This window comes from Pantoea sp. GM01 (assembly GCF_000282675.1).
Taxonomy (GTDB): domain Bacteria; phylum Pseudomonadota; class Gammaproteobacteria; order Enterobacterales; family Enterobacteriaceae; genus Pantoea; species Pantoea nemavictus.
The window spans coordinates 1-57,671 of record NZ_AKIU01000031.1; the positions used below are offsets into that span (position 1 = coordinate 1).

General features: G+C 54.8%; 50 protein-coding genes and 1 pseudogene. 30 read left to right on the forward strand and 21 right to left on the reverse strand.

Going from position 1 to position 57,671, the window contains the following annotated elements; genetic code table 11:
• From PMI17_RS09275 to secA, 15 genes are all read left to right on the forward strand, one after another.
• Window positions 1-425, forward strand: a 425-nt coding sequence (locus tag PMI17_RS09275; RefSeq protein ID WP_007888599.1) for a penicillin-binding transpeptidase domain-containing protein, incomplete at its 5' end; no start/stop codon positions are given.
• Window positions 412-1,899, forward strand: coding sequence for a UDP-N-acetylmuramoyl-L-alanyl-D-glutamate--2,6-diaminopimelate ligase (murE, locus tag PMI17_RS09280; protein ID WP_007888606.1), 1,488 nt, complete (start codon window positions 412-414; stop codon window positions 1,897-1,899). The genes PMI17_RS09275 and murE, both read left to right, overlap by 14 nt.
• Window positions 1,896-3,257 (forward strand): UDP-N-acetylmuramoyl-tripeptide--D-alanyl-D-alanine ligase, encoded by a 1,362-nt coding sequence (gene murF / locus PMI17_RS09285; RefSeq protein WP_007888608.1) that lies wholly within the window; start codon window positions 1,896-1,898, stop codon window positions 3,255-3,257. Before murE ends, murF begins: the two co-directional genes overlap by 4 nt.
• On the forward strand, window positions 3,251-4,333 hold the full coding sequence (mraY, locus tag PMI17_RS09290) for a phospho-N-acetylmuramoyl-pentapeptide-transferase (protein WP_007888613.1): 1,083 nt from the start codon (window positions 3,251-3,253) through the stop codon (window positions 4,331-4,333). Before murF ends, mraY begins: the two co-directional genes overlap by 7 nt.
• 2 nt (window positions 4,334-4,335) lie before the next feature.
• Window positions 4,336-5,652 carry a UDP-N-acetylmuramoyl-L-alanine--D-glutamate ligase gene (gene murD, locus PMI17_RS09295; protein WP_007888615.1) on the forward strand — a complete coding sequence of 439 codons (1,317 nt, stop codon included), beginning with the start codon at window positions 4,336-4,338 and terminating at the stop codon, window positions 5,650-5,652.
• Window positions 5,652-6,866, forward strand: coding sequence for a cell division protein FtsW (ftsW, locus tag PMI17_RS09300; protein WP_007888617.1), 1,215 nt, complete (start codon window positions 5,652-5,654; stop codon window positions 6,864-6,866). The genes murD and ftsW overlap by 1 nt, the downstream gene beginning before the upstream one ends.
• Window positions 6,863-7,921 (forward strand): undecaprenyldiphospho-muramoylpentapeptide beta-N-acetylglucosaminyltransferase, encoded by a 1,059-nt coding sequence (gene murG, locus PMI17_RS09305; RefSeq protein ID WP_007888619.1) that lies wholly within the window; start codon window positions 6,863-6,865, stop codon window positions 7,919-7,921. Before ftsW ends, murG begins: the two co-directional genes overlap by 4 nt.
• A gap of 70 nt (window positions 7,922-7,991) precedes the next feature.
• Window positions 7,992-9,467, forward strand: coding sequence for a UDP-N-acetylmuramate--L-alanine ligase (gene murC / locus PMI17_RS09310; RefSeq protein WP_007888621.1), 1,476 nt, complete (start codon window positions 7,992-7,994; stop codon window positions 9,465-9,467).
• Window positions 9,460-10,380, forward strand: a complete 921-nt coding sequence (locus PMI17_RS09315) for a D-alanine--D-alanine ligase (protein ID WP_007888627.1) — start codon at window positions 9,460-9,462, stop codon at window positions 10,378-10,380. The genes murC and PMI17_RS09315 overlap by 8 nt, the downstream gene beginning before the upstream one ends.
• Before the next feature lies 1 nt (window position 10,381).
• The gene (ftsQ, locus tag PMI17_RS09320; protein ID WP_007888630.1) at window positions 10,382-11,221 is read left to right on the forward strand and encodes a cell division protein FtsQ; all 840 of its coding nucleotides are present in this window, start codon (window positions 10,382-10,384) and stop codon (window positions 11,219-11,221) included.
• Complete coding sequence (gene ftsA, locus PMI17_RS09325) at window positions 11,218-12,474, forward strand: cell division protein FtsA (protein ID WP_007888634.1); 1,257 nt, start codon at window positions 11,218-11,220, stop codon at window positions 12,472-12,474. The genes ftsQ and ftsA overlap by 4 nt, the downstream gene beginning before the upstream one ends.
• Before the next feature lie 71 nt (window positions 12,475-12,545).
• Window positions 12,546-13,700: a cell division protein FtsZ gene (gene ftsZ, locus PMI17_RS09330; protein ID WP_007888638.1), complete on the forward strand. Its 1,155-nt coding sequence runs from the start codon at window positions 12,546-12,548 to the stop codon at window positions 13,698-13,700.
• 101 nt (window positions 13,701-13,801) lie between these two features.
• On the forward strand, window positions 13,802-14,719 hold the full coding sequence (lpxC, locus tag PMI17_RS09335) for a UDP-3-O-acyl-N-acetylglucosamine deacetylase (protein ID WP_007888639.1): 918 nt from the start codon (window positions 13,802-13,804) through the stop codon (window positions 14,717-14,719).
• 275 nt (window positions 14,720-14,994) lie between these two features.
• Window positions 14,995-15,495, forward strand: a complete 501-nt coding sequence (gene secM, locus PMI17_RS09340; RefSeq protein ID WP_007888640.1) for a secA translation cis-regulator SecM — start codon at window positions 14,995-14,997, stop codon at window positions 15,493-15,495.
• A 76-nt stretch (window positions 15,496-15,571) separates the two neighbouring features.
• Window positions 15,572-18,277, forward strand: a complete 2,706-nt coding sequence (gene secA / locus PMI17_RS09345; RefSeq protein WP_007888642.1) for a preprotein translocase subunit SecA — start codon at window positions 15,572-15,574, stop codon at window positions 18,275-18,277.
• 41 nt (window positions 18,278-18,318) lie between these two features.
• Here the strand turns inward: secA and PMI17_RS09350 are convergent, their stop codons facing one another.
• The gene (locus tag PMI17_RS09350) at window positions 18,319-18,705 is read right to left on the reverse strand and encodes a hypothetical protein (protein ID WP_007888644.1); all 387 of its coding nucleotides are present in this window, start codon (window positions 18,703-18,705) and stop codon (window positions 18,319-18,321) included.
• Window positions 18,706-18,891: 186 nt separating this feature from the next.
• Here PMI17_RS09350 and mutT point away from each other — a divergent pair, with 186 nt between their 5' ends.
• Window positions 18,892-19,287: an 8-oxo-dGTP diphosphatase MutT gene (gene mutT, locus PMI17_RS09355; RefSeq protein WP_007888646.1), complete on the forward strand. Its 396-nt coding sequence runs from the start codon at window positions 18,892-18,894 to the stop codon at window positions 19,285-19,287.
• 31 nt (window positions 19,288-19,318) lie between these two features.
• Here mutT and yacG read toward each other — a convergent pair whose 3' ends face one another.
• The 3 genes from yacG to coaE are packed head-to-tail and all read right to left on the reverse strand — an operon-like array spanning window position 19,319 to window position 20,881.
• Window positions 19,319-19,516 (reverse strand): DNA gyrase inhibitor YacG, encoded by a 198-nt coding sequence (yacG, locus tag PMI17_RS09360; RefSeq protein ID WP_007888648.1) that lies wholly within the window; start codon window positions 19,514-19,516, stop codon window positions 19,319-19,321.
• Between the two features lie 8 nt (window positions 19,517-19,524).
• A complete protein-coding gene (gene zapD, locus PMI17_RS09365; protein ID WP_007888650.1) occupies window positions 19,525-20,268 on the reverse strand; it encodes a cell division protein ZapD in 744 nt (247 codons plus the stop codon).
• A gap of 4 nt (window positions 20,269-20,272) precedes the next feature.
• Complete coding sequence (coaE, locus tag PMI17_RS09370) at window positions 20,273-20,881, reverse strand: dephospho-CoA kinase (RefSeq protein ID WP_007888652.1); 609 nt, start codon at window positions 20,879-20,881, stop codon at window positions 20,273-20,275.
• Window positions 20,882-21,099: 218 nt separating this feature from the next.
• On the opposite strand from coaE, the gene PMI17_RS09375 reads away from it, so the two are divergent.
• On the forward strand, window positions 21,100-22,140 hold the full coding sequence (locus PMI17_RS09375; protein ID WP_007888654.1) for a GMP reductase: 1,041 nt from the start codon (window positions 21,100-21,102) through the stop codon (window positions 22,138-22,140).
• A 33-nt stretch (window positions 22,141-22,173) separates the two neighbouring features.
• On the opposite strand, the gene hofC is transcribed toward PMI17_RS09375, so the two are convergent.
• From hofC to nadC, 4 genes are all read right to left on the reverse strand, one after another.
• Window positions 22,174-23,373, reverse strand: coding sequence for a protein transport protein HofC (hofC, locus tag PMI17_RS09380; protein ID WP_007888657.1), 1,200 nt, complete (start codon window positions 23,371-23,373; stop codon window positions 22,174-22,176).
• Complete coding sequence (gene gspE, locus PMI17_RS09385; RefSeq protein ID WP_007888663.1) at window positions 23,366-24,754, reverse strand: type II secretion system protein GspE; 1,389 nt, start codon at window positions 24,752-24,754, stop codon at window positions 23,366-23,368. Before gspE ends, hofC begins: the two co-directional genes overlap by 8 nt.
• The gene (gene ppdD / locus PMI17_RS09390) at window positions 24,754-25,197 is read right to left on the reverse strand and encodes a prepilin peptidase-dependent pilin (RefSeq protein WP_007888664.1); all 444 of its coding nucleotides are present in this window, start codon (window positions 25,195-25,197) and stop codon (window positions 24,754-24,756) included. The genes gspE and ppdD overlap by 1 nt, the downstream gene beginning before the upstream one ends.
• A gap of 178 nt (window positions 25,198-25,375) precedes the next feature.
• On the reverse strand, window positions 25,376-26,272 hold the full coding sequence (gene nadC, locus PMI17_RS09395) for a carboxylating nicotinate-nucleotide diphosphorylase (RefSeq protein ID WP_007888665.1): 897 nt from the start codon (window positions 26,270-26,272) through the stop codon (window positions 25,376-25,378).
• A 181-nt stretch (window positions 26,273-26,453) separates the two neighbouring features.
• Here nadC and ampD point away from each other — a divergent pair, with 181 nt between their 5' ends.
• Together ampD and ampE are read left to right on the forward strand one after the other, a co-directional pair.
• Complete coding sequence (ampD, locus tag PMI17_RS09400; protein WP_007888669.1) at window positions 26,454-27,005, forward strand: 1,6-anhydro-N-acetylmuramyl-L-alanine amidase AmpD; 552 nt, start codon at window positions 26,454-26,456, stop codon at window positions 27,003-27,005.
• A gap of 16 nt (window positions 27,006-27,021) precedes the next feature.
• Entirely contained in the window at window positions 27,022-27,876 is an 855-nt protein-coding gene (gene ampE / locus PMI17_RS09405; protein ID WP_007888676.1) for a beta-lactamase regulator AmpE, read from the forward strand.
• Here the strand turns inward: ampE and PMI17_RS09410 are convergent.
• The 3 genes from PMI17_RS09410 to aroP form a co-directional block, all read right to left on the reverse strand.
• Window positions 27,858-28,811: a family 43 glycosylhydrolase gene (locus tag PMI17_RS09410; RefSeq protein WP_007888680.1), complete on the reverse strand. Its 954-nt coding sequence runs from the start codon at window positions 28,809-28,811 to the stop codon at window positions 27,858-27,860. The two genes, ampE and PMI17_RS09410, sit on opposite strands and share 19 nt — an antisense overlap.
• A complete protein-coding gene (locus tag PMI17_RS09415) occupies window positions 28,808-30,214 on the reverse strand; it encodes a glycoside-pentoside-hexuronide (GPH):cation symporter (RefSeq protein WP_007888681.1) in 1,407 nt (468 codons plus the stop codon). Before PMI17_RS09415 ends, PMI17_RS09410 begins: the two co-directional genes overlap by 4 nt.
• 162 nt (window positions 30,215-30,376) lie before the next feature.
• The gene (gene aroP, locus PMI17_RS09420; protein ID WP_007888683.1) at window positions 30,377-31,732 is read right to left on the reverse strand and encodes an aromatic amino acid transporter AroP; all 1,356 of its coding nucleotides are present in this window, start codon (window positions 31,730-31,732) and stop codon (window positions 30,377-30,379) included.
• 513 nt (window positions 31,733-32,245) lie between these two features.
• Between aroP and pdhR the strand changes: the two genes are divergently transcribed.
• The 4 genes from pdhR (at window position 32,246) to lpdA (ending at window position 39,312) form a co-directional block, all read left to right on the forward strand.
• The gene (pdhR, locus tag PMI17_RS09425) at window positions 32,246-33,010 is read left to right on the forward strand and encodes a pyruvate dehydrogenase complex transcriptional repressor PdhR (protein WP_007888684.1); all 765 of its coding nucleotides are present in this window, start codon (window positions 32,246-32,248) and stop codon (window positions 33,008-33,010) included.
• Between the two features lie 127 nt (window positions 33,011-33,137).
• Window positions 33,138-35,804 (forward strand): pyruvate dehydrogenase (acetyl-transferring), homodimeric type, encoded by a 2,667-nt coding sequence (aceE, locus tag PMI17_RS09430; protein ID WP_007888685.1) that lies wholly within the window; start codon window positions 33,138-33,140, stop codon window positions 35,802-35,804.
• Window positions 35,805-35,818: 14 nt separating this feature from the next.
• Window positions 35,819-37,714, forward strand: coding sequence for a pyruvate dehydrogenase complex dihydrolipoyllysine-residue acetyltransferase (gene aceF, locus PMI17_RS09435; RefSeq protein ID WP_007888687.1), 1,896 nt, complete (start codon window positions 35,819-35,821; stop codon window positions 37,712-37,714).
• Between the two features lie 173 nt (window positions 37,715-37,887).
• Window positions 37,888-39,312, forward strand: a complete 1,425-nt coding sequence (gene lpdA, locus PMI17_RS09440) for a dihydrolipoyl dehydrogenase (RefSeq protein ID WP_007888688.1) — start codon at window positions 37,888-37,890, stop codon at window positions 39,310-39,312.
• A gap of 146 nt (window positions 39,313-39,458) precedes the next feature.
• On the opposite strand, the gene PMI17_RS25845 is transcribed toward lpdA, so the two are convergent.
• A complete protein-coding gene (locus tag PMI17_RS25845) occupies window positions 39,459-39,605 on the reverse strand; it encodes a Hok/Gef family protein (RefSeq protein WP_007888693.1) in 147 nt (48 codons plus the stop codon).
• Window positions 39,606-39,855: 250 nt separating this feature from the next.
• Window positions 39,856-40,040, reverse strand: a pseudogene (locus PMI17_RS25705) (hypothetical protein); the annotation flags it as partial.
• 67 nt (window positions 40,041-40,107) lie between these two features.
• Between PMI17_RS25705 and PMI17_RS09445 the strand changes: the two are divergent.
• The 3 genes from PMI17_RS09445 (at window position 40,108) to yacL (ending at window position 43,737) form a co-directional block, all read left to right on the forward strand.
• Window positions 40,108-40,401: an aldo/keto reductase gene (locus tag PMI17_RS09445; RefSeq protein ID WP_238541537.1), complete on the forward strand. Its 294-nt coding sequence runs from the start codon at window positions 40,108-40,110 to the stop codon at window positions 40,399-40,401.
• A gap of 203 nt (window positions 40,402-40,604) precedes the next feature.
• Window positions 40,605-43,202, forward strand: coding sequence for a bifunctional aconitate hydratase 2/2-methylisocitrate dehydratase (acnB, locus tag PMI17_RS09450; RefSeq protein WP_007888695.1), 2,598 nt, complete (start codon window positions 40,605-40,607; stop codon window positions 43,200-43,202).
• A gap of 172 nt (window positions 43,203-43,374) precedes the next feature.
• Window positions 43,375-43,737: a protein YacL gene (yacL, locus tag PMI17_RS09455; RefSeq protein ID WP_007888696.1), complete on the forward strand. Its 363-nt coding sequence runs from the start codon at window positions 43,375-43,377 to the stop codon at window positions 43,735-43,737.
• 75 nt (window positions 43,738-43,812) lie between these two features.
• Here yacL and PMI17_RS09460 read toward each other — a convergent pair whose 3' ends face one another.
• The 6 genes from PMI17_RS09460 to PMI17_RS09485 all read right to left on the reverse strand — a co-directional run bounded on the left by PMI17_RS09460 (window position 43,813) and on the right by PMI17_RS09485 (window position 50,758).
• Window positions 43,813-44,856 carry a cyclase family protein gene (locus PMI17_RS09460; protein ID WP_007888698.1) on the reverse strand — a complete coding sequence of 348 codons (1,044 nt, stop codon included), beginning with the start codon at window positions 44,854-44,856 and terminating at the stop codon, window positions 43,813-43,815.
• Window positions 44,853-46,190 (reverse strand): MFS transporter, encoded by a 1,338-nt coding sequence (locus PMI17_RS09465; protein WP_007888701.1) that lies wholly within the window; start codon window positions 46,188-46,190, stop codon window positions 44,853-44,855. The genes PMI17_RS09460 and PMI17_RS09465 overlap by 4 nt, the downstream gene beginning before the upstream one ends.
• Window positions 46,191-46,260: 70 nt before the next feature.
• Window positions 46,261-47,580, reverse strand: coding sequence for an MFS transporter (locus PMI17_RS09470; RefSeq protein ID WP_007888703.1), 1,320 nt, complete (start codon window positions 47,578-47,580; stop codon window positions 46,261-46,263).
• Window positions 47,581-47,624: 44 nt separating this feature from the next.
• On the reverse strand, window positions 47,625-48,578 hold the full coding sequence (locus PMI17_RS09475; protein WP_007888714.1) for a phosphoglycerate dehydrogenase: 954 nt from the start codon (window positions 48,576-48,578) through the stop codon (window positions 47,625-47,627).
• 129 nt (window positions 48,579-48,707) lie between these two features.
• The gene (locus PMI17_RS09480; RefSeq protein ID WP_007888717.1) at window positions 48,708-49,592 is read right to left on the reverse strand and encodes a dihydrodipicolinate synthase family protein; all 885 of its coding nucleotides are present in this window, start codon (window positions 49,590-49,592) and stop codon (window positions 48,708-48,710) included.
• A 17-nt stretch (window positions 49,593-49,609) separates the two neighbouring features.
• A complete protein-coding gene (locus PMI17_RS09485; protein ID WP_007888720.1) occupies window positions 49,610-50,758 on the reverse strand; it encodes an iron-containing alcohol dehydrogenase in 1,149 nt (382 codons plus the stop codon).
• 185 nt (window positions 50,759-50,943) lie between these two features.
• On the opposite strand from PMI17_RS09485, the gene PMI17_RS09490 reads away from it, so the two are divergent.
• From PMI17_RS09490 to PMI17_RS09500, 3 genes are read left to right on the forward strand one after another with little or no spacing between them, the layout of a single operon-like run.
• A complete protein-coding gene (locus PMI17_RS09490; RefSeq protein ID WP_007888723.1) occupies window positions 50,944-52,215 on the forward strand; it encodes a four-carbon acid sugar kinase family protein in 1,272 nt (423 codons plus the stop codon).
• Window positions 52,208-53,188 carry a D-threonate 4-phosphate dehydrogenase gene (locus tag PMI17_RS09495; protein WP_007888726.1) on the forward strand — a complete coding sequence of 327 codons (981 nt, stop codon included), beginning with the start codon at window positions 52,208-52,210 and terminating at the stop codon, window positions 53,186-53,188. The genes PMI17_RS09490 and PMI17_RS09495 overlap by 8 nt, the downstream gene beginning before the upstream one ends.
• 6 nt (window positions 53,189-53,194) lie before the next feature.
• Window positions 53,195-53,956 (forward strand): DeoR/GlpR family DNA-binding transcription regulator, encoded by a 762-nt coding sequence (locus PMI17_RS09500; protein WP_007888729.1) that lies wholly within the window; start codon window positions 53,195-53,197, stop codon window positions 53,954-53,956.
• A gap of 187 nt (window positions 53,957-54,143) precedes the next feature.
• Here the strand turns inward: PMI17_RS09500 and PMI17_RS09505 are convergent, their stop codons facing one another.
• Entirely contained in the window at window positions 54,144-54,491 is a 348-nt protein-coding gene (locus PMI17_RS09505) for a YacC family pilotin-like protein (protein WP_007888732.1), read from the reverse strand.
• 177 nt (window positions 54,492-54,668) lie between these two features.
• On the opposite strand from PMI17_RS09505, the gene cueO reads away from it, so the two are divergent.
• The gene (gene cueO / locus PMI17_RS09510) at window positions 54,669-56,258 is read left to right on the forward strand and encodes a multicopper oxidase CueO (protein WP_007888735.1); all 1,590 of its coding nucleotides are present in this window, start codon (window positions 54,669-54,671) and stop codon (window positions 56,256-56,258) included.
• Here the strand turns inward: cueO and PMI17_RS09515 are convergent.
• Complete coding sequence (locus PMI17_RS09515) at window positions 56,251-57,540, reverse strand: cystathionine gamma-synthase family protein (RefSeq protein ID WP_007888741.1); 1,290 nt, start codon at window positions 57,538-57,540, stop codon at window positions 56,251-56,253. The two genes, cueO and PMI17_RS09515, sit on opposite strands and share 8 nt — an antisense overlap.
• Between the last annotated feature and the right edge of the window lie 131 nt (window positions 57,541-57,671).

Below are 57,671 nucleotides of genomic sequence, written 5' to 3' on the forward strand. Positions count from 1 at the left end.
AGTTTGCCCCGCCAGTGGCAGGTGAACGCGTTTTCCAGGAAGACCTGGTGAAAACGGTGATGCACATGATGGAGAGCGTTGCGTTGCCAGGCGGTGGTGGGGTTAAAGCCGCCATCAAGGGCTATCGCATTGCCATTAAAACCGGTACCGCCAAGAAAGTTGGACCGGACGGACGCTACGTCAACAAATACATTGCTTACACCGCTGGCGTTGCACCTGCCAGCCGTCCTCGTTTTGCGCTGGTGGTGGTGATCAACGATCCCCAGGCCGGTAAATATTATGGTGGTGCGGTTTCAGCACCGGTGTTTGGCGCCATCATGGGCGGCGTGTTGCGTACCATGAACATTGAACCTGATGCGCTGCCAACAGTTGATAAGAACGAGTTGGTTAAGAATAGAAGTGAGGAATCAAGTGACAGATCGTAACCTGCGCGACTTACTGGCCCCATGGGTGCCGGGTGCGCCGGCGCGTCCACTCCGTGACATGACACTGGACAGCCGCGCTGCGGCTGCTGGCGATCTGTTTATCGCCGTGGCGGGCCATCATGCTGATGGACGTCGTTTTATTCCACAGGCTATTGCACAAGGTGTGGCAGCGGTGATTGCCGAAGCCGAAGGTGAGGCCAGCGATGGTGATATCCGCGAGATGCACGGCGTCCCGGTTATCTATCTGGCGCAGTTGCAGCAGCGTCTCTCTGCACTGGCCGGACGCTTTTATCAGCAGCCTGCGAGCAAACTGAAGTTAATTGGTGTTACTGGCACCAACGGTAAAACCACCACCACGCAGTTGATGGCGCAGTGGGCCAATCTGTTGGGTGAAGCCGGCGCCGTGATGGGCACGGTAGGAAATGGCCTTTACGGTCAACTGGTGGCAACTGAAAACACTACCGGCTCTGCAGTGGATGTGCAGCATGTTCTGAATGATTTGGTCGAGCAGGGCGCAACCCTGACGGCGATGGAAGTGTCTTCACATGGGCTGGTGCAGCACCGCGTGGCAGCGTTGCCGTTTGCCGCGGCGGTATTTACCAACCTGAGCCGCGATCACCTCGATTATCACGGTGATATGCAGGGCTATGAATCCGCTAAATGGCTACTGTTCTCTGAGCATCAAATCGGTGCAGCCATCATCAACGCTGATGATGAGGTTGGCCGTCGCTGGCTGGCAAAATTGCCCGATGCTGTAGCGGTAACCATGGAAGACAACCTGCAATCAGGCTGCCATGGCCGCTGGCTCAAAGCCACGGCGGTGAATTATCACGACGGCGGCGCACATATTCAATTCAGCTCCAGTTGGGGCGACGGCGAGTTTGATAGCCGTTTGATGGGCGCGTTCAACGTTAGCAACCTACTACTGGCGCTGGCTACCTTGCTAACGCTGGATTATCCGCTTACTGCGCTGGTTGCCACCGCACCGCAATTATTACCGGTTTGTGGTCGTATGGAAGTGTTCACCGCGCCAGAAAAACCCACAGTCGTGGTTGATTACGCCCACACGCCTGATGCGCTGGAAAAAGCGCTGGAAGCGGCGCGTCTGCACTGTAAAGGCCAGCTGTGGTGCGTGTTTGGCTGCGGCGGCGATCGTGATAAAGGCAAACGTCCATTGATGGGCGCGATTGCTGAGCAATTCTCCGACATTGTGGTGATCACCGACGATAATCCGCGCAGCGAAGAGCCGATGTCGATTGTGAATGATATTCTCACCGGCCTGCTCGACCCGGGTCGTGCACGCGTCGTTTCAGGACGTGCGCAGGCGGTGACCAACGCCGTCATGCAAGCCAGTGTGGATGACATCGTGCTGGTGGCCGGTAAAGGCCACGAAGATTATCAAATCATTGGCAACCGCCGTCTGGATTACTCGGATCGCGACACCGTCGCCCGTTTGCTGGGGGTGGTCGCATGATTCCCGTTTCTCTGCAAACCCTCGCTGATATCAGCGGCGGCAAGCTGCACGGCGCTGATTTAACCGTTGCCGATGTCACAACCGATACGCGCAAAGTTACTGCCGGCAGCCTGTTTGTTGCGCTGGTAGGCGAACGTTTTGATGCTCATGATTTCGCCAGCGATGCCATTGCAAGCGGCGCTCAGGCTCTGCTGGTCAGTAAGCTATTGCCGATTTCTATCGCGCAGGTAGTGGTGGCCGATACGCGTATTGCCTTCGGACAACTCGCGGCATGGGTGCGCCAACAGGCGAAAGCGCGCGTGGTTGCCCTGACGGGATCGTCCGGTAAAACCTCGGTCAAAGAGATGACCGCCGCAATTTTGCGTCAGTGCGGGGAGACGCTCTATACCGCAGGTAACCTGAATAACGATTTCGGTGTACCGATGACGCTACTGCGTCTAACGAAAGAGCATGCCTACGCAGTGATTGAGCTGGGTGCCAACCATCAGGGCGAGATTGCCTACACCACCGCGCTGGTGCGTCCGGAAACCGCGCTGGTGAATAACCTTGCCGCCGCTCATCTGGAAGGTTTTGGTTCGCTAGCGGGTGTGGCGAAAGCCAAGGGCGAAATCTTTAACGGCTTGCCGGTGCACGGCACCGCTATCGTTAACGCCGACAGTAACGATCTGGCCAACTGGCAAACGCAGTTTGTGGATAAAACGTTGTGGCGCTTCTCGCCGCAGCCGATGGCCGATGCCGAATTCCGCGCCAGTGATATTGTGCTGCGCGCTGATGCCACGCTCTTTACCCTGCATACACCGCGTGGCGATATCGCGGTTGAGTTGCCGCTGCCGGGCCGTCATAACATCGCCAATGCGTTAGCAGCTGCCGCGCTGGCGCTGTCAGTGGATGCACCGCTGACTGCGATTCAAAATGGCCTTAAAACCTTACAGCCCGTTCCTGGTCGTCTGTTCCCGATTCGTCTCGCGGCCAATCAGTTGCTACTGGATGACAGCTATAACGCCAACGTGGGTTCGATGACCGCCGCTGCGCAGGTACTCGGCGATATGCCGGGCTTCCGCGTGATGGTGGTAGGCGATATGGCGGAGTTGGGCGATGAAGCTGAACTCTGCCATCGCCAGGTTGGCGATGCGGCAAAAGCGGCAGGCATCGATCGCGTGCTGAGCACCGGCTCATTAAGCCAGCTGATTGGTGAAAATAGCGGCAAAGGCGAGCATTTCGCCAGTAAAACCGCGCTGACTGAACGTTTACGCACATTGCTGTCCGAACATCAGGACATCACTATTTTGGTTAAAGGTTCACGTAGTGCCGCCATGGAGCAGGTAGTACAGAGCTTACAGGAGAAAGGAACATGCTAGTCTGGCTGGCCGAACATCTGGTCGCATTTTATTCCGGCTTTAACGTCTTCTCATATTTGACGTTCCGCGCCATTGTCAGCCTGCTGACCGCTCTGTTCATTTCTCTGTGGATGGGACCACGTCTGATTGCCTGGCTGCAGAAACTGCAGATTGGTCAGGTGGTGCGTAACGACGGCCCCGAGTCACACTTCAGCAAACGTGGCACGCCAACGATGGGCGGCGTGATGATCCTTACCTCCATCACCATTTCGGTGCTGATGTGGGCGTATCCCTCCAATCCATACGTTTGGTGTGTTCTGGTGGTGCTGGTTGGTTTTGGCATCATCGGCTTTGTAGATGACTATCGCAAAGTGGTGCGCAAAGACACTAAAGGTCTTATCGCGCGCTGGAAATACTTCTGGATGTCAGTGATTTCACTCGCTGTGGCCTTCGCGTTGTTTATCGCTGGCAAAGATACTCCAGCGACACAACTGGTGGTGCCGTTCTTTAAGGACGTTATGCCGCAGTTGGGCTTGTTCTATGTGGTTTTGGCCTACTTCGTGATTGTCGGTACCGGTAACGCCGTTAACTTAACAGATGGCCTTGATGGCCTGGCAATTATGCCAACCGTGTTCGTGGCGGCGGGCTTTGCGCTGGTGGCGTGGGCAACCGGTAACGTCAAATTCGCTGAGTATCTGCACATTCCTTATTTACGGCACGCCGGTGAACTGGTGATTGTCTGTACCGCGATTGTCGGAGCGGGGCTCGGATTTTTGTGGTTCAACACCTATCCAGCACAAGTGTTCATGGGCGATGTCGGTTCATTAGCGCTGGGCGGCGCGCTTGGGACTATTGCAGTGCTGCTGCGCCAGGAGTTCCTGCTGTTGATTATGGGCGGCGTGTTTGTTGTAGAAACCCTGTCGGTAATTCTGCAGGTGGGATCGTTCAAGCTGCGCGGTCAACGCATTTTCCGCATGGCACCGATTCATCATCACTATGAATTGAAAGGCTGGCCGGAGCCGCGCGTCATCGTGCGCTTCTGGATTATTTCGCTGATGCTGGTGCTGATTGGCCTGGCAACGCTGAAGGTACGTTAATCATGGCTGACTATCGGGGCAGAAACGTCGTCATCATCGGATTAGGCATTACTGGCCTGTCCTGTGTTGATTTCTTCCTTGCGCAAGGCGTTACGCCACGCGTGATGGATACCCGTGTCTCGCCGCCGGGACTGGACAAGCTGCCAGCCTCGGTTGAGCGCTATGTTGGCGGTATCAACAGCGATTGGCTGCTGGCGTCGGATCTGATTATTGCAAGCCCGGGTATCGCACTGGCACATCCTGCCTTAAGCGAGGCTGCTGATGCTGGCATTGAGATCATTGGCGATATCGAGTTGTTTTGTCGCGAAGCGCAGGCCCCGATTGTGGCGATTACTGGTTCAAACGGCAAAAGCACCGTGACGACGCTGGTGGGCGAAATGGCCCGCGCAGCAGGTTGGCAGGTGGGCGTTGGCGGCAACATTGGTTTGCCGGCGCTGACGCTACTGAAATCGCCAGCGCAGCTCTATGTGCTGGAGTTGTCCAGCTTCCAGCTCGAAACTACCCACAGCTTAAAAGCCGCGGCTGCGACGATCCTCAATCTTACCGAAGATCATATGGATCGCTATCCGTTGGGCATGCAGCAATATCGCGCGGCTAAGCTGCGCATTTACGAAAATGCCAGCGTCTGCGTAGTGAATGCTGACGATGGCATGACGATGCCGGTGCGCGGTGTTGATCAGCGCTGCGTGAGCTTCGGTATCAACCTTGGCGATTATCATCTCAATCAGCAGCAGGGCAGCACCTGGCTGCGGGCGAAGGGCGAGAAAGTCCTGAATACCGATGAGATGACGTTGGTGGGGCAACATAATTACACCAACGCGCTGGCAGCACTGGCATTGGCTGACGCGGTGAACATTCCGCGCGCCTCCAGCCTGAAAGCCTTAACCACGTTCACCGGCCTGGCGCACCGCTTCCAGCTGGTGCATGAAGCCAATGGCGTGCGCTGGATTAACGATTCAAAAGCCACCAACGTCGGCAGCACTGAAGCGGCGCTGAATGGGCTGCAGGTAAAAGGAACGTTATGGCTGCTGCTCGGCGGCGACGGTAAGTCGGCTGATTTCAGCCCGCTGGCGCGCTATCTGCAGGGTGACAAGGTGAAGCTGTTCTGCTTTGGTCGCGATGGCGATGCCTTAGCGGCGCTGCGCCCGGAGATTGCCACGCGCACCGACACTATGCAGCAGGCGATGACGCAAATTGCTGCACAGGTGACAGCCGGCGATATGGTGCTGCTGTCACCTGCCTGCGCCAGCCTCGATCAATTCCGCAATTTTGAGCAGCGTGGCGATCAGTTCGCGCAGCTGGCGAAGGAGTTGAGTTGATGCGCATTCCTGGAGCCGGTATCGCCAACTATCTGTCACTGCGCCTACGCGATTGGGTGATGGGCGCACGCGACAATGATGATGCGCCGGTGGTGCTGTACGATCGCACGCTGCTATGGCTGACCTTTGGTCTGGCGCTGATCGGTTTCGTGATGGTGACCTCGGCATCCATGCCGGTGGGTCAACGTTTGAACGAAGATCCATTCTATTTTGCCAAGCGTGATGCGTTTTATATCGCACTGGCGTTTGGTATGGCGCTAGTGACATTGCGCATCCCGATGGATTTCTGGCAGCGCTACAGCAACGTAATGCTGATGGTTTCGGTCGTGATGCTGCTGATCGTATTAGTGGTGGGTAGCTCGGTAAATGGTGCGTCGCGCTGGATTGCCCTTGGCCCGCTGCGTATTCAGCCAGCTGAGCTCTCAAAATTAACGCTGTTCTGCTATCTCGCCAGCTATCTGGTGCGCAAAGTGGAAGAGGTGCGTAACAACTTCTGGGGCTTCTGTAAGCCGATGGGTGTGATGGTGGTGCTGGCGGTATTGCTGCTGGCCCAGCCCGACCTCGGCACCGTGGTGGTGCTGTTTGTTACCACACTGGCGATGCTGTTTCTCGCCGGTGCGAAAATGTGGCAGTTCCTGGCGATCATTGGCTCCGGCATTTTTGCTGTGGTGCTGCTGATCATCGCCGAACCTTACCGTATGCGCCGCGTTACTTCCTTCTGGAATCCATGGGAAGATCCCTTTGGTAGCGGCTATCAGCTCACGCAGTCATTGATGGCGTTTGGACGCGGCGAGTTCTGGGGCCAGGGCTTAGGCAACTCGGTGCAGAAACTGGAATATCTGCCGGAAGCACATACTGACTTTATCTTCTCCATCATCGGCGAAGAGTTGGGTTATGTCGGTGTGGTTTTGGCGCTGTTGATGGTATTCTTCGTCGCTTTTCGCGCGATGTCGATTGGTCGCCGTGCTCTGGAGATCGATCAGCGCTTCTCAGGCTTCCTCGCTTGCTCAATTGGCGTGTGGTTTAGCTTCCAGGCGCTGGTTAATGTCGGTGCGGCCGCGGGTATGCTGCCGACCAAAGGTCTGACACTGCCGCTGATCAGTTACGGTGGTTCGAGTCTGATCATCATGTCGACCGCCATCGTGTTTTTATTGCGCATAGATTATGAAACGCGTCTGGCAAAAGCGCAGGCGTTTACCCGAGGTGCTCGATGAGTGGCAAACGGCTGATGGTCATGGCAGGCGGTACTGGTGGACACGTGTTCCCCGGTCTGGCCGTTGCCCATCACCTGATGGAACAAGGCTGGCAGGTTCGCTGGCTGGGAACCGCTGACCGAATGGAAGCGGATTTGGTGCCGAAACACGGCATTGAGATTGATTTTATCCGCATTAGCGGTTTGCGCGGTAAAGGTGTGAAAGCGCAGTTACTGGCACCGGTACGCATCTTTAATGCGTGGCGCCAGGCGCGTCGCATCATGAAAAACTGGCAGCCGGATGTGGTGCTGGGCATGGGCGGTTATGTTTCAGGTCCCGGTGGTTTAGCGGCATGGAGCTGCGGGATTCCGGTGGTACTGCATGAGCAGAACGGCATTGCCGGACTCACCAACAAGTGGCTGGCAAAAATCGCCACCAAAGTGATGCAGGCATTTCCGGGCGCATTCCCTAACGCTGAAGTGGTGGGAAATCCGGTGCGTACCGATGTGTTAGCTCTGCCGTTACCCGCAGTGCGACTAAGCGGACGCTTTGGCCCGATTCGCGTGCTGGTAGTGGGTGGCAGTCAGGGCGCTCGCATCCTCAATCAGACTGTGCCACAAGTGGCTGCTGAGTTGGGCGAAGCGATTACGGTTTGGCACCAAACCGGTAAAGGCGGACTGGAAATCGTGCAGCAGGCTTATCGTGCAGCCGGCCAGCCGCAACATAAAGTCACCGAATTTATCGATGACATGGCAGAAGCCTACGCGTGGGCGGATGTGGTTGTCTGTCGCTCCGGTGCATTGACGGTCAGTGAAGTCGCTGCCGCAGGTTTACCGGCGATCTTCGTGCCGTTCCAGCATAAAGATCGTCAGCAGTACTGGAATGCGTTGCCGCTGGAAAAAGCGGGCGCAGCCAAAATTTTCGAGCAGCCGCAATTTACAGCGGCTGTAGTAGCGGACACGCTGCGTCACTGGGATCGCACCACATTATTGGCGATGGCAGAGAAAGCCCGTCAGGTGGCGATTCCCGATGCAACCGAGCGGGTTGCAAATGAAGTGGCACGTGTCGCGAAGTAAATTAATCGGCCAGTTGATTTGGCCCGTACCTTCAGCAGGTACAAACGGGAAAAACAGGTAATTGAAACAGATGAATACACAACAATTGGCAAAACTGCGTTCTATTGTGCCCGAGATGCGTCGCGTCCGGCACATTCACTTTGTCGGCATCGGTGGTGCTGGCATGGGCGGTATTGCCGAGGTGTTGGCGAACGAAGGTTATCACATCAGCGGTTCTGATCTGGCGCCGAACCCGGTGACACAGCATTTGGCCGCGCTGGGCGCGACGATTTACTTCAACCATCGTCCGGAAAACGTCACCGATGCGAGCGTAGTCGTGGTGTCCACGGCCGTGGCGCAGGATAACCCTGAACTGGTGGCCGCGCGCGAGCAGCGCATTCCCGTGATTCGTCGCGCGGAGATGCTGGCCGAACTGATGCGCTTCCGTCACGGCATTGCCGTGGCCGGCACGCACGGTAAAACCACCACTACCGCAATGGTGACCAGCATTTATGCGGAGGGCGGACTGGATCCAACTTTCGTCAACGGCGGCTTAGTGAAAGCTGCGGGAACCCATGCGCGCCTTGGCAGCAGCCGTTACCTGATTGCGGAAGCGGACGAAAGTGACGCGTCCTTCCTGCATCTGCAACCGATGGTGGCGATTGTTACCAACATCGAAGCCGACCATATGGACACTTATCAAGGCGATTTCGAGAACCTGAAGCAGACCTTCATTAACTTCCTGCACAACCTGCCATTCTACGGACGTGCGGTGATGTGTGTTGATGACGCGGTGATTCGTGATCTGATTCCGCGTGTAGGCCGCCAGGTTACCACATACGGCTTCAGCGAAGACGCCGATGTACGTATCGAGAATTACGAACAGCGTGGCGCGCAAGGTCATTTCACTCTGATTCGCCATGATAAACCGGTGCTGAAAGTGACGCTGAATGCGCCCGGTCGGCATAACGCATTAAACGCGGCGGCGGCTGTGGCCGTAGCCAGCGAAGAAGGGATTGAAGACAACGCGATTCTGGCCGCACTGGAGAGCTTCCAGGGAACCGGGCGCCGCTTTGACGTACTGGGCGAGTTTGATACCGCCGCCGTCAATGGCAATCCGGGCAGCGCGATGTTGGTCGATGATTATGGGCACCATCCAACCGAAGTTGATGTCACCATCAAAGCGGCACGTGCGGGCTGGCCTGACAAAAAGCTGGTTATGGTGTTCCAGCCGCATCGCTACACGCGTACGCGTGACCTGTTTGATGATTTCGCCAATGTGCTGTCGCAGGTTGATGTGCTGCTGATGCTGGATGTTTATCCAGCCGGTGAAGCCGCCATTCCGGGCGCTGACAGTCGCTCGCTGTGCCGCGCGATTCGTAATCGTGGCAAGGTTGATCCCATTTTGGTCTCTGAGCATGACGCTTTACCGGATGCTTTGGCGCCATTGCTGTCGGGCGACGATCTGGTGATCGTTCAGGGCGCAGGTAACATCGGCAAGATTGCACGTAAGCTGGCCGATAGCCAACTGCAGCCGGCGGTTAAGACGGAGGCGCGTCATGACTGAGAAGGTCGCAGTATTGATGGGCGGTACCTCGGCAGAGCGTGAAGTGTCGCTGATGTCAGGTGCGGCCGTGCTGGCCGGGCTGCGTGAAATGGGCATTGATGCACATGCTGTTGATACGCGTGATGTGTCGGTGCTGGATTTGAAACAGCAAGGTTTTGCTAAGGCGTTTATCGCGCTGCACGGTCGCGGTGGCGAAGATGGCACGTTACAAGCGGTGCTAGAGTTCCTGCAACTGCCCTATACCGGCAGCGGCGTGATGGCTTCTGCCATCACCATGGACAAACTGCGCAGTAAATTGCTGTGGCAGGGCAGGGGATTGCCGTCAGGCAAATTCGTCTGGCTCACGCGTCAGCAGCATCAGCAAGGTTTGGATGCGGATACCGTTGCCGCCATACAAGCATTGGGTTTACCGCTGTTTGTTAAGCCAAGCTGCGAAGGTTCCAGCGTTGGCATCAGCCGCGTAAACCATGCGGATGCGCTACCTGCGGCGTTAGAAGAAGCATTTCGTCATGATGACGACGTATTGATTGAAGCTTTTTTAAGCGGCGCAGAGTACACCGTAGGCATAGTGGGTGAACAAATTCTGCCTTCTATCAGAATTAAAACCGCCAGCGAGTTCTATGACTATGAAGCTAAATACATTTCTGACGATACTGAATACTTCTGTCCGAGCGGTTTAAGTGCTGAGCGAGAAGCAGAATTGCAGAAATTGGTATGGGCAGCCTGGCGCGCGCTGGGTTGCAGCGGCTGGGGCCGCGTTGACGTGATGGCCGATGGTGAGGGTAATTTCCAGCTGCTGGAAGTGAATACCTCGCCAGGCATGACAAGCCACAGTTTGGTGCCAATGGGCGCTAAGCAGGCGGGATACAGCTTCCCTCAATTGGTAGCGCGTATTCTGGAGCTGGCTGACTGATATGTCTCAGGCGGCGATACGAGTACGCAATCGCGAACCTCAGGAGCGTCTACGCTCCGGGCGTAGCAACGGTGCACGACTGTTCGGCATCGTGTTCCTGCTGATTGTGCTGGGCATCATGGTGGCGGGCGGCCTTGTGGTGCTGAAGTGGATGAATGACGCCTCGCGCTTACCCTTATCAAAGCTGGTGGTAACGGGGCAAACCCACTACACCACGCATGATGATATTCGCCAGGCCATTTTATCGCTCGGTGCACCGGGGACATTCATGTCGCAGAACGTGGATATCATCCAGCAGCAGATTGAGCGTTTACCCTGGATTAAGCAGGTCAGTGTGCGGAAGCAGTGGCCTGATGAGCTGAAGATAAACCTGGTGGAGTATGTTCCGGTCGCACGTTGGAACGATTCACACATGGTCGATGCCGATGGCGTCTCCTTCAGCGTCCCGGCCAGCCACGTTGGCAAAGAAACCTTGCCAATGCTGTATGGCCCGGAAGGCAGTGAAAATGAGGTGTTAGCCGGCTATCACACCATGAGTGATGTGTTGAAGGCTAACAAGTTTACCCTGAAGGTCGCGTCGATGACGGCGCGGCGCTCGTGGCAGTTGGTGACCAGTGACGATGTGCGCATTGAGTTGGGACGCAGCGATACCATGAAGCGTCTGAACCGTTTTATAGAGCTTTATCCGGATCTGCAGCAGCAGGGTCAGAGTCAGAATCAGCGCATCACCTATGTCGATATGCGATATGACTCCGGCGCCGCAGTTGGTTGGGCAGCAGCACCGATTGAGCCACAGGACAGTAATCAGCAACAAAACCAGGCACAGGCTAAACCACAATGATCAAGGCAACGGACAGAAAACTGGTAGTAGGACTCGAAATTGGCACCGCGAAGGTGTCCGCCCTGGTTGGGGAAATTCTGCCCGATGGTATGGTCAATATTATTGGGGTGGGCAGTTGCCCGTCTCGCGGCATGGATAAAGGCGGCGTAAACGATCTTGAGTCGGTGGTGAAATGCGTACAGCGAGCCATCGATCAGGCTGAACTGATGGCGGATTGCCAGATTTCATCGGTCTACCTTGCTTTATCGGGCAAACATATCAGTTGCCAGAACGAAATCGGGATGGTTCCGATTTCGGAAGAGGAAGTGACTCAGGATGATGTAGAGAACGTGGTGCATACGGCGAAATCCGTTCGCGTACGTGATGAACATCGTATTCTGCATGTCATTCCGCAGGAATATGCCATCGATTACCAGGAAGGCATCAAGAATCCGGTGGGACTTTCCGGCGTGCGTATGCAGGCGAAAGTACATTTGATCACCTGCCACAACGATATGGCAAAAAATATTGTCAAAGCCGTTGAACGTTGCGGCCTGAAAGTTGACCAACTGATTTTTGCCGGACTGGCCTCCAGTTTCTCAGTATTAACTGAAGACGAACGTGAGCTGGGAGTCTGTGTTGTTGATATCGGTGGCGGTACAATGGATATCGCTGTCTATACTGGCGGTGCACTGCGTCATACCAAAGTGATCCCGTATGCTGGGAACGTGGTAACCAGTGATATTGCCTACGCTTTTGGCACGCCGCCAACTGACGCGGAAGCGATTAAAGTGCGTCACGGTTGTGCATTGGGCTCGATTGTCGGCAAAGACGAAAACGTCGAGGTGCCGAGCGTGGGTGGTCGTCCACCACGTAGCCTGCAGCGTCAAACGCTGGCGGAAGTGATTGAGCCGCGTTACACCGAACTGCTGAATCTGGTCAATGATGAGATTCTGCAACTACAGGAGCAGCTGCGCCAGCAGGGTGTAAAACATCATCTGGCAGCGGGTATCGTGCTGACCGGTGGTGCGGCGCAGATTGAAGGTTTGGCCGCCTGCGCACAGCGCGTGTTTCACACGCAAGTGCGCATTGGACAGCCGCTTAACATCACCGGCCTGACGGATTATGCGCAGGAGCCGTATTACTCTACGGCGGTTGGCCTGCTGCATTACGGCAAAGAGTCACACATGAACGGTGATGCAGAAACGGAAAAACGTGCTTCGGTGGGCAATTGGTTTAAGCGAATCAACAGCTGGCTGAAGAAAGAGTTTTAATTTTTGAAAAAGGAGATCATGCTGGCAATGTTTATGATCTCCAGGCGACAGGCACATAACGGAGAGAAATCATGTTTGAACCTATGGAATTAACCAATGACGCGGTGATTAAAGTCATCGGCGTCGGCGGTGGCGGCGGCAACGCCGTAGAGCACATGGTACGCGAGCGTATCGAAGGTGTAGAATTCTTCGCTGTAAACACCGACGCGCAAGCGTTGCGTAAGACAGCGGTCGGCCAGACGATCCAGATCGGGACCAATATCACTAAAGGTCTCGGTGCAGGTGCGAACCCAGAAGTGGGCCGTAACTCTGCGGAAGAGGATCGCGAAGCACTGCGTGCTGCGCTGGATGGTGCAGACATGGTGTTCATCGCCGCAGGCATGGGTGGCGGTACCGGTACTGGTGCAGCGCCAGTTGTGGCTGAAGTAGCAAAAGATTTGGGTATCCTGACCGTTGCGGTGGTGACTAAGCCATTCAACTTCGAAGGCAAAAAGCGTATGGCTTTTGCTGAGCAGGGTATCGCCGAACTTTCTAAGCACGTCGATTCATTAATCACTATTCCTAACGACAAATTGCTGAAAGTTCTTGGCCGTGGCATCTCTCTGCTGGATGCGTTTGGTGCAGCCAACGACGTGTTGAAAGGCGCAGTGCAGGGTATCGCTGAGCTGATCACGCGTCCTGGACTGATGAACGTCGACTTTGCGGACGTACGTACCGTGATGTCAGAAATGGGTTACGCCATGATGGGTTCCGGTGTGGCATGCGGTGAAGACCGTGCGGAAGAAGCGGCAGAAATGGCTATCTCCAGTCCACTGCTGGAAGATATCGACCTTTCTGGCGCGCGCGGCGTGTTGGTCAACATCACTGCCGGCTTCGACCTGCGTCTGGACGAGTTTGAAACCGTGGGTAACACTATCCGCGCCTTCGCGTCTGACAACGCTACCGTAGTAATCGGTACATCTCTGGATCCAGAGATGAACGACGAACTGCGCGTAACCGTAGTTGCCACCGGTATTGGCATGGATAAGCGTCCAGAAATCACGTTAGTGACCAACAAACCGGCTACTCAACCTGTGATGGATCATCGCTACCAGCAGCATGGCATGGCGCCACTGCCGCAGGAGCAGAAGCCTGCAGCTAAAGTGGTGAATGAGCAACCAGCATCATCCAGCAAAGAACCCGACTACCTTGATATTCCAGCCTTCCTGCGTAAACAGGCAGACTAAGAATATCCCGATAATTGGGATTCTCCGCTCTTTGTGCTAAAGTATTCCCCCGCTGGTAATTTATACTGGCGGTCGGAAGGGTAATATTGCGAGATAAAGCGATGATCAAACAAAGGACATTAAAACGTATTGTTCAGGCGACTGGTGTCGGTTTACATACCGGCAAGAAAGTCACGCTGACCTTACGCCCTGCGTCGGCTAATACCGGGGTCATCTATCGTCGCACTGACTTGAATCCACCGGTTGATTTCCCGGCTGATGCAAAATATGTGCGCGACACCATGCTGAGTACTTGCCTGGTGAATGATGAAGGCGTGCGTATTTCAACAGTTGAACACCTGAATGCCGCATTGGCGGGTTTGGGCATCGACAACATTATTGTTGAAGTTGATGCACCGGAAATCCCGATTATGGATGGCAGTGCCGCGCCTTTTGTCTATCTGCTGATGGATGCTGGCATCGAAGAGCTGAACAGTGCGAAGAAATTCGTGCGCGTTAAGCAAACGGTGCGTGTTGAAGATGGTGATAAGTGGGCCGAGATTAAGCCGTATAACGGTTTTTCACTCGACTTTACCATCGACTTCAAGCACCCGGCGATTGACTCAAGCTCGCAGCGTTATCAGCTCAACTTCTCGGCTGAGAACTTTGTACGTCAAATCAGCCGTGCGCGCACTTTTGGCTTTATGCGTGAAATCGAATATCTGCAGTCTAAAGGCCTGTGCCTGGGCGGTAGTTTAGATTGTGCGATTGGCCTCGATGATTTCCGCGTATTAAACGAAGACGGTCTGCGCTTTGAAGACGAGTTTGTTCGTCATAAAATGCTCGACGCGATCGGTGACTTGTTCATGTGCGGTCACAATGTTATTGGCGCATTTACCGCCTTTAAATCTGGCCATGCATTGAACAATAAGTTGCTGCAAGCGGTTCTGGCGAAGCAGGAAGCCTGGGAATGGGCGACCTTTGAAGACGAAGCTGAACTGCCACTGGCATTCAAAGCACCTAATTTAGTTCTGGCTTAAGTCAGACATAAAACGGCAGGTTTCTCTGACACCCTCTCCGGTCAGTTGAACCTGCCGTTTTTTCATTGCCTCGCATCTAACCCTGCCAAACCGATCTCAATTCACTGTCGTGACTGGTGAAACGCTATACAAAAAAACGTGAATTCCGCCGTGGGCCCTTTAATCACTGGTGTCGAAGCCGCACATAAGTGCTATCATCTGGCGCTCATATAAGCTGGTTAACGCAGTTTTAGTCGACAGCTTTATTACTTTATTCAATGCATTGTGGACGGGTTGTGATCGGGATTTTCTCACGCTGGCGACAATTGGGCAGACGCTATTTCTGGCCTCATCTCCTTTTGGGGATGGTGGCGGCCAGTTTGGGCTTGCCTGCCTGTGCGCAAAGCTCTGAGCCCACGGCGAATGATTCGCCGATCAGCAGCCTATTTGTTGGCAATGTTGTTCAGTTCGATCATCTCATTCGTTTGCAGGAAAGCGCTCGTCGACCGAATTTTAACGTCGATTATTGGCATCAGCATGCAATTCGTACGGTAATACGCCACCTTTCCTTTAGCATGACGCCACCCGCTCAGGCTGAGGCCGACCAAGCATTACCGCTGGCGGCGCAAAAGCTGGCGTTGATTGGTTCGCTTCAGGCGCTTCTAACCTCTCCCGCACAGCCACTTACTGTCGTTGAGCCGCAGCAAAACCTGCGTCACAGCGAGCCGCAAATCCACTCTTCTGCTGATTGGCAGGCTGCTATTCACGGCATCCGCGCCGGACCTTTCGAAGCTTAACTGCTAACCTTTTTTCCGCATCCTGTTTTAGATTTTGCAGTCCGTGAGATCACGGCTGAATTGAGAAAAATTTATCATGTTAATCAAATTGTTAACTAAAGTATTTGGCAGCAGCAACGATCGTACTCTGCGCCGTATGCGTAAAGTGGTAGACATCATCAACAAGATGGAGCCAGATTTCGTGAAGCTCTCCGATGATGAGCTGAAAGCGAAAACTGACCTGTTCCGTGAGCGCCTGAAAAAAGGCGAGAGCCTTGAAAGTCTGATTCCAGAAGCTTTTGCCACCGTACGCGAAGCGAGTAAGCGCGTATTTGGCATGCGCCACTTTGATGTGCAGCTGATCGGCGGCATGGTGCTGAACGAACGCTGCATCGCGGAGATGCGCACCGGTGAAGGTAAAACCCTGACCGCAACTTTGCCTGCTTACCTGAATGCGCTGAGCGGCAAAGGCGTGCACGTGGTGACCGTCAACGACTATCTGGCGCAACGTGACGCCGAAAATAACCGCGCACTGTTTGAGTTTCTTGGCCTGACCATTGGTATTAACCTGCCAAATATGCCAGCCGTGGCAAAGCGTGAAGCTTATGCAGCCGATATCACCTACGGCACCAACAACGAATACGGCTTCGACTACCTTCGCGACAACATGGCATTCAGCCCGGAAGAGCGTGTGCAGCGTAAACTGCATTATGCGTTGGTGGATGAAGTCGACTCCATCCTGATCGATGAAGCACGTACGCCATTGATCATCTCTGGTCCTGCTGAAGACAGTTCTGAGCTATACACCAAAGTTAACAAGATCATCCCGCACCTGGTCCGCCAGGAGAAAGAAGATTCTGAGACTTTCCAGGGCGAAGGCGATTTTTGGGTCGATGAGAAAGCACGTCAGGCGCACATGAGCGAGCGTGGCCTGGTGAAAGTTGAAGAGCTGCTGGTTAGCCAAAACATTATGGAAGAGGGCGAGTCACTCTACTCACCAACCAACATTATGTTGATGCACCATGTTACGGCGGCACTGCGTGCTCATGCACTTTTCACCCGTGATGTAGATTACATCGTAAAAGATGGTGAAGTGGTCATCGTCGATGAACATACAGGTCGTACCATGCAAGGTCGTCGCTGGTCTGATGGCCTGCATCAGGCCGTTGAAGCGAAAGAAGGCGTGGAAATCCAGAATGAAAACCAGACGCTGGCTTCTATCACCTTCCAGAACTACTTCCGTATCTACGAAAAACTGGCCGGTATGACCGGTACGGCAGATACCGAAGCATTCGAATTTAGCTCTATCTATAAACTCGACACTATCGTGGTGCCAACTAACCGTCCGATGGTGCGTAAAGATATGGCCGATCTGGTCTACATGACCGAGAAAGAGAAGATCGATGCCATTATCGAAGACATTCGCGCCTGTACCGCAAAGGGTCAGCCGGTGTTGGTGGGTACGATTTCGATTGAGAAATCCGAAGTGGTCTCCAATGAGCTGACGCGCGCAGGCATTAAACACAGCGTGCTGAATGCCAAATTCCACGCCAGTGAAGCGGATATCGTGGCACAAGCGGGCCAGCCAGCTGCGGTAACTATCGCAACGAACATGGCCGGTCGCGGTACCGATATCGTGCTGGGCGGTAGCTGGCAGGCTGAGCTTGCCGCGATGGACGAGCCGACTGAAGTGCAAATTGAGGCGATGAAAGCCGCCTGGAAACTGCGTCATGATGCAGTGCTGGCGGCGGGTGGCCTGCACATCATTGGTACTGAGCGTCACGAATCACGTCGTATCGATAATCAGCTGCGTGGTCGTGCTGGTCGTCAGGGTGATGCCGGTTCTTCACGCTTCTACCTGTCGATGGAAGATGCCTTGATGCGTATTTTCGCTTCGGATCGCGTATCAAACATGATGCGTAAACTGGGTATGAAGCCAGGCGAAGCGATTGAGCATCCATGGGTGACCAAAGCAATTGCCAATGCTCAACGCAAAGTGGAAAGTCGCAACTTCGATATTCGTAAACAGCTGCTGGAATACGATGACGTTGCTAACGATCAGCGTCGCGCCATCTACAGCCAGCGTAACGAACTGCTGGATGTGTCTGATGTATCTGAAACCATCAACAGCATCCGTGAAGATGTCTATAAAACCACCATCGATACTTACATTCCACCGCAGTCGCTGGAAGAGATGTGGGATGTCGCGGGCCTGGAAGAACGTCTGCGTAACGACTTCGATCTGAACCTGCCAATTGCTGAGTGGTTGGATAAAGAGCCTGATCTGCATGAAGAGACGCTGCGCGAACGCATCATGAGCCATGCTGCTGAAAACTATGCTGCCAAAGAAGAAGTGGTTGGTGCAGAGATGATGCGGAACTTTGAAAAAGGCGTGATGCTGCAAACGCTGGATTCGCTATGGAAAGAGCATCTGGCGGCGATGGACTATCTGCGTCAGGGGATCCACTTGCGCGGTTACGCACAGAAAGATCCGAAGCAGGAATATAAGCGTGAATCCTTCTCTATGTTTGCGGCAATGCTGGAGTCACTGAAGTACGAAGTGATCAGTACCCTGAGCAAAGTCCAGGTACGCATGCCAGAAGAAGTTGAAGCGATGGAGCAGCAGCGTCGTGAAGAAGCGGAGCGCTTAGCACAGCAGCAACAGCTGAGCCATGTTGATGATGCAACCGCAGCAGCCGAAGCCTTAGCAGCACAAGGTGGCGAAAGGAAAGTGGGCCGTAATGACCTTTGCCCATGCGGCTCAGGCAAAAAATATAAACAGTGCCACGGTCGTCTGGCCTGATAAAAAAGGAGCCTTCGGGCTCCTTTTTTTTTGCTTAAGCCTTAGCGCGTAATTGCCATTAGCTTCTCTTCGTTGAGTCGTACGCCGTGATAAGGCAGCGTGACCAACAAACCATCCGGCAAGCCAAATCGTTTGAATAATGCCCGGCTTTGAAACAGCAATTGATGGTAATTATTATCGCTGATGCCTGGATAGCTCTCATTCCACACTGTCGCGATGATCTGACGTTTTGAGGTAATCCGCAGCAACAGGCAGGAGAAGAAGCGTTTTTGCGCTTCGTTAAGTGGCATGATTTTATGTTCAGGCCACCAGGTTAGGGTGTTCTGAGCACTGTCTAAGGTGAGAAGGTCGTGAAATACCAGATGGCGTAGAGTATGTAATTGTTCCGGCGTGTTTTGTTCCAGAAACGTTGTTTCTTTGAATTCCATAGGTAATCGGGTTTGGCAGAAGAAAGTGGCTGCGAGTATTCCCAACATCCCCGGTTGCGATCATTACGACATGTCTTAATCAATGGCTTTTGTGCGGCACATGGCGTCACATCCATCTCAGTGGTTAACATCACGCAACGTCTGATTTACACTCAGCGCTCATTTATTAAAAGCGGAATCCAGCTTATGAAACACCTGCAGGTTGCGGTGGGCATCATTCGCAATACAGATCGTCAAATTTTTCTAGCCCAGCGGGCGGCAAGCTCCTATATGGCTAATAAATGGGAGTTTCCAGGCGGGAAGATTGAACAAGACGAAACCGCCGAGCAGGCGCTGAAACGTGAGTTGATGGAAGAAACCGGGATAGACGTTACTTCAGCTAAGGCAATTGGACTGGCCGATCATAGCTATGAAGACCTGCGCGTTACGCTGCATTTCTTCCTGGTGGAAGGCTGGAACGGTGCGCCTTATGGCCGTGAAGGACAGCCACAACGCTGGGTTGAACAGCAGGATTTGGTTGCGGATGAATTTCCTCCGGCAAACCATGAGCTGATAGGTCGTCTAGTGGCCGGCGAGATTTAAGTTAAGGGGCTGCTGGCCCCTTACTTTTTTGTTACTGCTGCTCTTCGCTCCAGTCATCGCTGTCTGTCAGGTCACCGTTGCTGGGAATGCGTTTTTCTTCTGCTGCCCATTCACCTAAATCAATCAGCTGGCAACGTTTACTGCAGAATGGCCGCCACGGGCTCAACTCATCCCAGATCACATCTCTACGACAATTGGGACAAGGTACGGTAATAATCTCTTCCGGCATAACTTCCTCTAACAACAAGCTAATTCAAAATTCAGTCGGGCTGGCACCTCACCCCGTTCGCTGTCTAACGGCAGAAAACGAATGGCATAGCGACTTTTGTGGCCCGAGACTTGCGGATACAGCGCATCTTCCAGCATTAACTGCAGGCGCAGCAAATCGGATCCTTCGGCATTGTCCTGATAAAAACCATTGAGGCTAGTTTGATGACGGAATACGCCGGACTGACGCACTAAATCGAGAATCATCGTCAAACTATTACGCAGCGGATTCAGCGATTCTAACCAGCTATTGACCTGCACATCACGCACCGATTGGTCCTGATGCAGCCAGATGTGCAGACTTGGTAAATCAAAACTACAGCAGCCGCCGGGAATACTCAGGCGCTGACGTACCAGCGCAATCAGGCGATCTTCACGTAGCTGTTGGCCCATCCGCGGCGCAGCCATCAATTCGCTAGAGTATTGTTTCAATTGCTGGCGCAGATTGCTAACGCGCAGTTCGTCAACGCCAGGCACATCCAGCCAGGCGCGTAACTTCTGCTGCTGCCGCTCCAGCTCTTTTAGCAATTCGGTGCGCATATCTCCGCGCTCAAAAATATCCAGGAGATCGCTAAGAATGCGAAAAACGCCGAGAGCCGAGACCGAACCACTTACTGGCACAGTTTCATGCAGCTGATCAATCAGATACTCAACGCGCAACCAGGTACGCATCTTCTCGTTCAAAGGGTGTTCGAATAGAACAACTGTACTCATGATGTTAATCCTTTCCGGTTGCTGCCAGACTTAGATAGTGCTGGTGAAGAGCAGCAACGCGCGGTAGCACCTGTTCAGGCGTACCGCTGTTATCAATGATGTCATCCGCACAGGCTAATCGCTGCTCACGACTGGCCTGCGCGGCAAGAATACTTTTCGCCTGACTCAGTGAAATGCCATCGCGCTGTTGAGTGCGTTGCAATTGCGTTGCGGTATCCACATCTACCACCAGCACACGATCGGCCTGCTGCTGTAATCCATTTTCGACTAACAGCGGCACCACCCAAAGCACATAAGGTGAAGTGGCCAGTAACTTTAATTGTTGTGTGCGGGCGTTAATGAGTGGATGGAGCAACTGATTGAGCCAGTTTTTTTCTTGCGGTTGCTGGAAAATAATTTCACGAAGTCGCGCACGATAGAGCGTGCCTTCAGCCGTCAGAATGGATTCTCCATGTCGTTGAGCAATCGCCTTTAAGGCGGTCGTGCCGGGTTCAACGACTTCTCTGGCAATGGCGTCAGCGTCAATAATATCAACGCCTAGCGCTGCGAAAGCATTAGCAATAGTGGTTTTACCACTGCCAATGCCACCGGTGAGCGCAACGGTATAAGGCATAGCGTTCTCGCAAAATTTATATCGTGAGCGGTGAGTTACCACAGCAAGATGAGAGCATGATCACAATCATTTTTCTCAGCTAAATTTAAGGGATTGTAGCCTAAATAAAGTGAAATTCGCAGTCTTGTCGCGCAAGGAATGGCGCGTATGATAACGACACTGGAGCCGTGAGCGCTACCCGAACCGCGGTTCGTCTTCACTAACCAGGACAATCAGCTATGCGCATTGAAGAAGATTTAAAACTGGGCTTTAAAGATGTTTTAATCCGCCCAAAACGCTCCACCTTGAAAAGCCGTTCCGAGGTTGAACTGGAACGCACCTTCACGTTTAAACACTCAGGCTTAAACTGGAGCGGCATACCCATTATTGCCGCTAATATGGATACCGTCGGCACGTTTACTATGGCTGAAGCGCTGGCCAGTTTTAACCTACTGACCGCGGTGCATAAACACTATAGCGTAGAAGACTGGCAGGCATTTGTGCAGCGCGTCCCGGCGACGGTGCTGAGTTATGTGATGGTTTCCTCAGGCACATCTGAATCAGACTTCACTAAGTTATCCGCGATTCTGGCGTTATCACCGCAACTTAATTTCATCTGTATCGACGTGGCTAACGGCTACTCCGAGCACTTTGTTCAGTTCTTGCTGCGGGTGCGTGAAAGCTTCCCAGGTAAAACCATCTGTGCGGGCAATGTCGTCACCGGTGAAATGGTGGAAGAGCTAATTTTGTCGGGCGCCGATATCGTCAAAGTAGGGATTGGCCCTGGCTCGGTGTGTACCACGCGAGTGAAGACCGGCGTGGGCTATCCTCAGCTCTCTGCGGTTATTGAGTGTGCTGATGCGGCACACGGTCTGGGTGGACAAATCGTCAGTGATGGCGGCTGTTCGGTTCCGGGCGATATTGCCAAAGCTTTCGGTGGTGGTGCAGATTTCACCATGCTCGGTGGCATGCTTGCGGCGCATGACGAGTGCGAGGGCACCATCGTTGAAGATCAGGGTGAGAAGTTTATGTTGTTCTACGGCATGAGCTCCGAATCGGCGATGAAGCGTCACGTAGGCGGCGTGGCGCAATACCGTGCAGCTGAAGGTAAAACCGTACGCTTGCCATTGCGTGGTCCCGTTGAAGATACGGTGAAAGATATCCTCGGTGGCTTGCGTTCAGCCTGCACCTACGTGGGCGCGGAGCGTTTGAAAGAACTGACTAAGCGCACCACCTTTATCCGCGTAGCAGAACAAGAAAACCGCGTGTTTACTCGCTGATCGAAGATAACGGGCGCGCACAGCGCGTGCCCGTTAACGAATCGCATCACCCAGGCCAAATACCGGCAGATACATCGCTATCACTAACGTCCCAACAATCCCGCCAATCACCACCATCATCATCGGTTCCAGCGACGCAGCCAGAGCATCAGCCCGCGCCAGCGTTTGGGCCTCATGCCACTCCGCCAGACGCGCCAGCATCACATCGAGCGCACCTGCCTCTTCGCCAACTCTGACCAACTGGGCACAAAGCGGTGTAAACAGCAGATGCTGTTGTAACGCCTGATGCAGAGGTGCACCCGCGGCGATATGCTGTTGCAATTGAACAATGGCATCACGCCACAGACGCGATACTAGCGTAACCTCTACCGCCTGCAGGCTCTGTAACAGCGTTAAACCAGATTGCTGAGTAAGTTGCAGGATGGCGTAAATCTGGCTGAGCTGCCCACCGCGCCACAGCGGTGATAGCAACGGCATGCGTAACAGCCATTGCTGTGTACGCTTTTGCCAGGGCACTGAGCGTCGATAAGTTTGCTGCGCAGTTGCCAGCACCGCGGCGCATACCAGCGACAGCGGTAGTGCGGCTTTCTGCAAAAGTTCTGACAGAGACATCACCGCAGCGGTAAAAGCGGGCAACGGAGCATCAAAACTGGCATACACGGAGACAAATTCCGGCAACACGAACAGCAGCATGCCGGCACTGACTGCGAGCGCCACCAGCAAGATAAACAAGGGATAACGCAGCGCCTTCACAACTTTTTGCCGTAAATATTGCTGCTTGCTTTGCTGCTGCGCCAGCTGGCGACAGCATTCGTCGAGTTGGCCCGTTAATTCGCCAACCTGCATCAGCGCGGGAAACAGCGGTGGAAAGATTTGCGGCCACTCCTGCAGCGCCTGTGAAAAGGGTTCACCGGCAATGACGCGGCGCTGCAATCCTTTCAGTAATACCCGCCAACCGGCATGCGGATGACCTTCCGCCAGCAGTATCAGGCTTTCGGCCAGCGGCAAACCGGCTTTAAGTAGCGTCGCTAATTGCCTAACCAGATCGATCTTCTGCTGCCACTTCCAATCGCGTGAGCGCCAGCATTTACCACGCTGCCAACTCACCGGCAGCATGCCTCGATCGGAAAGTTGATTGAGTAGGGCTTCCTGGCTGATGTTGAGCGACTCACCTTCCTCCAATACGCCCATGGTATCAAGCGCATGCCAGCGAAAATGATAGAGATTAGCCATCGCCAAGTCCCACCACGCGCTGCATCTCTTCAAAAGAGGTATCGCCGCGACTCACCGCTTCCAGCCCCGCAGCCAGCAATGTTTTCAATCCTTGCTCATTGGCTATGGCCAGCAAATGCTCTAGCGGCATATCTGCCGAGATAGCATTTTGCAATTTGCTGGTTATCGGCAGAATCTCAAACAGCGCCAGACGGCCGTAATAACCAGAGAAGCAGTGATCGCAACCGGGCGCTCGCCAGGTTTGTAGGGTGCCAGGCCAGAGGTCGGCAGGCAGATGGGCGATAGCTTGCCCTGGCTGACGGCAATGCACGCACAGGCGCCTGACCAAGCGTTGCGCGACCACCAGTTGCAGAGCAGGCCCCAGCAGATAGCCCGGAATATCCATCTGGCGCAGACGCGTCAACGTTTCAGCGGTTGAGTTAGTATGCAAAGTGGAGAGGACCAGATGGCCGGTTTGTGCCGCCTTAACGGCAATGCTTGCTGTCTCGGCATCACGAATTTCACCCACCATAATGACATCAGGATCCTGGCGCAGCAGTGCACGCAGCACACGATTAAAATCAAGCCCGCTGCGCGGCTGGATCTGCGTTTGATTAATGCCATCGAGCGGAATTTCCACCGGATCTTCCACGCTACATACGTTCTTTTCCGGCACGTTTAGCGCGCTTAAGCCGCTGTAGAGCGTGAAGGTTTTTCCGCTTCCGGTGGGGCCGGTGACCAGAATCAAACCCTGAGGCTTTGCCAGCGCATTTTTTAACAGGCGTAACTGTGCTGCGGGCATCCCCAGTTTATCGAGCGTGATGGCGCTATTTTCACTTTGCAGCAAACGCACCACGGCCTTTTCGCCCTGACTGATGGGTAATGTCGAAAGGCGAAACGCTGCCAGTTTGTCGTCTATTTCCAGCGTAAACTGCCCATCTTGCGGTAAACGTCGTTCCGCAATATCTAATCCGCCGAGAATCTTTAAGCGTGCCAGTAGCGCAGCAGGCTGCGCCTCGGAGGATTGAGGAAGTTTATGCAGCACGCCATCTATGCGCAGACGCACGCGCAGCCCATGTCGCTGCGGTTCGAAATGGACATCCGATGCGCGACGCTGGATGGCCTGGCGCAAGATTTGATCCACCGCGTTAATCGCTGACTCTGCGCTGGCGTGTTCACGTGGCGTGCTAGCGGCTTCAGGTTCGTGGAGCAATTGTTCGAGTCGTGCCGCAGGCCAGCATTCGACGTCGACCTTGCACTGGCTGGCGAACTGCAATGCTTCCAGTAGCAGCGGGTCGGGCGTCTCTGCTACCGCCACGCGCAGCTGCGTGGCGTCATGTTGCAAAATTACCGCCTGATAACGTGCGCACAAGGCTTGTAACGCGGCATTTGGATTGTCCATTAATTGGCATCCTTGTCATCAAAGCGGAACTGCTCAAGACAGCTATCGCGCAGGCTACTGTTATCACTGGTACAACTACGCTGCCAGCTCATGGTGCCATCCGTTGCGTTCCAAATTGGCAGCATTTCGACCGCTAATCCGCTAAGGCTCTCTTGTCCGGTCAGATTGATCGTACCGTTGACCACGCTCAGCGTTGCCACATAGCGCGAACCTTTCGCCGCAGGAATGCCGCGCTGTCCCGCCTGACACTGCGCTGGACCGCCACGTTCAATCGAACAGAGTTCCACTGCCGTTTTATACGGCACCATGGTTTGCAGCATGTCGGTTAGCGCCGCGCGTTGCAGATAATTTTGGTAGGCCGGTAAACCGATGGCGCTGAGAATGGCGACGATGCCAATCACAATCATCAATTCGATGAGGGTAAAACCGCGTTGTCTTTCCATAATGATGCTCCTTGTTGTGGAGCCGCTACGGTAGAAAAGGGCGAGTAAAAGCGGAAGCCAGGCATGCGCGAGTCTGGAAAGCATCGCGCAGAGAATCGTCAGGATTACAGATGAGCTAGCAGAAATTTGGAAGGCATACCGCAAAACCGCCGCCACGAAGGGCGACGGAGGCGCTGAATTAAAGGTCGCGGAAGCGCATCGATAAATCCAGCGCGCGCACATGCTTGGTTAACGCACCAACGGAAACGTAGTCGACGCCGGTGTGGGCAATGTGTGGCAACGTGGTTTCGGTAACGTTGCCAGAGACTTCCAGCAGCGCACGTTTATTGGTTAGCGCCACCGCTTCATGCATCATTTCAAGGCTGAAGTTATCCAGCATGATGATGTCCGCGCCAGCATCAATGGCATCCTGCAGTTCCGTCAGTGATTCGACTTCGACCTCAACCGGCACATCGGGCGATAGCCACAGCGCTTTTTCTACCGCGTTGCGCACCGAGCCGCTGGCAATAATGTGGTTTTCTTTAATCAGAAAAGCATCCGACAAACCTAAGCGATGATTGTTACCGCCACCGCACAGCACTGCATATTTCAGCGCGGTACGCAGGCCGGGTAGGGTTTTACGCGTGTCGAGTAGTTGCGTGTTGCTACCTTGCAGCAGGGCCACATAGCGGCTGACTTCAGTAGCCACTCCAGACAACGTTTGTACGAAGTTAAGCGCAGTGCGTTCTGCGGTTAAAAGCAGGCGCGCCGGGCCACTGAGCTCAAATAGCAGTTGATCGGCAACCAGCGTTTGTCCATCTTCAACATGCCAGTTGATGCTCACTTTATTGCCCAACTGGATAAACACCTCTTCCACCCAGCGTTTACCACAAAAAACACCGACTTCACGCGTGATTACCTGCGCCACAGCCTGCTTCTCGGCTGGCAGCAGTAACGCGGTGATATCGCGATCGGCATCCACTTCGCCGCCCAGGTCCTCCTGAAGCGCGCGGGCAACGGCTTCAGGGATATCTTGCTCAATACGCTTAATCAATTCCTGACGGCGATGATCGGGATCGTAACGACGCGTTGCCATGGTTTACCACTCCACAAGACGAGATTTTGTGCGCTCACCTTAGCCTGATTTATCGGCCATTGCCAGTTGCTGCAGGTGAAATGTTTAGTATCCTTAACTCCGGGTTGCTGGCGCATTAAGTCGCAAGTCTGCACTCTGAAACATGTTATTCTCAGCCTGATTTTGCTGAGGATTTAACGGCATGAAACTGGAAGAGGGCTGGATCACCAGCGCGCGCAAAGTACCGTCACCCCACTTTAATCAGCGTCCGAATGATGAAGTTCCCTCGCTGTTGGTGATTCATAACATTAGCTTACCGCCCGGTGAGTTTGGCGGGCCGTGGATCGATCGGCTGTTTACCGGCACGTTGCCTGCGGATGCGCATCCCTATTTTGCCGAGATCGCCCACCTACGCGTGGCAGCACACTGTTTGATTCGCCGCGATGGTGAGTTGGTGCAATACGTCTCTTTCGATCAGCGCGCCTGGCACGCTGGGGTATCACAATTTGAAGGGCGTGAAAGCTGCAATGATTTTTCGATGGGCATTGAGCTGGAGGGCACCGATACGCTGCCGTATACCGATGCGCAATATGCCACTTTGCAACAGGTGACGGCGTTGTTATTGCAGCACTATCCATTGACGCCGTCGCGCATTACCGGCCACAGCGATATAGCGCCGGAACGTAAAACGGATCCGGGGCTCTCGTTTGACTGGCCGCGATATAAAGAGTCTATCAGGCAGGAGAATTCCTGAAACAGCAGGAGCAGGTATGACGTTGTTTAGCTTGTTATTAGTCTTAGGTTGGGAACGCCTTTTTAAGCTGGGTGAACATTGGCAACTGGATCATCGGCTTGAGCCGCTGTTCCGGAGACGTCAGCGCTTTTCCCTGCTGCGCACGCTGTTGATGACCGTCATGGCGATGCTGATCGTCTGGCTGGTGGTGTGGAGCCTGAAAGGTATTCTGTTTGGCGTAGCGCAACTGCTGTTCTGGATTGTGGTGGGTTTGCTATGCATTGGCGCCGGTTCGGTACGGCTGCACTATCACAACTACCTTAAAGCCGCGAGCCATGACGATGAAGCAGCCCATCAGGCGATGGCCGCCGAGCTGACACTGATTCACGGTGTGCCTGTTGAGTGCAGCGAACGCGAGTTCCTGCGTGAACTGCAGAATGCGCTGATATGGATTAACTTCCGCTACTATCTGGCGCCGCTGTTCTGGTTTGTGGTTGGCGGTCCTTACGGTCCGGTGCTGTTAGTGGGTTATGCATTTCTGCGCGCCTGGCAGAGTTGGCTGGCGAAACACCATTCGCCGCTGGAGCGTTCGCAATCTGGCGTTGATCGCCTGCTGCACTTGCTGGACTGGATTCCTGTGCGCCTTGCCGGTGTGGCTTACGCGCTACTCGGGCACGGCGAGCGTGCGCTGCCGGCGTGGTTTGCCGCGCTTGGCGATCTGCATCGCCCGCAGTATCAGGTGCTGACCAGCCTGGCGCAGTTCTCGCTGGCACGCGATCCGCACATGGATAAAGTCGAAACGCCACGTGTTGCGGTGGCGCTCGCGAAACGTATTTCTCTGGTGCTGGTGGTGGTGGTGGCGCTATTGACCATCTACGGCACGCTGGTGTGATCGGCCGGCGGCACGCCGAAATCCGGTGTGCCGTCTTCGCGCCAGTCAACGTACTTTAATCGCGTATGGCGATTCGGATCCCACAGCGGATCGCCCTCAATTTCCGTATAGTTACGTGCGTGATACACCAGCACATCCCGCCCCGCCTCATCCACCGTAAAGCTGTTATGCCCTGGCCCGTATTGTTGATTATCCCAACTGGTGGCAAATACCGGACGCGCCGATTTATGCCAGGCGCTGATGTTAAGCGGATCGGCCGACACATCAATGCTTAAGATGCCAAGGCAGTAATTTTCATCGGTGGCGCTGGCGGAGTAGGTGACAAACAATCGTTCACCGTGCTGAATCACTGCCGGCCCTTCATTCACGCTAAACCCTGCGCATTCCCATTCATACTCAGGTCGGCTCAGCATCAGCGGGGCGCTTTTCAATGTCCAGGGATTGAGTAGCTCGGCGAGATAAAGGTTGGAGTTACCGGGAATAGCCGGGTCTTTCTGCGCCCAAAGATACCAGTGTTTGCCCTGATGCGAGAAGTAAGTGGCATCCAGCGAGAAGGAGTCGATGGGCGTGTGGACGCGACGGCAAGGTTGCCAGTTGCCGCTGAGCGGATCGGCATCATTACATACCAGCGCATACATGCGGTGCTGGAAAAGCCCATCTTTAATTTCGCGCGTCGGCGCGGCGGCAAAATAGATCACCCATTGCCCATTTATGTGGTGCAGTTCTGGTGCCCAAATCAATGCGCTAAACGGGCCGGTATCGGGTTTGTGCCATACGGTAACGGCTTGCGCATCAATCAGGCCAGTCAGCGTAGACGCATAGCGAATCTCCAGTCGGTCATATTCCGGCACCGAGGCGATAAAATAGTAGCCATCAGCGTGACGCAGAATAAAGGGATCGGCGCGTTGGGTAATAAAAGGATTGGGCCAGCTCATTTGATCTCTCCGGGTTGCGTAGTCGCTGAGGACGCGATAGGGGATACGTGATGTGAATGGGCACGGCGCAGTGCCAGATCGGCCTGAATGGTGCGCATCATTTTGCGATCCACTTTCATCAAGCGCACCACACCAGCGGTAATCAGATAGCCGACGCCAGGAATCACGGTAAACAGCAGCATGATGCCGTTAGTGGCGCTGGGTGCCTGTTGTTTGGCACCGGCATCGTAGCCATATATCGACAGCAGAAAACCTACCATCGCACCGGCAACCGCCAGCCCAACTTTCAGGAAGAACAGATTGCCGGAGAAGCTCATACCAGTGATGCGTTTGCCGGTTTTCCATTCACCGTAATCATCCACGTCGGCCATCAGCGACCAGTGCAGCGGCGAGGGAATTTGGTGCAGGATATTCAGCAGGAAATAGGCGATCACCACCGCGACGGTGGCGTGTGGATCGATCCAGTAAAAGCCGCAGGAGAACAGCGCCAGCGCGATGTTAGTCCAGAAAAAGACTTTGAGCTTGCACCAGCGGTCGGTAAGAATTTTCGCCAGCGTACTGCCAAACATCATGCCGATGACGCCAAGGCTGATGAACAGCGTGGCGAAGTGCGTCGATTGGCCCATTACCCAGGTGACGTAATACATGGTGGCCGCCATGCGGATAAAACCAGGGCAGACGTTACAGAACGTCAGCAGCAGAATGCGCACCCACTGATCGTTCTTCCATACGTCGCGCAGGTCCTGTTTCAAATCATCATTGCTTGGCGCCGCAGGTCGAATGCGTTCGCGCACCGTAGCAAAACAGAACAGGAACATGGCCAGACCAATCAGCGCCAACACGCTCATCGCCAGCTGATAGCCGCGTGCTTTATTGTCGCCACCAAACCACTCGGCCATCGGCAGTAGCGAAAGCGAAAGAATGAGCGTGGCAACGCCCACCATCACAAAGCGATACGACTGGCACGACACGCGTTCTCCGGGATCGTTGGTAATCACGCCACCCAGCGAGCAGTAAGGGATGTTGATGGCGGTATAGGTTAGCGACATCAGGAAGTAGGTGACAAATGCCCAGATAACTTTGTTGTCGTAGCTCCAGTCCGGCGTGGTAAACATCAAGACGCTGAACAGCACGTAGGGCACGGAAACCCACAGCAGCCAAGGGCGGAAACGGCCCCAGCGGCTCTGGGTTCGGTCGGCAATGGCGCCCATGATCGGATCGGTCACCGCATCCAGCACGCGCACCGAGAGCAACAGCGTGCCGACCAGCGCCGGGGCTAAGCCAAACACATCAGTGTAGAAATAATTGAGGAACAGCATGATGGCGCCACCAATCATGTTGCATCCGGCATCGCCCATGCCATATCCCAGTTTCTCCCGGAACGAGAGGGCTGCTCCTTTCATTGATCGTCTCCAGCGACTAGATGAGCAGAAATTATCTGTGCAAAATCAGTAATCTGCTGGGGAGCAAATGGTCGGGTAGATGGACAAAACGCGCGGGCGGGAAAAAGTGTGAGCCAGATCAGAGGAACAGCCCGGCAACAGCGTGCCGGGCAGGGAACAACATTAGGCTTTCTGTAGTTTGTTCTTAATGGTGTAGCCGATACCCAGAATCACCAGCCAGACCGGAATCAGCCATACCGAGATCGCCATGCCCGGCGTCATCAGCATAATGACCAGCACGCCGGCCAGGAACACCAGACAGATCCAGTTACCCAGCGGATAGAGCACCGCTCTGAAGCGGGTGGTCACGCCTTGCTGGTCTTTCTTCTTACGGAATTTCAGATGCGCCAGGCTGATCATCGCCCAGTTGATAACCAGAGCGGAAACCACCAGCGCCATCAGCAGACCAAAGGCTTCACCTGGCATCAGGTAGTTAATCAGGACGCACAGCAAGGTCGCAACGGCAGAGACCAGAATGGTGGCGACTGGCACGCCGCGGCTATCGACTTTTAACAGCGCTTTTGGCGCGTTGCCTTGTTGCGCGAGGCCGAACAGCATGCGGCTATTACAGTAAACGCAGCTGTTGTAGACCGACAACGCAGCCGTCAGGATCACCACGTTCAGCGCGTTGGCGACAAAAGCATCGCCCAGTTCATGGAAGATCAAAACGAACGGGCTGGTATCGGCTGTTACGCGCGTCCACGGCAGCAGCGACAGCAATACAGCCAGTGAGCCGATATAGAAAATCAGGATACGCCACAGCACCTGGTTGGTGGCTTTCGGGATGCTCTCTTCTGGATTGTCGGCTTCTGCGGCGGTAATGCCCACCAGCTCCAGACCACCAAACGAGAACATAATGATTGCCATCATCATCACGAGCCCGGTCATGCCGTGCGGCAAGAAACCGCCCTGATCCCAAAGGTTGCTCACGCTAGCCTGCGGGCCGCCGTTGCCGCTAAACAGCAGCCAGCCACCGAACAGGATCATGCCGATAACCGCGACGACTTTGATGATTGCGAACCAGAACTCCATCTCACCAAACACTTTAACGTTGGTCAGGTTGATGGCGTTGATCAGCACAAAGAAGATGGCGGCAGTAGCCCAGGTGGGGAAGTCCGGCCACCAGAACTGCACGTATTTGCCGACGGCGGTCAATTCAGCCATGGCGACCAATACATACAGCACCCAGTAGTTCCAGCCCGAGGCGAAACCGGCGAAGTTGCCCCAGTATTTGTAGGCGAAGTGGCTGAAGCTACCGGCAACCGGCTCTTCAACCACCATTTCGCCCAGTTGGCGCATAATCAGAAAGGCAATAAAACCGGCGATCGCATAACCGAGAATCACGGCGGGACCCGCCGATTTAATCACTGATGCGCTACCCAGAAACAGGCCAGTACCTACGGCTCCGCCCAGCGCAATCAGCTGAATATGGCGATTCTTTAAGCCGCGGTGCAGCGTGTCGCCATGCTGTTGTTCCATACAAACCTCGTGATGTTGTTATTGTGCACCTGCAGTGCGCGCACTGTAAGGTCGTTTACCCTAATGTACTCTTTTCTTTACGGTATCTGGCGTGCTGTGTGCATGCATGAGCTACCACGGCGTTCAGAATAGTGATAAGCGCGCCGCTTTGCACCTGCTTTTGCTTTTTGTGCTGAGAGATGACTGAAAAAGCAGCAGCATTCACTGCGCGCCGGTCGCAATATTTCTGCCACGAAAAAATCGTGAACACGAATAGCTTTCACTTATGGTTGCACGGTTTTGACGGCGCTAACTCAGTGTAAGGTTAGGTAAAAGTGCAATTCATTAACATTTGTTGCCGCCCAGTAATTTTTCACTCTATCCCGGTGAGTTAGCGCATCGCTGCTACGATCTTCCCCTGAAGTGTGACCGCGCCCATATAGACACAAGGTGAATACTTTGTTACTTTACCGACACCATTTTTCAATTGGTATTACCAATTTACTCCGGACGTTTGGCTGATAAGAAGGGAAGATGGCTTACAGTAAAATTCGCCAACCCAAGCTCTCTGATGCAATTGAGCAGCAACTGGAATCCCTGATTATGGAAGGGACGCTCCAGCCGGGAGAAAAACTGCTCCCCGAGCGTGAACTGGCGAAACAGTTTGATGTCTCACGTCCATCCTTGCGCGAAGCGATTCAGAGCCTGGAAGCTAAAGGCCTGCTGATGCGTCGTCAGGGCGGCGGCACCTTCGTCCAAAAAAATCTCTGGCAAAGCCTAAGCGACCCGCTGGTCGGGCTGCTTGCCGAACATCCAGAATCTCAGTTTGACCTGCTGGAAACCCGCCATGCGCTGGAAGGCGTTGCTGCCTATTATGCGGCGCTGCGGGGCACCGATGAAGATCTGCAGCGCATCCGCGACTGCCATGTTCACATTCAGCAGGCACAGGACAGCGGCGATCTCGATGCCGAAGCCGATGCAGTGATGAAGTATCAGATCGCTGTCACAGAAGCCGCTCATAATGTGGTGCTTCTGCATTTGCTGCGTTCCATGGGCCCTATGCTGGAACAAAACGTCCGTCAGAATTTTGAATTGCTCTACGCTCGCCGGGAAATGCTGGCGAAAGTGAGCGGTCACCGCGCCAGTATTTTCGAGGCGATTGTGGCTCGTGAGCCAGAACAAGCACGCGAGGCCTCTCATCGTCACCTGGCGTTCATTGAGGAAATCTTGCTGGATAGAAGTCGGGAGCAGAGTCGTCGTGAACGCTCCCTGCGTCGTTTACAGCAACGTAAGGAATAACGCACGGCAACGAACGTGCGGAAAACACGACGGGCCTGTCTTCTTGTGCTGTGAACCAGAAGCAAAGCACAAGCAGACAGGCTCCTGATAATTTCAACGTATTAGACACAGATAAGGAATACACCCCATGTCAGAACGTTTACAGAATGACGTGGATCCGATCGAAACTCGTGATTGGCTACAAGCGATCGAATCGGTCATCCGTGAAGAAGGTGTTGAGCGCGCGCAGTATCTGATTGATCAGGTAATGAGTGCAGCACGCAAAGGTGGCGTGAAAGTTGCCGCAGGTTCCTCTGCAATCAGCAACTACATTAACTCTATTGCTGTTGAAGATGAGCCGGACTATCCGGGCAACACCTCTCTTGAACGTCGTATCCGTTCCGCAATTCGTTGGAACGCCATCATGTCGGTGCTGCGTGCGTCGAAGAAAGATCTGGAGTTGGGTGGCCATATGTCCTCCTTCCAGTCTTCCGCGACCATTTATGAAGTGTGCTTCAACCACTTCTTCCGCGCGCGTAGCGACAAAGACGGCGGCGATCTGGTTTACTTCCAGGGCCATATCTCTCCGGGCATCTATGCACGTGCCTTCCTTGAAGGTCGTCTGACCGAAGAGCAGATGAACAACTTCCGTCAGGAAGTGCATGGCAACGGCCTCTCTTCTTATCCGCACCCGAAACTGATGCCAGACTTCTGGCAGTTCCCGACCGTTTCTATGGGCCTTGGTCCGCTGTCGGCGATCTATCAGGCGAAATTCCTGAAGTATCTGGAACACCGCGGTCTGAAGGACACTTCAGCACAAACCGTTTACGCCTTCCTTGGTGATGGCGAGATGGATGAGCCGGAATCCAAAGGTGCGATCACCATCGCCACCCGTGAAAAGCTGGATAACCTGGTGTTCATCATCAACTGTAACCTGCAGCGTCTGGATGGCCCGGTCACCGGTAACGGTAAGATCATCAACGAGCTGGAAGGCATCTTCGCCGGTGCTGGCTGGAACGTGATCAAAGTGATCTGGGGCGGTCGTTGGGATGAACTGCTGCGTCAGGACACCAGCGGCAAGCTGATTCAACTGATGAACGAAACCGTTGACGGCGATTATCAGACCTTCAAATCCCGTGACGGCGCCTACGTGCGCGAGCACTTCTTCGGTAAATACCCGGAAACCGCAGCACTGGTGAAAGATTGGTCAGACGAAGAGATCTTCGCCCTGAACCGCGGCGGTCACGATCCGAAGAAAGTCTACGCAGCACTGAAAAAAGCGCAGGAGACCAAAGGTCAGCCAACGCTGATTCTGGCACATACCATTAAAGGCTATGGTATGGGTGATACTGCCGAAGGCAAAAACATCGCGCACCAGGTTAAGAAGATGAACATGGATGGCGTTCGCTACATCCGCGATCGCTTCAACGTGCCGGTTGCTGACGAGAAAATCGAAGAGCTGCCGTACGTGACCTTCGAAAAAGGTTCTGAAGAGTACAACTATCTGCACGGTCAACGTGAGAAGTTGGGCGGCTACCTGCCAACGCGTCAGGCGCAATTTAGCGAGAAGCTGGAAATGCCAACGCTGGAAGAGTTCCGTCCGTTGCTGGAAGAGCAGAATAAAGAGATCTCCACCACCATCGCCTTCGTGCGTGCCTTGAACGTGATGCTGAAGAACAAGTCGATCAAAGATCGCCTGGTTCCGATCCTCGCGGATGAAGCCCGTACCTTCGGTATGGAAGGTCTGTTCCGTCAGATTGGTATCTATAGCCCGAACGGTCAGCAGTACACCCCGCAGGACCGCGAGCAGGTTGCTTACTATAAAGAAGACGAGAAAGGCCAGATTCTGCAGGAAGGGATCAACGAGCTGGGCGCAGGTTCATCCTGGCTGGCAGCGGCGACTTCTTACAGCACCAACAACCTGCCGATGATTCCGTTCTACATCTATTACTCGATGTTCGGCTTCCAGCGCATCGGCGATCTGATGTGGTTGGCGGGCGATCAGCAGGCGCGCGGCTTCCTCGTCGGCGGCACCTCCGGTCGTACTACACTGAACGGCGAAGGCCTGCAGCACGAAGATGGTCACAGCCACATTCAGTCGCTGACCATCCCGAACTGTATCTCTTACGATCCGTCTTACGCGTACGAAGTGGCGGTCATCATGCAAGATGGCCTGGTGCGTATGTACGGCGAAGCGCAGGAGAACATCTACTACTACATCACCACGCTGAACGAAAACTACCACATGCCGGCGATGCCGCAGGGTGCGGAAGAGGGTATCCGTAAGGGTATCTACAAGCTGGAAACCGTAGACGGTAGCAAAGGCAAAGTGCAGCTGCTGGGTTCAGGTTCAATCCTGCGTCACGTGCGTGAAGCCGCGCAGATCCTGGCGAAAGATTACGGCATCGGTTCTGACGTCTACAGCGTGACCTCGTTCACCGAGCTGGCGCGTGATGGCCAGGATTGCGAGCGCTGGAACATGCTGCACCCAACCGAAGAGCCACGTGTACCGTACATCGCGCAGGTGATGAACGAGGCGCCGGCTGTCGCATCAACCGACTACATGAAGCTGTTCGCAGAACAGGTTCGCAGCTACGTACCTTCCAGCGATTATCGCGTGCTGGGTACTGACGGCTTCGGTCGTTCAGACAGCCGCGAAAACCTGCGTCACCACTTCGAAGTGGATGCATCGTATGTGGTTGTGGCTGCGCTGGGTGAGCTGGCTAAACGCGGCGAAATCGATAAGAAAGTGGTGGCAGAAGCAATCACCAAGTTCAACATCGACGCCGATAAAGTTAACCCGCGTCTGGCTTAAGAGGTAAGAGAGTAATGGCTATTGAAATTAACGTGCCGGATATCGGGGCAGACGAAGTTGAAGTCACCGAAATTCTGGTGAAGGTGGGCGACAAGGTTGAAGCTGAACAGTCGCTGATCACCGTAGAAGGTGATAAAGCCTCAATGGAAGTGCCTTCGCCGCAGGCCGGCGTGGTGAAAGAGATCAAAATCTCAACCGGTGACAAAGTGGAAACCGGCAAACTCATCATGATCTTTGACGCAGAAGGTGCCGCAGAAGCGGCGCCAGCGCCAGCAGAAGAGAAGAAAGCGGAAGCCGCTCCTGCTCCAGCTGCTGCCGCTGCTGCGGTCAGCAAAGAGGTCAACGTACCGGACATCGGCGGCGACGAAGTTGAAGTTACCGAGATTCTGGTCAAAGTGGGCGACACCGTTGCCGCTGAGCAGTCACTGATCACCGTTGAAGGCGACAAAGCCTCAATGGAAGTCCCTGCACCGTTCGCGGGTGTGGTGAAAGAGATCAAAATCGCCACCGGCGATAAAGTGAATACCGGCTCACTGATCATGGTATTCGAAGCAGAAGGCGCAGCGCCTGCTGCGGCTCCAGCAGCCAAACAGGAAGCGGCTCCAGCAGCAGCCCCTGCGGCCTCTGGCGCGAAAGACGTCAACGTGCCGGACATTGGTGGCGATGAAGTTGAAGTCACCGAGATTCTGGTGAAAGTTGGCGACAAAGTTACTGCTGAACAATCATTGATCGTGGTTGAAGGCGACAAAGCGTCAATGGAAGTGCCTGCACCGTTCGCCGGTACCGTGAAAGAGTTGAAAGTGTCGACTGGCGATAAAGTCAGCACCGGTAAACTCATCATGGTGTTCGAAGTGGAAGGCGCGGCACCGGCTGCGGCTCCAGCAGCTAAGCAGGAAGCCGCTCCGGCAGCCGAAGCCGCTAAACCTGCCGCCGCGCCTTCGCCTGCGAAAGCGGATGCTAAAGGCGAGTTCGCTGAGAACGATGCTTACGTGCACGCTACGCCGGTGATTCGTCGCCTGGCGCGCGAGTTCGGTGTCAACCTGGCGAAAGTCAAAGGCACCGGCCGCAAAGGTCGCATCTTGAAAGAAGACGTGCAGACTTACGTTAAAGACGCGGTGAAACGCGCTGAAGCGGCTCCGGCTGCTGCAGCCAGCGGCGGAAGCCTGCCTGGTCTGCTGCCTTGGCCGAAAGTGGACTTCAGCAAGTTTGGCGAAATCGAAGAAGTGGAACTGGGTCGTATCCAGAAAATCTCGGGTGCCAACCTGAGCCGTAACTGGGTGGTTATCCCGCACGTTACCCACTTCGACAAAACCGACATCACCGATCTGGAAGCCTTCCGCAAACAGCAGAATGCTGAAGCGGAGAAACGTAAACTGGATGTGAAATTCACACCAGTGGTGTTCATCATGAAAGCCGTTGCCGCTGCTCTTGAGCAGATGCCACGCTTCAACAGTTCACTGTCTGAAGATGCACAGAAACTGACGCTGAAGAAATACATCAACATCGGTGTGGCGGTAGATACGCCAAACGGTCTGGTGGTTCCGGTGTTCAAAGATGTGAACAAAAAAGGCATCACTGAACTGTCGCGCGAGCTGATGGCGATTTCTAAGAAAGCACGTGATGGCAAGCTGACCGCGGGCGACATGCAGGGCGGTTGCTTCACCATCTCCAGCCTTGGCGGCTTGGGCACCACGCACTTCGCGCCGATCGTCAACGCGCCGGAAGTGGCTATCCTCGGTGTTTCCAAGTCAGCGATGGAGCCGGTGTGGAACGGTAAAGAGTTTGAGCCGCGTCTGATGATGCCTATCTCACTCTCCTTCGACCACCGCGTGATCGACGGTGCTGATGGTGCGCGCTTTATCACCATCATCAACAACACACTGTCCGACATCCGCCGTCTGGTGATGTGAAGTTAATCAAGGCCGGCGTAAGCCGGCCTTGTTGTAAGCATTCAATGTTGCCGCGGTTGGCAGTTTGTTAACAATTCTGTAAACTCTCGCGGTGAAATGTCCCGGCGGATATAGGGCATTAGAGCTTGGGAAAAGCTTTCTCCTGACTGCCGGTAATCAAACAAGAGGTCATGATGAGTACAGAGATTAAAACTCAAGTCGTGGTACTTGGGGCAGGTCCTGCAGGTTACTCTGCAGCCTTCCGTTGCGCTGATTTAGGTCTGGAAACCGTAATCGTTGAGCGTTACAGCACCCTCGGCGGTGTTTGTCTGAACGTAGGCTGTATCCCGTCAAAAGCGCTGCTGCACGTCGCCAAAGTGATCGACGAAGCAAAAGCCCTGGAAGAGCACGGTATCGTGTTTGGCCAGCCGCAAACTGACATCGACAAAATTCGTAGCTGGAAAGAGAAGGTGATTAACCAACTCACTGGCGGCCTCGCGGGTATGGCGAAAGGTCGTAAAGTGAAGGTGGTTACTGGCCTCGGCAAATTCACCGGTGCTAACACGCTGGTGGTAGAGGGTGAAGGTGGCGCAACCACCATTAACTTCGACAACGCGATCATCGCGGCCGGTTCTCGTCCAATCGAACTGCCATTTATTCCGCACAACGATCCGCGCGTGTGGGACTCTACCGATGCGCTGGAACTGAAAGAAGTGCCGAAGCGTCTGCTGGTTATGGGCGGCGGCATCATCGGTCTGGAAATGGCCACCGTTTACAAAGCGCTGGGTTCAGAGATCGACGTGGTTGAGATGTTCGACCAGGTGATCCCGGCTGCCGATAAAGACGTGGTGAAAGTCTTCACCAAGCGTATCAGCAAGAAATTCAACCTGATGCTGGAAACCAAAGTCACCGCGGTTGAAGCGAAAGACGACGGTATTTACGTATCAATGGAAGGCAAAAAAGCGCCAGCTGACGCACAGCGTTACGACGCGGTGCTGGTGGCGATTGGCCGTGTACCGAATGGTAAAGGTCTGGATGCTGGTAAAGCAGGCGTGGAAGTGGACGATCGCGGCTTCATCCGTGTCGATAAGCAGATGCGCACCAACGTACCGCACATCTATGCCATCGGTGACATCGTGGGTCAGCCAATGCTGGCGCACAAAGGTGTGCACGAAGGCCACGTCGCGGCGGAAGTGATCTCCGGTCTGAAGCACTACTTTGACCCGAAAGTGATCCCATCCATTGCCTATACCGAGCCAGAAGTTGCCTGGGTTGGTCTGACCGAGAAAGAAGCCAAAGAGAAAGGCATCAGCTACGAAGTGTCTACCTTCCCGTGGGCAGCTTCAGGCCGTGCGATCGCTTCTGATTGTGCAGACGGTATGACCAAGCTGATCTTCGACAAAGAAACGCACCGTGTCATCGGTGGCGCGATTGTTGGTACCAACGGCGGCGAGCTGCTGGGTGAGATTGGTCTGGCGATTGAAATGGGCTGTGATGCCGAAGATATCGCGCTGACCATTCACGCGCACCCAACGCTGCATGAGTCTGTTGGCCTGGCGGCTGAAATATTCGAAGGCAGCATCACTGATCTGCCGAACCCAAAAGCGAAAAAGAAATAACTTTTCGCTTTTGATAAATTAACGGCTCCTTTAAGGAGCCGTTTTTTATTAGTCGTTCTGGTTAAATAAAGAAATAAAAAAAAGGCGCGTGAGCTAACACATGCGCAATGCCGGAATAGCGGGAGCGAACTCCCGCTAAAGAAGTTTTACTGTCGTGCTTCGTAAGCCATAACAGCCGATAATTCAGCAGTGAATATCCGTAAACGTAATTCACAGAGTGAGCTGCGATTAACCAGACACAATCCTAATAGAATGAGCCCGCTGATAATCAGCTTGCTGAATATTGACTTCATAGTCGTGTTCCTCTTGATTTAGCACGAGCAAGCGACTACCCTAACATTTCTCAGGTGGTAGGGTATTTCGCTTGCCCGTGCGGTTAATGAAAGTTAACTGCACGGTTCTACGCTCCACAACCTACCTCAATCTTTTCAGCTTGAAGCAAGTTGCCTCAAGCGCCCGCAGGCAGTCTACGCCAAACCTATTTTATTTCACCTTAATTTTAAAAATTATTTATAATTAATCATTTTGTTTTTATTTAACTATTTAAATAGATCGCGTAATGGATGGCTTTAATTGGTTATTCATTTCCTTAAGCCAATCAATAAAATGCCGCAGCGGCGCTGAAAGATATTTACGGCTTGGATACCCGCACGCGCCGCCTGTAAAATCCGTTCGTTGTTATCCAGCACCAACGAACCTTTTACCGCCACTTCCTGTCGGCGGCTAGCCGAAGATGATTTCCGTCGTTCTTTACCGCGTTTCCAGCAGGATGCGCAGGCACATAACCAGAAGTTAGTGAATCAACTTTCCGCGATGGCTGCAGGTTATGACGCCACAGCCGCCCAGCTGGCATTGGCGTGGGTGCTGGCGAAGGGGGATTTTATCGTGCCGATTCCCGGAGCCAGTAAAATCGCCCATCTGGAACAGAACTGCGCCGCCGCCGATTTAACATTACGCGGGGGGATGTCGCCACGCTGGATGAGCTGTTCAGCGTGCACAATATTCAGGGCGCACGTTATAACGACAGCGAGTTTATATTGGTCGATCGATAATCGGTTTCTCCTCGTTTATGCAGCAAGCAGGCTTTAAACGCCTGCTTTTTTTATGTGATCGCGCGCAATCCGCAGACGAACCTGCTAAATAACGCGCGGATGTTGCTTTTTTGTAAACAGATTAACAATCATCCGAAATGCTGCTATGCTGCCCCACGCGGAACCGGGCACCTCACCCTACTGTTTGACAGCATCAAGGGGTGCGCCGGAAAGCTATACAATGAGAGCGAGGAGAACGTCGTGCTAGAAGAATACCGTAAGCACGTTGCCGAGCGTGCTGCCCAGGGAATCGTACCTAAGCCGTTAGATGCTTCCCAAATGGCCGCGCTGGTTGAACTGCTGAAAAACCCGCCAGCGGGTGAAGAAGAATTCCTTATCGACCTTTTGGTCAATCGTGTTCCACCAGGTGTTGATGAAGCGGCGTATGTTAAAGCCGGTTTCCTGGCAGCTGTCACTAAGGGCGAAGCCCACTCTCCTCTGGTTACTCGCGAAAAAGCCGTTGAGCTGCTGGGCACCATGCAGGGCGGTTATAACATCCATGCGCTGATTGAAGCGTTAGAAGATGAAGCGCTCGCGCCGATTGCCGCTGAAGCCCTGTCTCACACGCTGCTGATGTTCGATAACTTCTACGATGTCGAAGAGAAAGCCAAAGCGGGTAACCCACACGCGAAAAAAATTATCCAGTCATGGGCCGATGCCGAATGGTTCCTGAAGCGTCCAAAACTGGCTGAAAAAATCACCACCACCGTGTTCAAAGTGACCGGCGAAACCAACACCGACGACCTCTCTCCGGCGCCGGATGCATGGTCACGTCCGGATATTCCACTGCACGCGCTGGCGATGTTAAAAAACGCCCGTGAAGGCATCGAACCCGACGATGCGGGTAACGTTGGCCCGATCAAACAGATCGAAGCGCTGCAGACCAAAGGCTTCCCGCTGACCTATGTCGGCGACGTGGTCGGTACCGGTTCTTCACGTAAATCCGCCACCAACTCGGTGCTGTGGTTTATGGGCGACGATATCCCGTACGTGCCGAACAAAAAGGGCGGCGGTCTGTGCCTCGGCGGTAAAATCGCCCCGATCTTCTTCAACACCATGGAAGATGCTGGCGCACTGCCGATCGAACTCGACGTTGATCGTCTGAACATGGGCGATGTCATTGACGTTTACCCGTACAAAGGCGAAGTGCGCAATCATGAAACCGATGAAGTGCTGGCGACCTTCGAACTGAAGACCGACGTGCTGCTGGACGAAGTCCGTGCTGGCGGTCGTATTCCGCTGATCATCGGCCGTGGCTTGACCACCAAAGCGCGTGAATCACTGGGTCTGCCGCACAGCGATGTGTTCGTGCAAGCCAAAGATGTTGCCGCCAGCACCCGTGGTTACTCACTGGCGCAGAAAATGGTTGGTCGTGCGTGCGGCGTAGACGGCGTCCGTCCTGGCGCTTACTGCGAACCGAAAATGACGTCAGTGGGTTCTCAGGACACCACCGGTCCAATGACGCGTGACGAACTGAAGGATCTGGCGTGCCTCGGCTTCTCTGCCGACCTGGTGATGCAGTCATTCTGCCACACCGCGGCCTATCCGAAGCCGGTCGACGTCACCACGCACCATACGCTGCCTGACTTCATCATGAACCGTGGTGGTGTCTCGCTGCGTCCGGGCGATGGTATCATTCACAGCTGGCTGAACCGTATGCTGCTGCCAGATACCGTGGGTACCGGCGGTGACTCGCATACCCGTTTCCCAATTGGTATATCCTTCCCGGCTGGTTCGGGTCTGGTAGCGTTTGCTGCTGCGACCGGCGTAATGCCGTTGGACATGCCGGAATCGGTGCTGGTGCGCTTTAAAGGTAAAATGCAGCCGGGCATCACCCTGCGCGATCTGGTGCATGCGATTCCGCTGTACGCCATCAAAGCGGGTCTGCTGACCGTGGAGAAGAAAGGGAAGAAGAACATCTTCTCTGGCCGCATTCTTGAAATTGAAGGCCTGCCTGATCTGAAAGTTGAGCAAGCTTTCGAACTTTCTGATGCTTCCGCTGAACGTTCTGCTGCCGGCTGTACCATCAAGCTGGATAAAGCGCCAATCATCGAGTATCTCAACTCGAACATTGTGCTGCTGAAGTGGATGATCTCGGAAGGCTACGGCGATCGTCGTACGCTGGAGCGCCGCGTTGAAGGCATGGAAAAATGGCTGGCCGATCCGCAACTGCTGGAAGGCGATGCAGATGCCGAATACGCTGCGGTGATCGACATCGATCTGGCCGAGATCAAAGAGCCAATTCTGTGTGCACCGAACGATCCAGACGACGCGCGTTGGTTGTCTGACGTGCAGGGCGAGAAGATCGACGAAGTGTTCATCGGTTCGTGCATGACCAACATTGGTCACTTCCGCGCGGCCGGTAAACTGCTGGATGCGCATAAAGGTCAGTTGCCAACCCGTCTATGGGTTGCGCCGCCAACGAAAATGGATGCCGCACAGCTGACCGAAGAGGGCTACTACAGCGTGTTCGGTAAGAGCGGTGCGCGTATTGAGATTCCGGGCTGTTCACTGTGCATGGGTAACCAGGCGCGTGTGGCGGACGGCGCGACGGTGGTTTCCACCTCAACCCGTAACTTCCCGAACCGTCTCGGTACCGGTGCTAACGTGTTCCTCGCATCGGCTGAACTGGCAGCGGTAGCTTCACTGCTCGGTAAACTGCCAACGCCGGACGAGTACCAGCAGTTCATGCTGCAGGTGGATAAGACCGCGGCAGACACTTACCGTTACCTCAACTTTGATCAACTGGGACAATACACTGACAAAGCAGATAGCGTGATCTTCCAGACTGCCGTTTAATCGGTTTTTCGGATGAACAAGGGGACGATGAAAATCGTCCCTTTTTTTATGCGCTTTTTTCCGCTGACATCTCCAGGCATAATGCGAGCGCGATCCCACTTTATTCAGCGTGCTGCGCACAAAATGCACTAAGACAGTGCCGCACGGCGCGTCATCAGTATGAGGCAAACCCATGGAGTATGAATTTCTGCGTGATTTGACCGGGCAGGTCAAAGTGCGTATGTCGATGGACCACGAAGCGGTGGGTCACTGGTTCAACGAAGAGGTCAAAGACAATCTGCCGTTGCTGGATGAGGTTGAAGCCGCCGCCCAACAGGTAAAAGGTACCCTTAATCAGTGGCAGCGTGTGGGGCATGAATACACACTGTGGCTGGACGAAGAAGAGGTGATGATTCGTGCCAACCAGCTGGCGCTGGAAGATGACGGCATGGAAGAGGGCATGACCTATTACGACGAAGAGAGCCTGTCGTTTTGTGGTGTGGAAGATTTTCTCGCGGTGATCGCGGCATACCGGCAGTTTATTGCGGGTAAGTAATACCGGTGCGCATTCACGCGCACCTTATACCTGAGTATTGCCATGCATGGCGACTACGCCGATATTCGCACTTATCTACACTGTCGCAATCGGCGTAGCGGGCGAGCCTACCGCGCCTGGCAAACGTAGCGGCGGTGCGGTGAGCAGAAACGCATGGCGCTGATGCTGCGCCAGCCAGTCGGCCAGCGGACTCAGCAGCATTAACTCCCCAAGATAGACGCCCAGCCGGAACAAGCAGAGATCGTGCAGCGGATGTGACGGATAGAAATCATCATTCATTGGCCGCGCTGGGAGTATTTCCACCGCCGGGTTATCTGCGATTAATGCCACTACGCCGCTTTCAGCAACCCAGTTGCGTAATGCCCGATCGCTACCGTCCAGCCCGGCAAAATGCGTGTTGAGGAAGTCCATATCCGGTTTACCCTGCATGGCGAGAATGGCTTCGTCCATGCCGGTGCGGAAGCAGACGAAATCGCCCGGTCGCACTTCAATATTATCGGCCTGCAGAATCTGTTGCAGATGCGAATAACCAAATGCAAACCGTTGGTTACCGAAATGGCGTTTGATATCAATCATCACTGCACGTCCCTGCATACCCTGCGCTGCCATGTTCTCAATGCCCAGCGCTTTGGCACCGAGATGGCAGCCGTGATCGCAGCCACAACCAGCGCGGTAATCGGTTTCGCCGACAATATCCACATTGGCCTTGTAACCGTTGTAGAACACCATTTCCGGCTCGCCGTTATCGTTAACGTCAAACCACTGGCCCATATGCGCCAGGCTGTCCCATTGCGTTGAATATTGCAGTGCCAGCGTTACGCTATCGTCGCAAATCACATCGGTAAGCTGCGGATTATCACGCGAAAGAGGATAGGTCATATTGGCATCTTCACCGCGTCGCGTGGCATTGAGTTGAGGTGGTGGACGGCGTGGATTCATCGCCGTACCGCCGGGCAAATCGAGTGGCAAACTCAGGCAGAAGGTTTCGCCCGTCTTCACCTCTGCGATACCTTCCCGCACTTTGGCAGCCGTAAGCAGATTAAGTCGACCGAGCTGATCATCCGCACCGAAATCGCCCCATGTCGATTGGGCCGGACGTTTTTTCCAACGCGCATTCATACTTCTCTCCTTAAGGTGCCATCCAACGCGGCATTACGCTCTGCACCCATTGGCTCTACGCGCGGCAGCCAGAACGCGTAAATCAGCGCACCAACCACGCCAATAACACCGGCAATCTCCAGTGGAATTACGAACGAATGGGTGAGCTGCATCAGCACGCCAATCAAAATCGGTGAGATGATCCCGGCAAGATTTGCCGCCATGTTTTGAATGCCGCCGATAGTCGCCACATTGGCGCGATTGGGCGCAACGTCCGAAGGTAACGCCCATAATGCTGCCGAAGCAAACGTGGCGGCGAAGTTGGCAAAGCACAGCGCCGCCAGCGCCAGGCCTACGGTCGGCGAGAAGGCCGCCAGCCCAATTGTCGCGCTACCGAGCATGCCGCCTACCAGCGGGATCTTGCGCGCCACGCTGAGCGAATAGCCACGACGTACCAGCGCATCCGACAGCAATCCGCCACACCAGCCACCAACAATTGCGGCAACGCCCGGCAGCATGCCGAGTAAGCCGAACTTCATCAGCGACAGATGAAAGGTTTCCACCAGATAGGTGGGAAACCAGGTGAAGAAAAAGTACGAGACGAAGTTGATACAGAAGAATCCGGCCATCATCGCCTGCACGGTGCGCTGACCCAGCAGCTGGCGCACGCTCATCGGATCGCCGGTTTGCGGATCCTGGTTGGCTTCGATAAATTCCACTTCTTCGCGCGTTACGCTGGAGTGCTCGCGTGGATCGCGATACCACAGATACCACGCCAGCGCCCACACTACCGCTACCACGCCCGAAATCACAAAGGTCATACGCCAGCCGACCAGTGCAATCAGAAAAGAGATGATCGGAATGGCCAGCGTGCCGCCAATTTTGCTGCCGTTATTGAATGTTGCGGCGGCGAAGCTGCGCTCCTGGCGCGGGAACCAGCGCGTAACCGTTGAGGAGCTGGCGGGATAGCTTGGCGCTTCCACGGCACCGAGCACAAAGCGAAAGCCAACCAGCGCCGCAATTGAACTGGCAAGTCCGCATGCGGCAGTGGCTAATCCCCATCCAAGGCTACTCAGCGCAAAGGTAATGCGCGGACCGAGTTTATCCACCAGCCAGCCTCCTGGCAGTTGAAACAGCACATAGCTCCAGAAGAAGGCGGAGAGTAACAAGCCGCTGTTGGTAGGCGAAAAGTTCAGCTCCTGGCTCATAAACGGCATCGCTACGCTCATTGCAGCGCGATCGATATAGTTGATGGCAATGCCGACGGACAGCACCGTAAGAATGACGAAACGAAATTTCCCTTTCGCTTTACTTGCCGAAATTGCAGCAGGTGATCCATTGGAATGTAGCGACATCATCGCCTCCAATTATTTTTATTTTCAGTAGGGGAAAAGCCGCATCAGAACGATGCGGCGGGTTAGGCGCTTACGCGCCGCTTGCGACAGAGTGGGAGTGCGTCACCTGTTCCTCATCCACGATAGGTTCAACTTTGCCCATCAGGAACAGATAGTTAAGGATACCAATCACCACCAGCACCGCCGAGAACACCAGCGCCCAGGTGAAGTGGCCGGTCGCACCGACGATGGCGCCGGTAATAATCGGGCCAACGGCACCGCCCATGTTGGAGACGGTGTTTTGCAGCCCGGCGACAATCGATACGCTGTTTTGCGGCGCAACATCGCCCGGTAGCGCCCATACCTGTGAGGCCGCAACGGTGGTGCCTGATTTTGCGATACACAGCAGCAGCACGGTCATGAACACTGAGTCGGTAAACGGCGCAAAGCCGATGCACAGCGCCATCAACAGGCCAATGGTGAGGAACAGTTTGCGCGTGGCGGTCAGCGACAGCACTTTGTTATGCACCATACGATCCGATGCCCAACCGGCCAGCACTTCAATCACCATGCCGCAAATCAGCGGCAGCGCAGCCACCATCCCCATTTTAAGGAAATCCATGCCCTTATCTTTCACCAGATAGGTCGGCAGCCAGGTGATAAAGAAGTAGGAGGTGTAGTTGATGGTGAAGAAACCAATGCACATCGCCCAGATATTGCGATAGCGCAGCAGCTTGTACCACTTCATCGGACGCACGCTTTTATCGCCATGCTTCTGCGCCTGGCCGTCACGGATAAAGAGCACTTCCTCTTTGCTGATCGACTGATGATCTTCTGGGTTTTCGGCGTAGATAAAGTACCAGGCGATAACCCAGAACAACCCTAATGCACCAATGGCGAGGAAGGTCAGACGCCAGTCGAACATGGCTATCATAAACACAATCAGCGGCATCGCCACCGCCCCCCCAAACTTCGAGGCGCTGTCGAACAGGCCCGACACCGTGGCGCGTTCGCGGTCCGGGAACCAGCGCGCGGTGATGCCGGCGTTGCTCGGATAGGCAGCCGCTTCACCTACGCCCAGCGCTAAACGCAGCGCCAGCAGCGATTTAAAGCCGGTCGCCAGACCCATCGCCATGGTGGCGATTGACCACCAGCCGACGGCAATTCCCAGGCCTTTTTTCTGGCCGAAGCGATCGGCAAACCAGCCCGCCGGGATCTGCAGCAGCGCGTAAGACCAGAAGAATGCGGCCATGATAAAGCCCATCATTTCCGGATTGATATCGAGCTCTTTGATCAGATGCGGTGCCGCCGCCGAGAGAACGGTGCGGTCAATGTAGTTAATGGCGATGGCCAGCCACATCAGGCCAGCGATCCACCAACGGATACGACTCGAGCGTGCAGAGTTAGTCATAATAATTATCCACTCGAAAAAGGGTTACAGGGAAAGGCGGCGAATTATTCCAGCCCGTTCATCACGTTAAGCGGGCGTTCGCCCTGGCAAATGCACTGCACGATTTGCGTCACGCAACGTTCGCCTATCGCGCTGATGGCACCGTCGGTGTAACCGGCGAGGTGCGCGGTGGGGATGAAGTTGCTGAGCGTGAACAGCGGATGCTCCGTCAGCGGTTCTTGCACGAACACGTCAGCCGCAGCCCCGGCAATCACGTTATCCAGCAGCGCCTGATAGAGATCCTGCTCATTCACCACACCGCCGCGTGAGGCATTAATCAGGAAGGCACTCTTCTTCATGCGTTTCAGCCGGGCGGCATCAAACAGGTGGTGGGTTTTGTCGGTCAGCGGCATATGCAGGGTGATGAAATCGCTGGTTTCCGTCAGCTGATCCAGCGTGACGAATTCGATGCCGTGCTCGGCAGCAAATGTCTCATCTGGATAAAAATCGAAGGCAATCACCCGCATGTTGAAGCCTTTAGCGCGCAGCGCGACCTGCTTGCCGATATTGCCCAGCCCAATAATGCCCAGCGTTTTGCCGTAGACATCGGTGGCAAAAATGCGCGGCCAGTGTCCGGCGCGCGTTTCAATCGCCGCCTGAGTCACCTGGCGCGCGCAATTCAGTATCAGCGCGAAGGCGAAATCGGCCACCGCATGTTTGTTGGCGTCCGGCACGTTAGTGACGTATATACCGCGTGCGCGCGTGGCATCCAGATTGATATTGTCGACGCCCACGCCGTGCTTACAGACGATTTTCAGCTGTGGCGCCAGCGCCAGCAGCGCCTCGTTGACGTCGGTAAAGGCGACGATCAGCGCGACCGTATCAGCCAGATGCGGCTCAAGCGCGCTCAGCGGCGCATCGGCGGGCAGGGTGATCAGCTCAAAACCCTGTTGTTGCAGGGTTTCAATGGGCGTCGCCTCATATTTAGCAAACGACGGTGAGGTGCAGATGACTTTCATAAATCTTCCCGATGTTGAAAATACAGCTAAGAGCCGGTGCCGCGATTAACACGGTGCGCATAAATGCGCACCCTACAAAACGCGTAGGGTCGCCATTTATGGTGACCTGGCAGGCCGCTCACCCGGTGATTACTGCAAATATTGATTCACGATCTGACGAATTTTCTGCTCTTCATCGGCAGAGAAACTCACCGCATAGCGGCTATCGCCCACGTCAAAGCCGAGCAGCGACACCGCTTTTTTTACTGCCGCCGGCGAGAAGCCGACGCTATACAGATCGGTGCGCAAGCCGGTGACATTTTCCTGCGCCAGACGAGAACCTTCGATATCGCCAGCGTGGAAGCGCGCCCAAATGGCGTTGATCTCTTTGGGGGCGACGTTAGCGAGCCCTGAAATACAGGCCGAGCAGCCGTCGACGAAGCCCTGATGAATCAGCGAATCCGGGCCATTCAGTACATCGAAGCTATCGATGCCTGCTGCCGCCTGCAGAAAACCGCTCAGGCTTTCATAGCTGCCAGCGCTATCTTTGATGCCGATGATGTTCGGATGCGCAGCCAGCGTGCGCACGGTCTCCGGCTGCAGCGTGTTGCCCGTGCGCGCCGGGATGTTATAGAGGAACAGCGGCACATCGATGGCGTCAGCTACCGCGCGATAGTGGGCGATCAGCTCTTCCTGTTTCAGCGGCACGAAGTAGGGCGTAATCACCGAAACCGCATCCACGCCCAGCTTCGCCACTTGCTTGCCGAGACGAATGGTTTCACGCGTCGAGATTTCGCCAATGTGCGCCACTACCGGCGCGGTGCCGTTAACTTCATCGACGCAAGTCTGTGTCACCGCCAGCTTCTCCTGCTCGTTCAGCACGAAGAATTCACCGTTGGTGCCGCCGCAGAAAATACCGTTGCCAGCACTTAACTGGCGTTTGACCTGCTCGCGCTGGGCGACGGGATTAAAGGCACCGTCGCGATCGAAGGTGGTAACGATGGCGGTTAACACGCCCTGAATTTTCTTACTCATGTTGTCCTCGATAATGCTTAGTGGCTCAAAGCGGGAAACAGCGTCAGGTAGACGTTGCGTACGTCATCTGCGCCCACTTTCATCGGTACATTCTTCATCAGACGCTGCACGTCGAGTGCGGCTTCAACCAGATACGGCAGGTGATCCGGGCCGATACCCAGCTCTTCCAGACTGGCGGGCAGCTTTAGGCGTTTTACCAGCGCGGCGAAGTACTCAACCAGCGCGTGAGATTTGGCTTCTTCATCCAGTGACGTATCGGCATCGGGCAGCAGATCGTAAGCCTGAGCAAATTTGCTCACCGCCGCTGGACGCACAAAGCGCATGCACGGCGCGAGCAGAATGGCGTTAGCCACACCGTGCGGCAGATGATATTTACCGCCCAACGGATAGGACATGGCGTGAACCAGATGGGTACCGGCATGCGCAATCGACGCACCGCCATAATAAGATGCCCACAGCATATTCAGGCGCGCTTCAAGGTTATCCGGCTCAGCGAGAGTGGTTTCGAGGCTGGCAAACAGCTTTTTCATGCCGATCAGCGCATAGTTATCGCTTACCGGATTCGCCACGGTAGCGGTAAAGCATTCGATCAGATGGCACAGCGCATCGATACCGGTAGAAGAGGCGATATGCGGTGGCATGCTGGTGGTGAGCTCCGGTATCAGCGCGACATAATCCGGCAGCATCACCGGCGTGATTATGCCGACTTTGGTCTCTTTCTCCGGGATCGCCAGAATGGCGTTCGGCGTGGCTTCCGAGCCGGTGCCCGCCGTGGTGGGAATCAGCAGCGAAGGGGTGCGCGTCTGCGGTTTTTCACCGGCCAGCAGCGCATCCAGCGTTGGCGCGTCCGCGACGCACAGAATAGAGAGCAGCTTAGCGACATCCAGTACGCTGCCGCCGCCGACGCCAATCACCAGATCGACATCGGTGGCCGGTAGCGCAGCGACAATGGCCGCCACATCGTGCTGGCTTGGCTCTGGCGGCACCGTATTGACGATGCTCAGGCTAGCCAATTGTTGCTGCAGCTGGGCGATCAGCCTCTGAACCGCCGGAATGCCTTCAATATTCTTATCGGTCACCAGCAGGGCTCTCTTCTTACCTCGTAGTAGATAGCTGAGGTCATTAAGCGCCTGAAAGCCACTTATCACGGTGCTGTTGATATTCATTACATACCCTTATCGCGTTTTTTGTGCTGAATGATTAATTTTGCTCAAACAGCGCGAGGTCCATCATTTCAGTGCCTAATTTTATAGGACAAATTGATTTCAATTAATTTGATCTTGCTCACATATAATCAATCATGATTGAATATAATCATTGCAGCACGGCAGTAGCCGCTAAAGGAGAGAAAATGACTTCACAGCCATGGAAAACGCCCGTCTTAGTGATTGCCGATGATTTTACCGGTGCTAATGATGCGGGCAGCGGGCTGGCACGCGCCGGAGCGCGCGTGCATGTGATGTTTGACAGCAGCACGCCCCATCCAGCTGGCAGCGCTGATGTGCTGGTGATCAGCACCGATAGCCGCGCGGTAAACGCGCAAGAAGCGGCGCGTCGCACTCTTGCTGCGCTGGAGCAGCATCAGGCGATGGCCAACGATGGCTGGCTGTTTAAGAAGATCGATTCCACGCTGCGCGGCAATCCCGGTGCGGAAATCAGCGCGGCGCTGCAGGCCAGCGGCAAAAAATTAGCATTGGTAGTGCCGGCGGTGCCGAAACTGGGGCGTACCACGCGCAACGGTGAAGTCTGGATCGATCAGCAGCGTTTGATTGATACCGAATTCGCCAGCGATCCCAAAACCCCGGTTACCAGCAGCCATGTGCTGACGTGCCTGCAAATGCAGAGCATCTTGCCCGGCGAGACCCTCGACCTCGCCACGGTACGCGACGCACAACTGGCCCAGGTACTGGCGAGCAAACAGGGGTTGCTGGTGGTGGATATCGAGCAGGACGCCGACCTTGCCTTATTAATGGCGGCGGCGGCCGCGCTAGATGAGCGGCCACTATTGGCCGGAGCCTCAGGCCTGAGCGATGCGCTGGGCGAACTGCTGGCTGCCCGTCGGCCGCGTCCGGTGCTGGCGGTGGTGGGTTCGATGAGCGCAATGGCGCAGCAGCAAATTGCGCGCCTTGCCAGCCAGCGCGACATCCGCATTATCGACATTGATATCCGCCAGCTGTTTGCCCAGCCTGCCTGGCCGCAAGCCGCCGAATGGCAACAGGCGATGCTGCAGGCGCTGCACGATGGCGCGCATTGCGTGCTGCGCACTACACAGCATGCCGATCAGCGTCACGACATTGAGCAACTCTGCCAGCAGCATCAGGTTTCGCGGCAGGCATTAGGCGAACGCATCTGCCAGTTTCTCGCGCAGTTAACCAGCACCGTTTGTCGTCAGGTGCAGCCTGCGGGGCTTTATCTCTCCGGCGGAGATGTGGCGATTGCCGTGGCGCAGGCATTAGGTGCCAGCGGTTTCCAGATTCAGGGCCTGGTGGCGGGCTGTGTGCCGCACGGGGTTTTGCTTAACAGTGAATTACACCTGCCGGTGATGACCAAAGCAGGTGGCTTTGGTGACGAAAACACCCTGGTAGAAGCCATTCGTTTTATTGAGGAGAAGTTGAGTGAATAAAATTATTGCGATTACCATGGGCGATCCGGCGGGCATTGGCCCTGAGATCATCATTAAAGCGCTGGCAGAAGGTGATTTAGCGGGCGTGCCGGCCGTCGTCGTCGGCTGCGCCAACACGCTGCGCCGGGTGATGGGGTTAAATGTGACGCCGCAGGCTGAGCTGCGCGTGCTTGACCAGGTTACCGATGCGCACTTCGCGCCGGGCATTATTAATGTGATTGATGAACCGCTGGCGGATGCGGATGCGCTAAAACCGGGCGTGGTGCAGAAAGAGGCGGGCGATCTGGCGTGGCGCTGTGTTAAGCGCGCCACCGAATTGGCACTGGCCGGAGAAGTTCACGCCATTGCGACCGCGCCGCTGAATAAAGAAGCGCTGCACTCGGCAGGTCACCTGTATCCTGGCCACACCGAACTGCTGGCACAGCTCACCAATACTAAAAACTACGCCATGGTGCTCTATACCGATAAGCTGAAAGTGATTCACGTCACGACGCATATCGCGCTGCGTAAGTTCCTCGACACCTTAAACGGTGAACGCATTCAGACGGTGATCGGCATGGCCGACAGCTTCCTGCGCCGCGTCGGGTTCGATAAGCCGCGCATCGCGGTGGCGGGAGTTAATCCTCATGCCGGTGAAAACGGTCTGTTCGGCGATGAGGAGATCACTATCGTCGCGCCTGCGATTAACGTGATGAAACAGCAGGGCATTGATGTGCATGGCCCATGCCCGCCCGATACCGTGTTCCTGCAGTGTCAGGAAGGGCAGTACGATATGGTGGTCGCGATGTACCACGATCAAGGACATATCCCACTGAAGTTATTGGGTTTCTATGATGGCGTGAATATTACTGCGGGCTTGCCCTTTATCCGCACATCGGCGGACCACGGCACCGCATTTGATATCGCCTGGACAGGTAAAGCGAACTCTGCGAGCATGGCAATCTCCATTAAACTCGCGATGCAGCTTGCATAGGGAAATATGAAGGGACAAAGCCGTCTCGACCAGATTATGGACTATCTGAAGAGTCATAATCTGGTCACCGTTGAACAACTGGTGAGCGCTATTTCCGCTTCGCCAGCGACCATCCGCCGCGATCTGATTAAGCTGGACAAGGAGGGCGTCATTAGCCGCAGCCACGGCGGCGTCACGCTCAATCGCTTTATCCCCAACCAGCCCACTACGCTGGAGAAGATGCAGCGTAATCTGGCGGAAAAACAGGCCATTGCCCAGTTTGCCGCCCGTTATGTGCAGTCGGGTGATGCGGTGGTATTGGATGCCGGCACCACCATGCTGGAGCTGGCGCGCCAGCTAACGCATCTCAAGCTGCGCGTTATCACCGCCGATCTGCATATCGCGCTGTTTTTATCCGAGTTTAAGCAGATCGAAACCACCATTATTGGCGGACGCATCGATGATTCCAGCCAGTCGTGTATTGGTGAGCACGGGCGTCGCCTGTTGCGCAGCATCAATCCGGATATCGCCTTTGTCAGCTGTAACTCGTGGAGTATCGAACGCGGCATTACCACGCCAACCGAAGATAAAGCCGGATTGAAGATGGACTTGCTGGCCAATGCGCGCCGCCGGGTGCTGCTGGCTGACAGCAGTAAATACGGCTCCTGGTCGCTGTACTGCGCGGCACCGATTGATAGCCTGACTGATGTGGTGACGGATGCGCGTCTGGATGAAGCGGTATGTCGCGACCTGCGCGAGCGTGGAATTGGTCTGGAGTTAACGGTTTAGGTTTGGATCGTGCTGGCTGTCCCCCATCCCGGCCTTCCCCCGCAAGCAGGGGAAGGAGACGCTGCCACATGCAACTCCCAACTCACATATAGCAGCATCTTCCTCCCCCATTTATGGGGGAGGACCGAGGAAGGGGACAGCCAGCACCATCGAAGGGGACAGCGAGCACCAACCGAAGGGGAACCGATTACTTCACGTAAGCCAGCAAACTCAGCGAATCGCGCGCTAACGACTTACACTTCTTGTCGTTGGTAATGGCGATGCCGCTCAAATCCTTGTAGCTCTCTTCACCGAGCGACTTCATGTTGTAGTTGCTGTAGTTGCTCAGATCCCAACGGTTCTGTTGGGCAAAAAACACCAACGCTTTACGAATCTGCGCGTCCGGCAAATCCTGATAGCCACAATCGTTCTTCAGATAAACGAACACCGCGGTGAGGTCGGCGAGATCTTCTGCTTCGGATTCACTCAGGGCAAAACTGGTGGAGGAGAAGCCAAGGAGTCCCGCCAGCAGCAGGATCTTGATGCTTTTCGTCATAATGATTCTCAACAAGGGACAATTTATTGACGTTAGCACAGTTATTGCCGCTATTCCGCTAAATTTGCCCTTTCGGGCCATTCACGCGCTTTTTCTCAGTGCATTCTGTTTCAGCACTTGACCCTCCCGCAGGGTAAAGGTTTACGCTGTGCCCTTATTCACGACAAGGATAAGAATATGCAACGTCGTCATTTTCTAAAGTTGACTGCCGCTCTCAGCGCCGCCGGTGCGCTGCCGCTATGGAGCCGCTCACTAATGGCCGCCACGCGACCGTTATTGCCGATCCCTTCCATTTTGGAACCTGACGCACGCGGGCAATACACGCTGACCGCCATGACCGGCAGCAGCCAATGGAACGGCAAAGCGGTGCCCACCTGGGGCTACAACGGCGGATTGTTAGGGCCAGCACTCAGATTGCAGCGCGAAAAAAACGTCACGGTAAATATTCATAACCAACTGCCTGAAGCCACTACGTTGCACTGGCATGGCCTGGAAATTCCTGGCGATGTTGATGGCGGTCCGCAAGGGATCATTGCGCCAGGTGCCACGCGTCAGGTGAGTTTTACCCCGGATCAACCGGCCGCCACCTGCTGGTTCCATCCGCATCAACACGGCAAAACCGGCTATCAGGTGGCGCAAGGTCTGGCGGGATTGGTGCTGCTGGAAGATGAAGCGTCCGGCAAACTGCGCCTGCCGATGCAGTGGGGCGAAGATGACGTGCCGCTGATTTTCCAGGATAAACAGCTGAATAAAGCGGGGACGCAAATCGATTATCAACTCGATATCATGCGCGCCGCGGTGGGCTGGTTTGGCGATCTGATGCTGACCAACGGCGTGCCATATCCGCAGCATGCCGTACCGCGCGGCTGGCTGCGCCTGCGTTTGCTCAACGGCTGTAACGCGCGCTCGCTGCATATCGCGACAAGCGATCGGCGTCCGCTGTATGTGATCGCCAGCGACGGCGGTTTACTGGCCGAACCGGTGAAAGTGACGAGCCTGCCGCTGTTACCGGGCGAGCGTTTTGAGGTGATGGTGGATACGTCGGATGGCAAAACCTTCGACATGGTGACGCTGCCGGTTACGCAGATGGGCATGACGCTTGCCCCGTTCGATCAACCTTTGCCGCTGGTGCAGATCATGCCGCTACGCGTGATGGCCAGCGGTACGCTGCCGGACAAATTGGTGGATTTGCCGCCGGTTCCTGCAACGGATGGCCTGCAAAGCCGCTGGCTACAGCTGATGATGGATCCGCAGCTTGATCAGCAAGGCATGCAGGCGCTGATGGATCGCTACGGTGACAAAGCCATGGGCGGTGTGAAAATGGATCATGGCAACATGGCGATGAGTAACAGCGCGCAGCCGATGGATCATGGTGACATGGCGATGGATCACGGCAGCCACGGTAAAGCTGCGGCGTATGATTTCCACAACGGCAACAAGATCAACGGCCAGGCCTTCAATATGACCAAGCCGATGTTCAATGTGGAACTGGGTAAACTGGAGAAGTGGACCCTCTCCGGTGAAGGCGATGCGATGCTGCATCCGTTCCACATTCATGGCACACAATTCCGCATCCTGTCAGAAAACGGCAAGCCGCCGGAGCCGCATCGTGCCGGCTGGAAAGACATTGTCAGCGTAAACGGCTGGCGCAGCGAAGTGCTGGTGCGCTTCAACTATGTCGCCAACGCTGAGAATGCCTATATGGCGCATTGCCATCTGCTCGAGCATGAAGATACCGGCATGATGCTGGGCTTTAGCGTCAGTTAATCGCGGCTTCAAGCGCCAGACGCATATCTTCAATCAGGTCGTCGGGATGCTCGATACCAATTGACAGGCGCACGGTGGCATCGCTGATGCCAATGCGTTGCCGCACCTCCTGCGGCACGCCCGAATGGGTGGTGCTGGCAGGATGGCTGGCGAGCGATTCGGTGCCGCCCAGGCTTACCGCCAGCTTGAACAGCGCCAGCGTATTGAGGAAGCGGAACGCCGCCGCTTGTCCGCCACGAATATCAAATGAGAAGGTCGAGCCGGCGCCGCTGCACTGGCGCTGATACGTTTTGCCGGCTGGGCTCTCTGCATCGAGATACGGCAGCCAATGCAGCTTTTCTACCTGTGGATGATCGCGCAAAAACGCCGCCACTTTATCCGCATTGCTGGCCGCCTTCTCCATACGCAGCGACAGCGTCTCCAGCGAGCGGCCGATCATCCAGCTGGAGTGCGGATCAAGCTGGGTGCCGATGGCGCTACGCAGCGAACGCACCTTGCTCACCAGCGCTTTACTGCCGAGCACCGCGCCGGCAATCAAATCCGAATGGCCACCCACATATTTAGTCAGCGAATAGAGCGACAAATCTGCGCCGTGCTGTAACGGATGCTGAAACACCGGGCCGAGCAGGGTGTTGTCGCAGGCGAGAATCGGCCGTGAACCTTGCTGCTGCGCAATCACATCGGCAACCTGCTGCATTAACTGGATGTCGACCAAACTGTTGGTGGGATTGGCTGGCGTCTCAATCAAAATCAGCGCCACGCGTCCGCGCTGCCATGCGAGCTTAGCCGCTTCATGTACCTTATCTTCGTCGGTGCCATCGCTGAAACCCACCGCTTTAATTTCCAGATCGTGTAGCGTTTTGCTCAGCAGCGTTTCGGTGCCGCCGTACAGCGGCTGGGAGTGCAGAATCACCTCGCCAGGGCGGGCAAAGGTCAACAGCGTGGTGGCAATCGCTGACATCCCGGAGGAGAACAGCGCTGCACTTTCCGCACCTTCGTAGACCGCCAGCCGATCTTCAACGATTTCGCTGTTGGGATGGTTAAAGCGCGAATAGACTAATCCGCCACTTTTGCCTTCTGGCGGCTGCTTGCGCCCGGCGACGAAATCAAAAAAGTCCTGTCCCTCTTCGGCGCTGTTAAAAACAAAAGTCGAGGTGAGAAACACCGGCGGTTTCACCGCGCCTTCCGACAGTTGCGGATCGTAGCCGTAATTCAGCATCTGCGTTTCCGGGTGCAAATCGCGCGTACCAATCTGTGTTTTTTTACTGGATGAAGCGGTCATAGGAACTCCAGAACCAAGCGGTGAAGGGGCGGACTCGTCCATACAGTTAACGCCAGCGTGATAAATTTCGCCACGGAATCGTTTGCGTTCTGTGCGCGGCGTTAGACGCCAGCTCGACTATGATAGACTTC

Excerpts from the sequence above, each read along its gene's own strand:
- murF (WP_007888608.1), top strand. The coding sequence starts at position 1,896 with ATGATTCCCGTTTCTCTGCAAACCCTCGCTGATATCAGCGGCGGCAAG.
- mraY (WP_007888613.1), top strand. The coding sequence starts at position 3,251 with ATGCTAGTCTGGCTGGCCGAACATCTGGTCGCATTTTATTCCGGCTTT.
- murD (WP_007888615.1), top strand. The coding sequence starts at position 4,336 with ATGGCTGACTATCGGGGCAGAAACGTCGTCATCATCGGATTAGGCATT.
- ftsW (WP_007888617.1), top strand. The coding sequence starts at position 5,652 with ATGCGCATTCCTGGAGCCGGTATCGCCAACTATCTGTCACTGCGCCTA.
- murG (WP_007888619.1), top strand. The coding sequence starts at position 6,863 with ATGAGTGGCAAACGGCTGATGGTCATGGCAGGCGGTACTGGTGGACAC.
- murC (WP_007888621.1), top strand. The coding sequence starts at position 7,992 with ATGAATACACAACAATTGGCAAAACTGCGTTCTATTGTGCCCGAGATG.
- PMI17_RS09315 (WP_007888627.1), top strand. The coding sequence starts at position 9,460 with ATGACTGAGAAGGTCGCAGTATTGATGGGCGGTACCTCGGCAGAGCGT.
- ftsQ (WP_007888630.1), top strand. The coding sequence starts at position 10,382 with ATGTCTCAGGCGGCGATACGAGTACGCAATCGCGAACCTCAGGAGCGT.
- ftsA (WP_007888634.1), top strand. The coding sequence starts at position 11,218 with ATGATCAAGGCAACGGACAGAAAACTGGTAGTAGGACTCGAAATTGGC.
- ftsZ (WP_007888638.1), top strand. The coding sequence starts at position 12,546 with ATGTTTGAACCTATGGAATTAACCAATGACGCGGTGATTAAAGTCATC.
- lpxC (WP_007888639.1), top strand. The coding sequence starts at position 13,802 with ATGATCAAACAAAGGACATTAAAACGTATTGTTCAGGCGACTGGTGTC.
- secA (WP_007888642.1), top strand. The coding sequence starts at position 15,572 with ATGTTAATCAAATTGTTAACTAAAGTATTTGGCAGCAGCAACGATCGT.
- PMI17_RS09350 (WP_007888644.1), bottom strand. The coding sequence starts at position 18,705 with ATGGAATTCAAAGAAACAACGTTTCTGGAACAAAACACGCCGGAACAA.
- mutT (WP_007888646.1), top strand. The coding sequence starts at position 18,892 with ATGAAACACCTGCAGGTTGCGGTGGGCATCATTCGCAATACAGATCGT.
- yacG (WP_007888648.1), bottom strand. The coding sequence starts at position 19,516 with ATGCCGGAAGAGATTATTACCGTACCTTGTCCCAATTGTCGTAGAGAT.
- zapD (WP_007888650.1), bottom strand. The coding sequence starts at position 20,268 with ATGAGTACAGTTGTTCTATTCGAACACCCTTTGAACGAGAAGATGCGT.
- coaE (WP_007888652.1), bottom strand. The coding sequence starts at position 20,881 with ATGCCTTATACCGTTGCGCTCACCGGTGGCATTGGCAGTGGTAAAACC.
- PMI17_RS09375 (WP_007888654.1), top strand. The coding sequence starts at position 21,100 with ATGCGCATTGAAGAAGATTTAAAACTGGGCTTTAAAGATGTTTTAATC.
- hofC (WP_007888657.1), bottom strand. The coding sequence starts at position 23,373 with ATGGCTAATCTCTATCATTTTCGCTGGCATGCGCTTGATACCATGGGC.
- gspE (WP_007888663.1), bottom strand. The coding sequence starts at position 24,754 with ATGGACAATCCAAATGCCGCGTTACAAGCCTTGTGCGCACGTTATCAG.
- ppdD (WP_007888664.1), bottom strand. The coding sequence starts at position 25,197 with ATGGAAAGACAACGCGGTTTTACCCTCATCGAATTGATGATTGTGATT.
- nadC (WP_007888665.1), bottom strand. The coding sequence starts at position 26,272 with ATGGCAACGCGTCGTTACGATCCCGATCATCGCCGTCAGGAATTGATT.
- ampD (WP_007888669.1), top strand. The coding sequence starts at position 26,454 with ATGAAACTGGAAGAGGGCTGGATCACCAGCGCGCGCAAAGTACCGTCA.
- ampE (WP_007888676.1), top strand. The coding sequence starts at position 27,022 with ATGACGTTGTTTAGCTTGTTATTAGTCTTAGGTTGGGAACGCCTTTTT.
- PMI17_RS09410 (WP_007888680.1), bottom strand. The coding sequence starts at position 28,811 with ATGAGCTGGCCCAATCCTTTTATTACCCAACGCGCCGATCCCTTTATT.
- PMI17_RS09415 (WP_007888681.1), bottom strand. The coding sequence starts at position 30,214 with ATGAAAGGAGCAGCCCTCTCGTTCCGGGAGAAACTGGGATATGGCATG.
- aroP (WP_007888683.1), bottom strand. The coding sequence starts at position 31,732 with ATGGAACAACAGCATGGCGACACGCTGCACCGCGGCTTAAAGAATCGC.
- pdhR (WP_007888684.1), top strand. The coding sequence starts at position 32,246 with ATGGCTTACAGTAAAATTCGCCAACCCAAGCTCTCTGATGCAATTGAG.
- aceE (WP_007888685.1), top strand. The coding sequence starts at position 33,138 with ATGTCAGAACGTTTACAGAATGACGTGGATCCGATCGAAACTCGTGAT.
- aceF (WP_007888687.1), top strand. The coding sequence starts at position 35,819 with ATGGCTATTGAAATTAACGTGCCGGATATCGGGGCAGACGAAGTTGAA.
- lpdA (WP_007888688.1), top strand. The coding sequence starts at position 37,888 with ATGAGTACAGAGATTAAAACTCAAGTCGTGGTACTTGGGGCAGGTCCT.
- PMI17_RS25845 (WP_007888693.1), bottom strand. The coding sequence starts at position 39,605 with ATGAAGTCAATATTCAGCAAGCTGATTATCAGCGGGCTCATTCTATTA.
- yacL (WP_007888696.1), top strand. The coding sequence starts at position 43,375 with ATGGAGTATGAATTTCTGCGTGATTTGACCGGGCAGGTCAAAGTGCGT.
- PMI17_RS09460 (WP_007888698.1), bottom strand. The coding sequence starts at position 44,856 with ATGAATGCGCGTTGGAAAAAACGTCCGGCCCAATCGACATGGGGCGAT.
- PMI17_RS09465 (WP_007888701.1), bottom strand. The coding sequence starts at position 46,190 with ATGTCGCTACATTCCAATGGATCACCTGCTGCAATTTCGGCAAGTAAA.
- PMI17_RS09470 (WP_007888703.1), bottom strand. The coding sequence starts at position 47,580 with ATGACTAACTCTGCACGCTCGAGTCGTATCCGTTGGTGGATCGCTGGC.
- PMI17_RS09475 (WP_007888714.1), bottom strand. The coding sequence starts at position 48,578 with ATGAAAGTCATCTGCACCTCACCGTCGTTTGCTAAATATGAGGCGACG.
- PMI17_RS09480 (WP_007888717.1), bottom strand. The coding sequence starts at position 49,592 with ATGAGTAAGAAAATTCAGGGCGTGTTAACCGCCATCGTTACCACCTTC.
- PMI17_RS09485 (WP_007888720.1), bottom strand. The coding sequence starts at position 50,758 with ATGAATATCAACAGCACCGTGATAAGTGGCTTTCAGGCGCTTAATGAC.
- PMI17_RS09490 (WP_007888723.1), top strand. The coding sequence starts at position 50,944 with ATGACTTCACAGCCATGGAAAACGCCCGTCTTAGTGATTGCCGATGAT.
- PMI17_RS09500 (WP_007888729.1), top strand. The coding sequence starts at position 53,195 with ATGAAGGGACAAAGCCGTCTCGACCAGATTATGGACTATCTGAAGAGT.
- PMI17_RS09505 (WP_007888732.1), bottom strand. The coding sequence starts at position 54,491 with ATGACGAAAAGCATCAAGATCCTGCTGCTGGCGGGACTCCTTGGCTTC.
- cueO (WP_007888735.1), top strand. The coding sequence starts at position 54,669 with ATGCAACGTCGTCATTTTCTAAAGTTGACTGCCGCTCTCAGCGCCGCC.
- PMI17_RS09515 (WP_007888741.1), bottom strand. The coding sequence starts at position 57,540 with ATGACCGCTTCATCCAGTAAAAAAACACAGATTGGTACGCGCGATTTG.